The 51,662-nt window shown below is 70.5% G+C and carries 50 protein-coding genes and 1 pseudogene; 14 read left to right on the forward strand and 37 right to left on the reverse strand.

Features of this window, described 5'->3' with window-relative positions; all coding sequences use genetic code 11:
- Nucleotides 1–154: pseudogene (locus tag A5713_RS27830) on the reverse strand (guanylate kinase); the annotation flags it as partial.
- Nucleotides 155–203: 49 nt separating this feature from the next.
- Nucleotides 204–518, reverse strand: coding sequence for an integration host factor, actinobacterial type (mihF, locus tag A5713_RS21050; protein WP_007171927.1), 315 nt, complete (start codon nucleotides 516–518; stop codon nucleotides 204–206).
- Nucleotides 519–983: 465 nt separating this feature from the next.
- Here mihF and A5713_RS21055 point away from each other — a divergent pair, with 465 nt between their 5' ends.
- On the forward strand, nucleotides 984–1,406 hold the full coding sequence (locus A5713_RS21055; protein WP_067923628.1) for a molybdopterin-binding protein: 423 nt from the start codon (nucleotides 984–986) through the stop codon (nucleotides 1,404–1,406).
- 7 nt (nucleotides 1,407–1,413) lie between these two features.
- On the opposite strand, the gene pyrF is transcribed toward A5713_RS21055, so the two are convergent.
- The 7 genes from pyrF to pyrR all read right to left on the reverse strand — a co-directional run bounded on the left by pyrF (nucleotide 1,414) and on the right by pyrR (nucleotide 10,130).
- Complete coding sequence (gene pyrF, locus A5713_RS21060; RefSeq protein ID WP_067923631.1) at nucleotides 1,414–2,241, reverse strand: orotidine-5'-phosphate decarboxylase; 828 nt, start codon at nucleotides 2,239–2,241, stop codon at nucleotides 1,414–1,416.
- Nucleotides 2,238–5,606, reverse strand: a complete 3,369-nt coding sequence (carB, locus tag A5713_RS21065; RefSeq protein ID WP_068098257.1) for a carbamoyl-phosphate synthase large subunit — start codon at nucleotides 5,604–5,606, stop codon at nucleotides 2,238–2,240. The genes pyrF and carB overlap by 4 nt, the downstream gene beginning before the upstream one ends.
- A gap of 85 nt (nucleotides 5,607–5,691) precedes the next feature.
- The gene (gene carA, locus A5713_RS21070) at nucleotides 5,692–6,822 is read right to left on the reverse strand and encodes a glutamine-hydrolyzing carbamoyl-phosphate synthase small subunit (protein ID WP_067923637.1); all 1,131 of its coding nucleotides are present in this window, start codon (nucleotides 6,820–6,822) and stop codon (nucleotides 5,692–5,694) included.
- Nucleotides 6,819–7,319 (reverse strand): transporter, encoded by a 501-nt coding sequence (locus A5713_RS21075; protein ID WP_067923722.1) that lies wholly within the window; start codon nucleotides 7,317–7,319, stop codon nucleotides 6,819–6,821. Before A5713_RS21075 ends, carA begins: the two co-directional genes overlap by 4 nt.
- Complete coding sequence (locus A5713_RS21080) at nucleotides 7,316–8,608, reverse strand: dihydroorotase (RefSeq protein WP_068098258.1); 1,293 nt, start codon at nucleotides 8,606–8,608, stop codon at nucleotides 7,316–7,318. The genes A5713_RS21075 and A5713_RS21080 overlap by 4 nt, the downstream gene beginning before the upstream one ends.
- The gene (locus A5713_RS21085; protein WP_068098259.1) at nucleotides 8,605–9,564 is read right to left on the reverse strand and encodes an aspartate carbamoyltransferase catalytic subunit; all 960 of its coding nucleotides are present in this window, start codon (nucleotides 9,562–9,564) and stop codon (nucleotides 8,605–8,607) included. The genes A5713_RS21080 and A5713_RS21085 overlap by 4 nt, the downstream gene beginning before the upstream one ends.
- Nucleotides 9,561–10,130 carry a bifunctional pyr operon transcriptional regulator/uracil phosphoribosyltransferase PyrR gene (gene pyrR / locus A5713_RS21090; RefSeq protein ID WP_067923647.1) on the reverse strand — a complete coding sequence of 190 codons (570 nt, stop codon included), beginning with the start codon at nucleotides 10,128–10,130 and terminating at the stop codon, nucleotides 9,561–9,563. Before pyrR ends, A5713_RS21085 begins: the two co-directional genes overlap by 4 nt.
- 214 nt (nucleotides 10,131–10,344) lie before the next feature.
- On the opposite strand from pyrR, the gene A5713_RS21095 reads away from it, so the two are divergent.
- Complete coding sequence (locus A5713_RS21095) at nucleotides 10,345–10,977, forward strand: class I SAM-dependent methyltransferase (protein WP_156751970.1); 633 nt, start codon at nucleotides 10,345–10,347, stop codon at nucleotides 10,975–10,977.
- Here the strand turns inward: A5713_RS21095 and A5713_RS21100 are convergent.
- Entirely contained in the window at nucleotides 10,974–11,399 is a 426-nt protein-coding gene (locus A5713_RS21100) for a cellulose-binding domain-containing protein (protein WP_068098261.1), read from the reverse strand. The two genes, A5713_RS21095 and A5713_RS21100, sit on opposite strands and share 4 nt — an antisense overlap.
- Before the next feature lie 173 nt (nucleotides 11,400–11,572).
- On the opposite strand from A5713_RS21100, the gene A5713_RS21105 reads away from it, so the two are divergent.
- The 3 genes from A5713_RS21105 to A5713_RS21115 are packed head-to-tail and all read left to right on the forward strand — an operon-like array spanning nucleotide 11,573 to nucleotide 13,716.
- Nucleotides 11,573–11,923, forward strand: a complete 351-nt coding sequence (locus A5713_RS21105; RefSeq protein WP_067923654.1) for an STAS domain-containing protein — start codon at nucleotides 11,573–11,575, stop codon at nucleotides 11,921–11,923.
- 43 nt (nucleotides 11,924–11,966) lie between these two features.
- Complete coding sequence (locus tag A5713_RS21110; RefSeq protein ID WP_068098278.1) at nucleotides 11,967–13,172, forward strand: serine hydrolase; 1,206 nt, start codon at nucleotides 11,967–11,969, stop codon at nucleotides 13,170–13,172.
- A gap of 4 nt (nucleotides 13,173–13,176) precedes the next feature.
- Nucleotides 13,177–13,716, forward strand: coding sequence for a GNAT family N-acetyltransferase (locus A5713_RS21115; RefSeq protein WP_067923656.1), 540 nt, complete (start codon nucleotides 13,177–13,179; stop codon nucleotides 13,714–13,716).
- Between the two features lie 90 nt (nucleotides 13,717–13,806).
- Here the strand turns inward: A5713_RS21115 and A5713_RS21120 are convergent, their stop codons facing one another.
- The 7 genes from A5713_RS21120 to A5713_RS21150 form a co-directional block, all read right to left on the reverse strand.
- A complete protein-coding gene (locus tag A5713_RS21120; RefSeq protein WP_068098262.1) occupies nucleotides 13,807–16,494 on the reverse strand; it encodes a fumarate reductase/succinate dehydrogenase flavoprotein subunit in 2,688 nt (895 codons plus the stop codon).
- Nucleotides 16,491–17,243, reverse strand: a complete 753-nt coding sequence (locus A5713_RS21125; protein ID WP_068098263.1) for an ABC transporter ATP-binding protein — start codon at nucleotides 17,241–17,243, stop codon at nucleotides 16,491–16,493. The genes A5713_RS21120 and A5713_RS21125 overlap by 4 nt, the downstream gene beginning before the upstream one ends.
- Nucleotides 17,240–18,097 carry an ABC transporter permease gene (locus tag A5713_RS21130; RefSeq protein WP_068098264.1) on the reverse strand — a complete coding sequence of 286 codons (858 nt, stop codon included), beginning with the start codon at nucleotides 18,095–18,097 and terminating at the stop codon, nucleotides 17,240–17,242. The genes A5713_RS21125 and A5713_RS21130 overlap by 4 nt, the downstream gene beginning before the upstream one ends.
- On the reverse strand, nucleotides 18,094–19,482 hold the full coding sequence (locus tag A5713_RS21135; RefSeq protein ID WP_067923668.1) for an ABC transporter substrate-binding protein: 1,389 nt from the start codon (nucleotides 19,480–19,482) through the stop codon (nucleotides 18,094–18,096). The genes A5713_RS21130 and A5713_RS21135 overlap by 4 nt, the downstream gene beginning before the upstream one ends.
- Before the next feature lie 11 nt (nucleotides 19,483–19,493).
- Nucleotides 19,494–19,724, reverse strand: a complete 231-nt coding sequence (locus A5713_RS21140; protein ID WP_068098265.1) for a ferredoxin family protein — start codon at nucleotides 19,722–19,724, stop codon at nucleotides 19,494–19,496.
- The gene (locus A5713_RS21145; protein ID WP_068098266.1) at nucleotides 19,721–20,455 is read right to left on the reverse strand and encodes a GntR family transcriptional regulator; all 735 of its coding nucleotides are present in this window, start codon (nucleotides 20,453–20,455) and stop codon (nucleotides 19,721–19,723) included. The genes A5713_RS21140 and A5713_RS21145 overlap by 4 nt, the downstream gene beginning before the upstream one ends.
- Nucleotides 20,456–20,577: 122 nt before the next feature.
- Nucleotides 20,578–21,840, reverse strand: coding sequence for an MFS transporter (locus A5713_RS21150; RefSeq protein WP_082973079.1), 1,263 nt, complete (start codon nucleotides 21,838–21,840; stop codon nucleotides 20,578–20,580).
- A gap of 7 nt (nucleotides 21,841–21,847) precedes the next feature.
- On the opposite strand from A5713_RS21150, the gene A5713_RS28455 reads away from it, so the two are divergent.
- The 3 genes from A5713_RS28455 to A5713_RS21160 are packed head-to-tail and all read left to right on the forward strand — an operon-like array spanning nucleotide 21,848 to nucleotide 23,577.
- The gene (locus A5713_RS28455) at nucleotides 21,848–22,135 is read left to right on the forward strand and encodes a hypothetical protein (RefSeq protein ID WP_142393442.1); all 288 of its coding nucleotides are present in this window, start codon (nucleotides 21,848–21,850) and stop codon (nucleotides 22,133–22,135) included.
- Nucleotides 22,128–22,904 carry a hypothetical protein gene (locus tag A5713_RS21155; protein ID WP_067923675.1) on the forward strand — a complete coding sequence of 259 codons (777 nt, stop codon included), beginning with the start codon at nucleotides 22,128–22,130 and terminating at the stop codon, nucleotides 22,902–22,904. The genes A5713_RS28455 and A5713_RS21155 overlap by 8 nt, the downstream gene beginning before the upstream one ends.
- A 4-nt stretch (nucleotides 22,905–22,908) precedes the next feature.
- Nucleotides 22,909–23,577, forward strand: coding sequence for a response regulator transcription factor (locus A5713_RS21160; RefSeq protein ID WP_068098279.1), 669 nt, complete (start codon nucleotides 22,909–22,911; stop codon nucleotides 23,575–23,577).
- Here the strand turns inward: A5713_RS21160 and A5713_RS21165 are convergent.
- Nucleotides 23,559–24,941 carry a HAMP domain-containing sensor histidine kinase gene (locus A5713_RS21165; RefSeq protein WP_156751969.1) on the reverse strand — a complete coding sequence of 461 codons (1,383 nt, stop codon included), beginning with the start codon at nucleotides 24,939–24,941 and terminating at the stop codon, nucleotides 23,559–23,561. The genes A5713_RS21160 and A5713_RS21165 overlap by 19 nt on opposite strands.
- A gap of 131 nt (nucleotides 24,942–25,072) precedes the next feature.
- On the opposite strand from A5713_RS21165, the gene A5713_RS21170 reads away from it, so the two are divergent.
- Entirely contained in the window at nucleotides 25,073–25,336 is a 264-nt protein-coding gene (locus A5713_RS21170; protein WP_067923682.1) for a hypothetical protein, read from the forward strand.
- Nucleotides 25,337–25,338: 2 nt separating this feature from the next.
- Here the strand turns inward: A5713_RS21170 and A5713_RS21175 are convergent, their stop codons facing one another.
- The 6 genes from A5713_RS21175 to A5713_RS21200 all read right to left on the reverse strand — a co-directional run bounded on the left by A5713_RS21175 (nucleotide 25,339) and on the right by A5713_RS21200 (nucleotide 31,245).
- Nucleotides 25,339–28,203: an aminotransferase class I/II-fold pyridoxal phosphate-dependent enzyme gene (locus tag A5713_RS21175; protein WP_067923684.1), complete on the reverse strand. Its 2,865-nt coding sequence runs from the start codon at nucleotides 28,201–28,203 to the stop codon at nucleotides 25,339–25,341.
- Between the two features lie 77 nt (nucleotides 28,204–28,280).
- Nucleotides 28,281–28,670 carry an antitermination protein NusB gene (locus tag A5713_RS21180; protein WP_067923687.1) on the reverse strand — a complete coding sequence of 130 codons (390 nt, stop codon included), beginning with the start codon at nucleotides 28,668–28,670 and terminating at the stop codon, nucleotides 28,281–28,283.
- A complete protein-coding gene (nusB, locus tag A5713_RS21185) occupies nucleotides 28,667–29,161 on the reverse strand; it encodes a transcription antitermination factor NusB (protein WP_067923689.1) in 495 nt (164 codons plus the stop codon). Before nusB ends, A5713_RS21180 begins: the two co-directional genes overlap by 4 nt.
- A complete protein-coding gene (gene efp, locus A5713_RS21190) occupies nucleotides 29,158–29,721 on the reverse strand; it encodes an elongation factor P (RefSeq protein WP_007171952.1) in 564 nt (187 codons plus the stop codon). Before efp ends, nusB begins: the two co-directional genes overlap by 4 nt.
- 134 nt (nucleotides 29,722–29,855) lie before the next feature.
- A complete protein-coding gene (locus tag A5713_RS21195) occupies nucleotides 29,856–30,077 on the reverse strand; it encodes a hypothetical protein (protein ID WP_231980576.1) in 222 nt (73 codons plus the stop codon).
- Between the two features lie 49 nt (nucleotides 30,078–30,126).
- Nucleotides 30,127–31,245: a Xaa-Pro peptidase family protein gene (locus tag A5713_RS21200; RefSeq protein ID WP_067923692.1), complete on the reverse strand. Its 1,119-nt coding sequence runs from the start codon at nucleotides 31,243–31,245 to the stop codon at nucleotides 30,127–30,129.
- Nucleotides 31,246–31,278: 33 nt separating this feature from the next.
- Here A5713_RS21200 and A5713_RS21205 point away from each other — a divergent pair, with 33 nt between their 5' ends.
- A complete protein-coding gene (locus A5713_RS21205) occupies nucleotides 31,279–31,995 on the forward strand; it encodes a B-4DMT family transporter (RefSeq protein WP_068098268.1) in 717 nt (238 codons plus the stop codon).
- A gap of 9 nt (nucleotides 31,996–32,004) precedes the next feature.
- Here the strand turns inward: A5713_RS21205 and aroQ are convergent, their stop codons facing one another.
- The 10 genes from aroQ to A5713_RS21255 form a co-directional block, all read right to left on the reverse strand.
- On the reverse strand, nucleotides 32,005–32,433 hold the full coding sequence (gene aroQ, locus A5713_RS21210) for a type II 3-dehydroquinate dehydratase (RefSeq protein ID WP_102419861.1): 429 nt from the start codon (nucleotides 32,431–32,433) through the stop codon (nucleotides 32,005–32,007).
- A gap of 14 nt (nucleotides 32,434–32,447) precedes the next feature.
- Nucleotides 32,448–33,524, reverse strand: a complete 1,077-nt coding sequence (aroB, locus tag A5713_RS21215) for a 3-dehydroquinate synthase (RefSeq protein WP_068098269.1) — start codon at nucleotides 33,522–33,524, stop codon at nucleotides 32,448–32,450.
- The gene (locus A5713_RS21220; RefSeq protein ID WP_068098270.1) at nucleotides 33,521–34,057 is read right to left on the reverse strand and encodes a shikimate kinase; all 537 of its coding nucleotides are present in this window, start codon (nucleotides 34,055–34,057) and stop codon (nucleotides 33,521–33,523) included. Before A5713_RS21220 ends, aroB begins: the two co-directional genes overlap by 4 nt.
- On the reverse strand, nucleotides 34,057–35,271 hold the full coding sequence (gene aroC / locus A5713_RS21225) for a chorismate synthase (protein ID WP_067923707.1): 1,215 nt from the start codon (nucleotides 35,269–35,271) through the stop codon (nucleotides 34,057–34,059). Before aroC ends, A5713_RS21220 begins: the two co-directional genes overlap by 1 nt.
- Nucleotides 35,272–35,326: 55 nt before the next feature.
- Nucleotides 35,327–35,761 carry an A24 family peptidase gene (locus A5713_RS21230; RefSeq protein ID WP_068098271.1) on the reverse strand — a complete coding sequence of 145 codons (435 nt, stop codon included), beginning with the start codon at nucleotides 35,759–35,761 and terminating at the stop codon, nucleotides 35,327–35,329.
- A gap of 11 nt (nucleotides 35,762–35,772) precedes the next feature.
- A complete protein-coding gene (locus A5713_RS21235; protein ID WP_068098272.1) occupies nucleotides 35,773–36,630 on the reverse strand; it encodes a shikimate dehydrogenase in 858 nt (285 codons plus the stop codon).
- The gene (gene mltG / locus A5713_RS21240) at nucleotides 36,608–37,849 is read right to left on the reverse strand and encodes an endolytic transglycosylase MltG (RefSeq protein ID WP_067923716.1); all 1,242 of its coding nucleotides are present in this window, start codon (nucleotides 37,847–37,849) and stop codon (nucleotides 36,608–36,610) included. Before mltG ends, A5713_RS21235 begins: the two co-directional genes overlap by 23 nt.
- Entirely contained in the window at nucleotides 37,842–38,351 is a 510-nt protein-coding gene (ruvX, locus tag A5713_RS21245) for a Holliday junction resolvase RuvX (protein WP_067923719.1), read from the reverse strand. The genes mltG and ruvX overlap by 8 nt, the downstream gene beginning before the upstream one ends.
- The gene (gene alaS / locus A5713_RS21250; RefSeq protein ID WP_068098273.1) at nucleotides 38,352–41,057 is read right to left on the reverse strand and encodes an alanine--tRNA ligase; all 2,706 of its coding nucleotides are present in this window, start codon (nucleotides 41,055–41,057) and stop codon (nucleotides 38,352–38,354) included.
- Between the two features lie 84 nt (nucleotides 41,058–41,141).
- Entirely contained in the window at nucleotides 41,142–41,531 is a 390-nt protein-coding gene (locus A5713_RS21255) for a secondary thiamine-phosphate synthase enzyme YjbQ (protein WP_197509136.1), read from the reverse strand.
- A gap of 193 nt (nucleotides 41,532–41,724) precedes the next feature.
- Between A5713_RS21255 and A5713_RS21260 the strand changes: the two genes are divergently transcribed.
- Nucleotides 41,725–42,348: a hypothetical protein gene (locus tag A5713_RS21260; protein ID WP_067920403.1), complete on the forward strand. Its 624-nt coding sequence runs from the start codon at nucleotides 41,725–41,727 to the stop codon at nucleotides 42,346–42,348.
- Here the strand turns inward: A5713_RS21260 and A5713_RS21265 are convergent, their stop codons facing one another.
- Nucleotides 42,349–42,684: a hypothetical protein gene (locus A5713_RS21265; protein ID WP_068098274.1), complete on the reverse strand. Its 336-nt coding sequence runs from the start codon at nucleotides 42,682–42,684 to the stop codon at nucleotides 42,349–42,351.
- Nucleotides 42,681–44,045, reverse strand: coding sequence for a replication-associated recombination protein A (locus A5713_RS21270; RefSeq protein ID WP_068098275.1), 1,365 nt, complete (start codon nucleotides 44,043–44,045; stop codon nucleotides 42,681–42,683). The genes A5713_RS21265 and A5713_RS21270 overlap by 4 nt, the downstream gene beginning before the upstream one ends.
- A 91-nt stretch (nucleotides 44,046–44,136) precedes the next feature.
- Here A5713_RS21270 and A5713_RS21275 point away from each other — a divergent pair, with 91 nt between their 5' ends.
- From A5713_RS21275 to A5713_RS21285, 3 genes are all read left to right on the forward strand, one after another.
- On the forward strand, nucleotides 44,137–45,108 hold the full coding sequence (locus tag A5713_RS21275) for a hypothetical protein (RefSeq protein ID WP_068098276.1): 972 nt from the start codon (nucleotides 44,137–44,139) through the stop codon (nucleotides 45,106–45,108).
- A gap of 131 nt (nucleotides 45,109–45,239) precedes the next feature.
- Complete coding sequence (locus A5713_RS21280) at nucleotides 45,240–48,575, forward strand: DUF2126 domain-containing protein (RefSeq protein ID WP_068098277.1); 3,336 nt, start codon at nucleotides 45,240–45,242, stop codon at nucleotides 48,573–48,575.
- Nucleotides 48,575–51,286 (forward strand): circularly permuted type 2 ATP-grasp protein, encoded by a 2,712-nt coding sequence (locus A5713_RS21285; protein WP_067927627.1) that lies wholly within the window; start codon nucleotides 48,575–48,577, stop codon nucleotides 51,284–51,286. Before A5713_RS21280 ends, A5713_RS21285 begins: the two co-directional genes overlap by 1 nt.
- A gap of 121 nt (nucleotides 51,287–51,407) precedes the next feature.
- On the opposite strand, the gene A5713_RS21290 is transcribed toward A5713_RS21285, so the two are convergent.
- Nucleotides 51,408–51,662, reverse strand: a 255-nt coding sequence (locus A5713_RS21290) for an HNH endonuclease signature motif containing protein (RefSeq protein WP_197516431.1), incomplete at its 5' end; no start/stop codon positions are given.

Consider the following 51,662-nt stretch of genomic DNA (forward strand, 5'->3'; position numbering starts at 1 on the left):
CGGAGAAATGCAGGTCCGGAATCCGCTTGCGCAGGCACCGGACCACCGTCGACTTGCCGACCGCGGAGGGACCGGACAGCACGACCACGCGTCCCTTACCCGGTGGTGTGGGACGCGTCCCGTGCTCGACGTCCGGTCCCCCGCCGGCGCTCACTGGCCCTCCTGGGCCGGCGCGCCCACAGGGCGGGTTGGCCGAGGCCGGGTTAGGAGCCGAACTTTTCCAGCAGGGCCTTGCGCTGCCGATCGCCGAGGCCGCGCAGGCGGCGGGTAGGGGCGATCTCCAGCTCGGTCATGATTTCCTGCGCTTTGACCTTGCCCACCTTGGGCAACGCCTCAAGCAGCGCGGAAACCTTCATCTTGCCCAGGACTTCGTCGGTCTCGGCGTCCTTGAGCACCTGGGTGAGGTTGGTGCCGCCGCGCTTCAGCCGGTCCTTGAGCTCTGCTCGCGCTCGACGTGCGGCAGCCGCCTTCTCCAACGCGGCCGCGCGCTGCTCGTCGGTCAACTGGGGAAGGGCCACGATTCCTCCGTATCTGATCAATCACTGTCAATCGATCTCTTTTTGTCTCTGCCGGGTACTTCAGCCAGCGGAGACGACCGTACTCAGGCCTCCTGACGAAATCTAACCCGACCCCCTGGTTAAGGGGACAAAGTCCCAGCATGAGCCCGGCGTGTGGCCCGAAAAAGCAGGCCGTCGGGCATCGTGGGCGCCGGGCGCGCCCCGCGGTGCGGGGGCGGCGGTGTGGCCACCTCGAACCCCCACGCCACCGCTCTGACCTGGGATTTTAGCGCGACGGACCGCCGCGGGGCCGCTGCGGGGGCGGCGGGAAACGACGCCGGAGGCGCGCCGAAACGCCTCGTGCGGGGGGTCACGCATTTTTCGTCGCGTGTCGCGCGTGTCGCGCCGCGCCGACCGGCCGGGCGCGATCACGCGTGGATTGCTGGTACGACAGCCAGCTAACACTCGCGGAGTTAGGATCTAGCGGTGTCGAACCTGCGGATCCGTCAGGCCGCTGAGCTGCTCGGGGTCAGCGACGACACTGTCCGGCGATGGATCAACCAGGGATCGTTGACGGTCGGGCAGGACGCGGCCGGCCGCAAGGTCATCGCCAGCGAGGACCTGGCCCGGTTCTCCCGGACCAACGCCCCCACCCCGCCGCCCGACCCGCTGAGCATCGGCAGCTCGGCCCGCAACCGCTTCGTCGGGCTGGTCACAAAGGTCACCAGCGACAAGGTGATGACCCAGGTGGAGATGCAGTGCGGCCCGTTCACCGTCGTGTCGCTGATGAGCACCGAGGCGGCCGAGGAGCTGCAGCTGCGGCCCGGCAGTGTGGCGGTCGCGGTCGTCAAGGCCACCACGGTGATCGTGGAGACCGCCCGGCCCAGCTCGGCGGCCGCATCGGACTGACCCGCCTCTACGGCGCTCCCAGATAGGCGACGGCGTCCAGCATCCGCTCGCCGGCCGCCCGCAGTTCGGCCACCCCCGGCCCGGCACGCAGCACCTCGCGGGCCACCGCGGGCAGCAGCTGGCCGGGATCCGCCCCGCCCAGCCCGGCGAGCGCCTCGGGCCGTCCGCCCTGCACACCCAGGCCCGGCACCAGCACCGGCCCGCCCAGCGCGCTCAGATCGGGGGCCTGCAGGACGGTCGCGCCCACCACCACGCCGACATATCCGGGACCGGACGGCGTGGCGGACTTGTTCACCACCGCCGCCTGGTCGACGACCAGCTGGGCCACCGTGCGGCCGTCGAACGCGGCGCGCTGCACGGTCGCGCCCTCGGGGTTGGAAGTGGCGGCCAGCACGAACACGCCCCGATCGTGCGCGGCGGCGGCCTCGAGCAGCGGCCGCAGCGAGCCGAACCCGAGGTATGGCGAGGCGGTCACGGCGTCGGCGGCCAGCGGCGAGTCACCCGCCCAGGCGGCGGCGTACGCCGCCATCGTCGTGCCGATGTCGCCGCGCTTGGCGTCGGCCAGCACCAGCACCCCGACCGAACGCAGCGCCGCGATCGTGCGTTCCAGCACCGCGAACCCGGCGGCGCCGTAGGACTCGAAGAACGCCACCTGCGGCTTGACGACGGCGAAACCGGAGAACGCCTCGACACAGATGTCGCAGAACTTGGCCAGCCCGTCGGCGGCCGCCGGCAAATCCCAGGCGCGTAGCAGCTCGGGGTGCGGGTCGATCCCCACACACAGCGGGCCGCGCTGCGCTTTGGCCTCGGCCAGCCGCCGGCCGAAGCCCGTCACCGGGCGCCTTCGCCGGGCGCGGCGCCCTGCCCCATCAGGCTGTGCAGCTCCTGCAGGGACCGGACGCCGATGTCGCCGCGGATACCGGCCTCGATGCCCTGGATGGCGGCGGACGCGCCCTGCACGGTGGTGACGCAGGGGATGTTGACCGACACCGCGGCCGAACGGATCTCGTAGCCGTCGATACGCGGGCCGGAATTGCCGTACGGCGTGTTGATCACCATGTCGACTTCGCCGGCCTTGATCGCGTCGACGGCGGACACGGCCGGGCGGCCCGGCTGCGGCGGCTCGAAGTGCTTGCGGACCTCGTCGCAGGGAATCCCGTTGCGGCGCAACATCTCCGCGGTGCCCTCGGTGGCCAGCACACGGAAGCCCAGATCGGCCAGGCGCTTGACGGGGAACACCAGCGACCGCTTGTCCCGGTTGGCGACGGAGACGAACACGGTGCCCTCGGCCGGCAGCGAACCGTAGGCGGCGGTCTGGCTCTTGGCGAAGGCGGTGCCGAAGTCGCGGTCGATGCCCATCACCTCACCGGTCGATTTCATCTCCGGGCCGAGCAGGGAATCGATGGCGGCGCCGTCGGCCCGCCGGAAGCGGTGGAACGGCAGCACCGCCTCCTTGACCGCGATCGGGGCGTTCTGGGCCGCGTGGGCGCCGTCCCCGGACGCCGCCAGCATGCCCTCGGCGCGGAGCTGGGGAATGGTGGCGCCCAACATGATCCGGGCGCACGCCTTGGCGAGCGGGATCGCGGTGGCCTTGGAGACGAAGGGAACGGTGCGGCTGGCCCTCGGGTTGGCCTCCAGGACGTAGAGCACGTCGTCCTTCAGCGCGTACTGCACGTTGAGCAGGCCGATCACCCCGATGCCGTGCGCGATGGCCTCGGTCGCGCGGCGCACCTTCTCGATGTCGCTGCGGCCCAGCGTGACGGGCGGTAGCGCGCACGCCGAGTCGCCGGAGTGGATGCCGGCCTCCTCGATGTGCTCCATGATGCCGCCGATGTAGACCTCGGTGCCGTCGCACAGGGCGTCGACGTCGATCTCCACCGCGTCCTCGAGGAAGCGGTCCACGAGCACCGGGTGTTCGGGCGAGAGCTCGGTGGCGCGGGTGATGTAGCCCTCCAGTGTCTCCTCGTCGTAGACGATCTCCATCCCTCGGCCGCCCAGGACGTACGACGGCCGCACCAGCACCGGGTAGCCGATGTCCTCGGCGATCCGGCGGGCCTGCGCGAAAGTGGTTGCCATGCCGTATTTCGGCGCCGGCAATCCGGCGCCGGTCAGCACGTCACCGAAGGCGCCGCGGTCCTCGGCCAGGTCGATCGCCTCCGGCGGCGTGCCCACGATCGGGACTCCGGCGTCGGCCAGGCGCTGCGCCAGCCCGAGCGGGGTCTGGCCGCCCAGCTGCACGATGACGCCGACCACCCCGGGCCCGTCACCCCCCGACTGCTGTTCGGCGTGGAACACCTCCAGGACGTCCTCGAAGGTCAGCGGCTCGAAGTACAGCCGGTCAGCGGTGTCGTAGTCGGTGGACACCGTCTCCGGGTTGCAGTTGACCATGACGGTCTCGAAACCGGCCTGGCTCAACGTGGTTGCCGCGTGCACGCAGCTGTAGTCGAATTCGATGCCCTGGCCGATGCGGTTGGGCCCGGATCCCAGGATCAGCACCTTGGGCCGCTCGGCCTGCGGGGCCACCTCCGTCTCGGCCGCCGGGTCGAGCTCGTAGCTGCTGTAGTGATAGGGCGTCTTGGCATCGAACTCCGCTGCGCAGGTGTCCACCGTCTTGTACACCGGGTGGATGCCCAGCCGCTCGCGCAGCGAGCGCACCCCGTTCTCCCCCGCCAATTCGGGCCGCAGGGCGGCGATCTGGCGGTCCGACAGCCCGCTGTGCTTGGCCCGCCGCAGCAGGTCGGTGTCCAGCACCGGGGCGTCGACCAGCTCCGCGCGCAGCGTGCCCAGCTCGCCGATCTGGGCGACGAACCACGGGTCGACGCCGCTGGCCTCGGCGACCTGCTCGATCGAGGCGCCCAGCCGCAGCGCCAGCTCGATGTCGTAGAGCCGGCCCTCGGTCGGGGTCCGTAGCCGGTCGAGCACCTCGCCGACGTTGCGGTCCGGGCCGTCCGGCTTGGTCCAGAACCCGGCGCGGGTGGTCTCCAGAGACCGCATCACCTTGCCGAGCGCCTCGATGAAGTTGCGGCCCAACGACATCGCCTCGCCGACGGACTTCATCGTGGTGGTCAGGGTGGGGTCGGCCCCGGGGAACTTCTCGAACGCGAACCGCGGCGCCTTGACGACGACGTAGTCGAGGGTGGGTTCGAAGCAGGCCGGCGTTTCCTTGGTGATGTCGTTGACGATCTCGTCGAGGGTGTACCCGATGGCCAGCTTGGCGGCGATCTTGGCGATCGGGAAGCCGGTGGCCTTGGAGGCCAGCGCGCTGGACCGCGACACCCGCGGGTTCATCTCGATGACGATCAGCCGGCCGTCGCTCGGGTTGACGGCGAACTGGATGTTGCAGCCGCCGGTGTCGACCCCGACCTCGCGCAGGATCGCGATGCCCAGGTCCCGCATCCGCTGGTATTCCCGGTCGGTCAGCGTCATGGCCGGCGCGACGGTGACCGAGTCGCCGGTGTGCACGCCCATCGGGTCGAAGTTCTCGATCGAGCAGACCACGACGACGTTGTCGTTGCCGTCGCGCATCAGCTCGAGCTCGAATTCCTTCCAGCCGTAGATGGATTCCTCGATCAGCACGTTGGCGCTGGGGCTTTCGGCCAGGCCGGCGCCGGCCATCCGGTCGACCTCCTCGACGGATCGCGCCATGCCCGAGCCCAGCCCGCCCATGGTGAAGCTGGGCCGCACCACCACCGGAAGACCGAGTTCCTCGACCGTCTCGCGGACCTCTTCCATGGTGAAACACACTCGGCTGCGGGCGGATTCACCGCCGACCTTGGCGACGATGTCCTTGAACATCTGCCGGTCCTCGCCGCGCTGGATGGCGTCGATGTCGGCCCCTATGAGCTCGACCCCGTGGCGCTCGAGCGCGCCGTTCTGGTACAGCGCGACCGCGGTGTTGAGCGCGGTCTGCCCGCCCAGCGTGGCCAGCAGCGCGTCAATCTTGTTGCCGCGCTCGGCCTGTTGCGCGATCACCCGCTCCACGAAGGCCGGGGTGATGGGCTCGACGTAGGTGTGGTCGGCGTACTCGGGGTCGGTCATGATGGTCGCCGGGTTGGAGTTGATCAGGCTGACCTGCAGCCCCTCCGCTCGCAGCACCCGGCAGGCCTGGGTGCCCGAGTAGTCGAATTCGGCCGCCTGGCCGATGACGATCGGCCCCGAGCCGATCACCAGCACGTGGTTGAGATCGCTGCGCCGCGGCACTAGCGCCCTCCTTCTTTCTTGGCGCGAGCGACCGCGTTTGTACACCGTTTACGGCGTGTCGCCGTACAAACACGGTCGCTCGCGGTCATCTCTCACCGGCCATCAGCTCGATGAATTGATCGAACAGGTATTCCGCGTCGTGTGGGCCGGCGGCGGCCTCCGGGTGGTACTGCACCGAGAACGCCCGCCCGTCGGCGAGTTTGACGCCCTCGACCACCCCGTCGTTGGCGCATGTGTGGCTGACGACGGCGGGCCCGAACGGCGTGTCGAAGGATTGACCCGCCTCGCCTTCCAGCGCGAAGCCGTGGTTCTGCGCGGTCACCGCCACCCGACCGGTGGCGTGGTCCATGACGGGGATATTGATCCCGCGGTGGCCGAAGACCATCTTGTAGGTGGACAGGCCCAGTGCCCGGCCCAGGATCTGGTTGCCGAAGCAGATGCCGAACAACGGGATTCCGGCGCCCAGCACCTCGCGGGTGAGCGCGACGACGTGGTCGGCGGTGGCGGGGTCACCGGGGCCGTTGGACAAGAACACGCCGTCGGGTGCGATGTCGGCGATCTGTTCGAAGCTCGTCGACGACGGCAGCACGTGGCTGCGGACTCCCCGGCGGGCGAAGTTGCGCGGGGTGTTGGTCTTGATGCCCAGGTCCAGCGCCACCACCGTAAACCGTTGCGCCCCGTCGGGTTCCACGATGTAGGGCTCCGCGGTGCTGACCTCGCCGGCGAGGTCGGCACCCAGCATCGACTGCTGCCCCCGCACCCGCTCCACCAACTCGTCGATGTTCAAAGGGTCGGCCAGCGCCTCGCCGGAGAACACCCCCGCCTTCATGGAGCCGCGGGTGCGCAGGTGGCGCACCACCGCCCGGGTGTCGATGCCGGCGATCCCGACGATGTGCTGGCGCACCAGCTCGTCCTCCAGGGTTCCCGTGGCGCGCCAGTTCGACGCCCGCGGGGACGGGTCGCGCACCGCGTAGCCGGCGACCCAGATCTTGTCGCCGCGACTTTCGGCGTCCTCGGTGTTCCAGCCGGTGTTGCCGATCTGTGGCGCGGTGGCCACCACGATCTGCCGGTGATAACTGGGATCGGTCAGCGTCTCCTGGTAGCCGGACATGCCGGTGGAAAACACGGCCTCGCCGAGGGTTTGGCCGACCTGGCCGAACGGCGTGCCGGTGAAGACGCGCCCGTCCTCGAGTACCAGAACTGCTTTTGTCGTCACGCTACTTCCTCTTTGAGCCAGTCGGTGTATTCGTCGCGGTGGTTGGCCCGAAAGCCGGTGTCGATCTCGACTCCCGACGGCAGCCGCCACCGAATCGCCAGAATCCCGATCCGGGCTACGGCCCGGCCGCCCATCCCGCGCTCCATGCGGATATGGGTGATCGAGTCGCGTGGAATCCAAAGCGGTTGGGCGCGTAGGCGTTCCACCATGATACCGCTCGAATAGCGGGTCAGCACCGCCTTGCTCCGGTACCCCAGATCGCCGACGGCGATCCGCTCGTTCCAGCCCGGGGCCATCATCGACCCGCAATAGTGGCCTTGGGTGGTGATCGTCGCCGCACCCACCTGGTCGGGCACGTCGGGCAGCCGGCCGATCAGTTCGGCCTGCCGCTGCGAGCGGCGCCGCCAGCTGCGCATCATCAGCTGGATCACCACCGCGATCACCACCACCAGCACGGCCGCGAAGATCAGCGACCCCACCAGCGTGCCCGAATTCATGCCGGGCACTTCCCGTCTCGAGCCGTGACCTTCCCGCGCAGCAAGGTCGCCGTGACGGTGGCGGGCAGGGCCATCGACTCGAAGGGCGTGTTGGCCGACCGGCTGGCCAGGTCGGACCCGGCGACGGTCCAGGTGGCGTCGGGGTCCACCACCGTCAGGTTGGCCGGCTCCCCCACCTCCAGCGGGCGGCCGTGATCGGGCAGTCCGACGATGCGCGCCGGGTTCTCGCTCATCACCCGGGCGACGTCCCGCCACGTCAACAGCCCGGGCGCCACCATGGTGTGCACCACGACCGACAGCGCGGTCTGCAGGCCCAGCATGCCGGGACGCGCCGCCGCGAACTCCACGCACTTCTCGTGCTCGGCGTGCGGCGCATGGTCGGTGGCCACACAGTCGATGACGCCGTCGGCCAGGGCCTGACGCAACGCCACAGCGTCGGAGGCCTCGCGCAGCGGCGGGTTGACGCGATTGCGCCCGTCGTAGCTGGCCAGCCTGCTGTCGTCGAGCAGCAGGTGGTGCGGGGTGACCTCGGCGGTGATCGAGATGCCTTGCCCCTTGGCCCATTTCAGCAGCTCGACGGTACCGGCGGTGGAGGCGTGGCAGATGTGGACGCGGGCACCGGCGTCGCGCGCCAGCAACGCGTCCCGGGCGACGATGGACTCCTCGGCGGCCCGGGGCCAGCCCGAGAGGCCCAGCCGGGCGGCGGTGGGTCCCTCGTGGGCGACGGCGCCGACGGTCAGCCGGGGCTCCTCGGCGTGCTGGGCGATCAGCACGCCCAGGCCCGTGGCGTATTCGAGCGCGCGGCGCATCACCAGCGGGTCGTGTACGCAGACACCGTCGTCGGAGAACATCCGGACCTGCGCGGCCCCGGCCGCCATCATGCCCATCTCGGTCAGCTCGGTGCCGGCCAATCCGACGGTGACGGCGCCGACGGGGTGCACGTCGACCAGGCCGACCTGCTGGCCGCGGTGCCAGACGTGGTCGGTGACCACCGGGCTGTCGGCGACGGGATTGGTGTTGGCCATCGCGAACACGGCGGTATATCCGCCGAGAGCCGCTGCGGCCGAGCCCGTTTCGATGTCCTCGGCGTATTCTCGGCCCGGCTCGCGCAGGTGGGTGTGCAGGTCGACGAAGCCGGGCAGCAGCACCTGGCCCGTCGCATCGATGACGTCGGCCGTATCCGGGATGGCAAGGCCCGGGCCGATGTCGGCGATCTGGCCGTCATCGACCAGCACGTCGACCCGGTCACCCTCGCCGTACAACCGGACCCCGCGGATCAGCACGCTCACGCCGCCCCCTCTTTTCCGGCGGATTCCGCACCCACCAGCACGTGGAACAGCACGGCCATCCGCACGTGCACGCCGTTGGAAACCTGTTGCAGCACGGCCGATTGCGACGAATCCGCCACCGACGACGCGATCTCCATGCCGCGCAGCATCGGACCCGGGTGCAGCACCACGGCGTGGCCGGGCAGCATGGCCTGGCGGCGATCGGAAAGCCCGTAGCGGGAGGAGTATTCGCGCACCGACGGGAAGAAGCCGCCGTTCATCCGTTCGGCCTGCACCCGCAGCATCAGCACCGCGTCGGCGGCGGGTAGCTCGGCGTCGAAGTCGCCCGAGACGGTGACCGGCCAGGAGTCGACCCCGGCCGGCAGCAGCGTCGGCGGCGCGACCAGCACCACCTCCGCGCCCAGGGTGTTCAGCAGCATGACGTTGGAGCGGGCGACCCGGCTGTGCAGGATGTCGCCGACGATCACGACGCGCCGGCCCTCGATGCCGCCGAGGCGCTGGCGGATGGTGAGCGCGTCCAGCAGCGCCTGCGTCGGGTGTTCGTGCGTGCCGTCGCCGGCGTTGATCACCGAGGGGCCGGAGTCGTTGCCGGCGCTCGTCCAGTCGGCCAGCAGGTGGGCGGCACCCGAGGCCGGATGGCGGATGATCAGCGCGTCGGCGCCGGCCGCCCGCAGCGTCAGCGCGGTGTCGCGCAGCGACTCGCCCTTGCCCACCGACGACCCGGCGGCGCTGACGTTGATGACGTCGGCGCTCATCCACTTGCCGGCCACCTCGAACGACACCCGGGTGCGGGTGGAGTTCTCGTAGAACATCGTGATCACGGTGCGGCCGCGCAGGGTCGGCAGCTTCTTCACCTCGCGGCCCACCAGCGCCTCGGCGAACCGGTCCGCGTCGTCGAGGATGGCGATGGCCTCGTCGCGGGTCAGGTCGCCGGCGGCCAGCATGTGGCGCGTCATCGCGAGATCACCACCCCGTCGCGCCCGTCCTGCTCGCTGAGCAGCACGTGCACGCTCTCGCTGCGGGAGGTGGGGACGTTCTTGCCGACGTAGTCGGCGCGCAGCGGCAGCTCGCGGTGGCCGCGGTCGACCAGCACCGCCAGCTGCACCACCCTCGGGCGGCCGACGTCGCGCAGGGCGTCCAGCGCCGAGCGGACCGAGCGACCGGAGTAGAGCACGTCGTCGATGAGGATGACCAGCGCGTCGTCGATGCCGCCCGCCGGGATCGAGGTGACCTCAAGCGGTCGCGGCGGTTTCTGCATCAGGTCGTCGCGATACAGGGTGATGTCGAGGGCGCCGCAACCGACGTCGACCCCGCTGTATTCGGCGATGTTGGTGGCCAGCCGCCTGGCGAGGATCACGCCGCGGGTCGGGATTCCCAGCAGCACCACCCTGGGCGCGGACCGGCTCGCGTCATCTAACGCGGTCTTCTCGATGATCTGATGCGCGATACGGGAAATGGTGCGACTCACGTCGGCCGCCGACATCAACTCGCGGCCGGTGCCGGTGTCACCCGCTGCACCCATGCGAAACCCTGACCTCCTTCTCCGCCTCGCCGGACGGATCGTTAAAGGATGTCGACTGCCCGGCAGCGTAGCACTTCTTCGAAAGGACGCGGCGCGCGGCACGGGCCGTGACGTGCTCGATCACCCGCTGCGCCACTTGCGCCCCACGTGTCCCGGCTTGAGCGGACGCGGCCGCGCTACCCTGGCGAAAGTGACCGGCTCAGGCTTCTCCAGACTGCAGCAAATGGACTTCGACGCGCTCTATCGCGGCGAGAGCCCCGGCGAGGGCATCCCGCCGATGACGACACCGCCGTGGGACACCAAGGCGCCCAAGGACAACGTCATCGCCTGGCTTGGCGGGGGCTGGGTCCACGGTGACGTCCTGGACATCGGCTGCGGGCTCGGTGACAACGCCATCTACCTGGCGCTGAACGGGTTCCGGGTGACCGGGCTGGACATCTCGCCCACCGCCCTGGTCACCGCCGAGCGCCGGGCCGCCGATGCCGGCGTCGACATCACGTTCGCGGTGGCCGACTCCACCCAGCTGGCGGGCTACACCGACGCGTTCGACACCGTCATCGACAGCGGCATGTTCCACTGCCTCGACGACGACGGCAAGCGCAGCTACGCCGCCGCGGCGCACCGCGCCACCAGGCCGGGCGCCACGCTGTTGATCAGCTGCTTCTCCGACGCGAACGCCCCCGACGAACGGTGGCCCCGGCCGGCGGTGTCCGAGCAGACGCTGCGCGACGTCCTCGGCGGCGCGGGGTGGGACATCGAGTCGCTGGAGCCCGCCACGATGCGCCGCGAGGTGGACGGCGCACAGGTCGAGATGGCGTTCTGGTACGTCCGCTCCCAGCGCCGCTAGGTGCAGCGATATTGCCCGTTGAGCACGCAATTCGACGGCGGCGTGAAGGAACCGGTCACCACGCCTCTCATGCCACCCGTGGCCGAACCACCGGGCGCAATGCTGCGATTCCAATTCGCGGGGGTGAGCACGTAGTGGGTGCCCGATTGGGTGACGGTGCTGTTCCACGTGTGCAGGACGGATTGTCCGGCCGGCATGTCAAAGTCAATCCGCCAATCGGTTAGCGGCACCGTGCTCAGATTGGTGACGGTGAAGTTGGCGATGAAACCGGTCTGCCACGCATGTTCCACCGACAACGTCGCCGCGGCCGCGGCCGCGTGAGCCACGGGCGCGACGGCGAGCCCCAGGGCAACGACGGATGCCGACACCATGATGTGAAGCGCTGTGCGCCAGCGCTTCACGCAATTGCTCAGTGCGGCCATAGCAACCAACACTAAAGCCGGACACGCGACGTCGGTCCTGGCATCGCGGGTAGCTGCCGTACCTTTGCTCAACCGAAACCGTCATGAAATTTTGGCCTTTGTCGCCGACGGAACGAGCGGGTAACGGCCCGGTTAACCGGCCGTGGTGAGAAGGCGATACGGTTCGGATCGTCATGAGCGAGGAGTTTTGGGTCAACCGCCGCGATGCCGGTGAGGCGGTGATCCTGGAGGTCAGCGGCGTCGTCGACATCATCACCGCGCCCTCGCTCGCCACGCATATCGACATCGCCCTGTCCGGCACGCCTGCGGTGCTCGTCATCGACCTCACCGAGGTCGATTTCCTGTCCTCGGCCGGCATCACCGTGCTGGTCGAGGTGCAGCGCCTGACCCAGGACAGCCCGACCTCGCTGCGGGTGGCGGCCGACGGCTCGGCCACCAGCCGGCCGCTGCGCATCGTGGGCCTCGACGAGTTCATCGAGCTGTATCCCACGGTGGACGAGGCGCTGGAGGGGCGCGAGTCCTAGTGTGACGTTCGCGCTCCCCGGGCACGCCGCTAACGTGATTCGGGTGAATCTCGACGTCAACGCGGGCTCCATCCGCGAAGTGTGCGATGCCGGCATGCTTGCCGGCGCGGTGACGATGGTCTGGCGGCGCGGAGAAGTGCTGCAGGTCAACGAAATCGGTTATCGGGACGTGGACGCGGGCCTGCCGATGCAGCGGGACACGCTGTTCCGGATCGCGTCGATGACCAAGCCGGTGACCGTCGCCGCGGTGATGAGCCTGGTCGACGAGGGCAAGCTGACGCTGAAAGACCCCGTCGTGCGCTGGGCCCCGGAGCTGGCCGACGTGCGGGTGCTCGACGAGCCGCACGGCCCGCTGGACCGGACGCATCCGGTGCAGCGCGCCATCCTGATCGAGGACCTGCTCACCCACACCAGCGGCCTGGCCTACAGCTTCTCGGTGTCCGGGCCGATCGCCAAGGCCTACATGCGGCTGCCGTTCAGTCAGGGTCCCGACACCTGGCTGGCCGAACTGGCCAAGCTGCCGCTGGTGCATCAGCCCGGTGAGCGGCTCACCTACAGCCATTCCATCGACCTGCTGGGCGTCATCGCGGCGCGCATCGAGGGCAAGCCGTTCCACCAGGTTCTCGACGAGCGGGTGCTGGGCCCGGTGGGCATGCCGGACACCGGGTTCTTCGTCTCCCCCGAGGCGCGCCGCCGCGCCGCGACCATGTACCGGCTCGACGAGCAGGGCCGACTGCACCACGACGTGATGGGGCCGCCGCACATCAAGCCGCCCTCCTTCGCCAACGCGGGCGGGGGCCTGTGGTCCACCGCCGACGACTACCTGCGGTTCGTGCGGATGCTGCTCGGCGAGGGAACGATCGACGGTGTGCGGGTGCTGTCGGCCGAGTCGGCCCGCCTGATGCGGACCGACCGGCTGACCGACGAGCAGAAGCGCCACAACTTCCTGGGGGCGCCGTACTGGGTGGGCCGCGGCTTCGGGCTGAACCTGTCGGTGGTGACCGACCCGGCAAGGAGCGCGCCGCTGTTCGGTCCGGGCGGGCTCGGAACCTTCAGCTGGCCGGGCGCCTACGGGACCTGGTGGCAGGCCGACCCGACCGCCGACCTGGTTCTGCTGTATCTGGTGCAGAACCTGCCCGACATGTCCGCCGACGTGGCCGCGGCCGTCGCCGGAAACACCTCGCTGGCGAAACTCCAATCGGTGCAACCGAAATTCGTTCGGCGCACTTATCAGGCGCTCGGCCTCTAGCACCGTGGCCGATTACCCACCCGACCGCATCACCGGTCCCCGGCTGGTGCTGCGCCGGCCCGTGCTCGACGACGCCGGCGCACTGTTTCAGCGCGTGGCCCGCGACCCCGAGGTGACCAAGTATCTGATGTGGGCGCCGCATCCCGACGTGGCGGCGACGCGGCGGGTGATCACCGAGAAACTCAACGCCACCCCCGACGACCGGACCTGGGTGATCGAGTTGCGGCACAGCGGCGAGATCGTCGGGTTGACCAGCTGCCGGCGTCCGGTGCCGCACTCGGTCGAGATCGGTTACTGCCTGGGCCGGCGGTGGTGGGGCAAGGGTTTGATGGCCGAGGTGCTCGACATGCTGCTGACCGCACTCGACAGCGACCGGGCGGTGTATCGGGTGTGGGCCACGTGCAACGTCGACAACGAACGGTCGGCCCGGCTGCTGGAGCGCGCCGGTTTCGTCCTGGAAGGACGACTCGCCCGCCACGCCGTCTACCCCAACCTGGGCCCCGAGCCGCAGGACAGCCTGCTCTACGCCAGGATCCTGCGCTGAGCTTTTGAGTGTGCGGCCAGGGCGGTCATCGTCGGCGTGTCGCCGCCGTGCACGCACACCGGACGCCGTAAGCGCACACCCGATCGCCGGCTACCCGGCTTGATCCAGCGCGCGGCGCGCGTAGGCCCGCACGTCGGCGTCGCCGTCCTTGAGCGCGATGCCGAGCGCGTCGCGGGCGGCGGGTTGAGCGGACCAGCGGATCAGGCTGAGCACGGCGGCCTTGCGCACGTCGAGGTGCGCGTCGTTCAACGCCTCGGCCAGCGCCGGCACCGCGACGTCGGCCGGCGCGCCCGACAGCGCCCGCGCCGCGCCCTCCCGCACCTGCCACGCCGGCGCCCGCAACGCCGCTGCGACGGCGGCGATATCGCCCGCGCTGCAGCCTATTTCGCCCAGCGCGGCCAGCGCGGCCGCGCGCACCAGCGGGTCGGGGTCGCCGAGCAGCGCGCTGACGGCCTCGCCGCCGCCGCGCAGCGTGCCCAGGCCGGCGGCCGCGGCGATCCGGACCTCCCGGTTGTCGTCACCCGTCGCGGTGACCACACCGGCCACGTCGTCGACCGACACCAGCGCCCGCACGGCCTCGATGCGCACCCGGTGGTCGGGATCTTCCAGCGCGCGGCGGTAGTCCCCGGCGTCGCCGACGCGCCGCGCGGCCAGCACGTAGAGGGCGGCGGCACGCACCGCCCTGTCGCCGGAGTCCAGGCGTGACCCGACCTCGGCCGGGGCCGGCAACACCTCGACCAGCTCGCGGATCCCGTCGGCGGCGGTGCGGCGCACCGTGGCGTCGGCGTCATCCAGCGCGGCGACCAGGGCGGTCGCGTAGCCATCGGGAATGTGCTCGGTGAGCGTGGCCACCGCGGTGCGGCGGACCCCGGGGTCGGGGTCGGCCAGGTACGGTCGCAGCCCGGCGATCGTCGGCTCCTCGAGGGCAAGCACCTCGGCGATGCGCGGCGACGGCGGCTCGACTGTGGTTACGGGCGCGCCGATTCGGGACCGTGTGGTGGCGGGGGCCTGACCGCCGACCAGTGGCGGCTGCTCCACCGCCTGCACGGTCTGGTCCACGGGCGGCAGGCCGTCCAGCTCCGGCACCGGCACGAAGTAGGGGGCGACCGGACGCTTGAGGAACACCATCGCGCCGTCGGCGTTCTTGCGCAGGTTGAGGTGATAGCCCCATGCGCTGTCGTCGCGGCCGGGCAGGTCGGCGCGGTCGTGGTAGAGGCCCCACCGCGATTCGGTGCGGGTGAGCGAGGATCGGGCGGCCATCTCGGCGCAGTCCCGGATGAAGGACACCTCGACGGCGCGCATCAGCTCGTGCGGGTTCCGCGCGCCCATCTCGGCGATCTCGCCTTGCATGCGGTCGAAGGTGCGCACGGCGATGGACAGCTTGGCCGCCGTCTTGGGCGGCGCCACATAGTCGTTGACGAACCGGCGCAGCTTGTATTCGACCTGCGGCTGGGGTGGCCCGTCCGGATGCCGCAGTGGGCGGTAGATCAGCTCGTGCGCGGCGTGCAGCTGGTCCTCCGGGAGTCGTTGCGGCGCAGCGGTATCCGCGCAGGAAGCGGCCGCGTCCGTGCCGGCGAGGTCGCCGAAGACGAACGCCCCGATCATGTAGTTGTGCGGGACGCAGGCCATGTCCCCGGCGGCGTACAGCCCGGGCACCGTGGTGCGGGCGTGCTCGTCGACCCACACGCCGGACGCGGAATGCCCGCTGCACAAACCGATTTCGGAGATGTGCATCTCGATGTCGTGGGTGCGATAGTCGTGGCCGCGGTTGGCGTGGAACGTGCCGCGGGTCGGCCGTTCGGTGGTGTGCAGGATGTTCTCCAGCGCGGACAGGGTCTCGTCGGGCAGGTGGGACACCTTGAGGTAGATCGGTCCGCGGGCGGAGTCGATCTCGCTCTTCACCTCGGACATCATCTGACCCGACCAGTAGTCGGAGTCCACGAACCGCTCCCCGTGCGCGTTGACCTGGTAGCCGCCGAACGGGTTGGCGACATAGGCACACGCGGGTCCGTTGTAGTCCTTGATCAACGGATTGACCTGGAAACACTCGATTCCCGACAGTTCCGCGCCGGCGTGATAGGCCATCGCGTACCCGTCACCGGCGTTCGTCGGGTTCTCGTAGGTGCCGTAGAGGTAACCGGACGCGGGCAGGCCAAGCCGCCCACAGGCGCCGGTGGCCAGGATCACCGCCTTGGCGCCGACGGCCACGAATTCGCCGGTGCGGGTGTGCAACGCGGCGGCCCCCACCGCGCGGCCGTCCTGCACCAGCACCCGCACCGGCATCAGCCGGTTCTCGATGCGGATCTTCTCCCGCATGGACCGCTGCCGCAGCACCCGGTACAGCGCCTTCTTGACGTCCTTGCCTTCCGGCATGGGCAGCACATAGGAGCCCGAGCGGTGCACCCGGCGCACCGCGTACTCGCCGTGTTCGTCCTTCTCGAACTTCACCCCATAGCGCTCCAGCCGCTGCACCATCGCGAATCCGCGGCTGGCGGTCTGATAGATGGTGCGCTGGTTGACGATTCCGTCGTTGGCGCGGGTGATCTCGGCGACGTAGTCCTCGGGTTCGGCCTTGCCCGGGATGACGGCGTTGTTCACGCCGTCCATGCCCATCGCCAGCGCGCCGGAGTGGCGCACGTGGGCCTTCTCCAGCAGCAGCACCTGGGCGCCGTGCTCGGCGGCCGACAGCGCCGCCATGGTGCCGGCGGTGCCGCCGCCGATGACCAGCACGTCGCAGTCGAGGCGAACGGGGGCGTTGGCGTCGGGGATCTCCATCATGCCGCCACCAAATGGCCAAGGGCGGCAATGATTTCAGCGCGCAACCCGTCCCGGGGCAATTCGGCGCGCGGATCGGGCACGTCGACCGACGCGCGGACAGGCTCGCCGGCACGGCCCAGCACGACGATCCGGTCGCCCAGCGCCAGCGCCTCGTCGACGTCGTGGGTGACGAAGACGATGGTCGTCGGATGGGTGCGCCAGGTGTCGATCAGCAGCCGCTGCATGGCGGCCCGGGTCTGGGTGTCCAGCGCGCCGAACGGCTCGTCCATCATCACCGCGCGGGGCGCCCCCGCCAGGCCGCGGGCCAGCTGGACGCGCTGGCGCATCCCGCCGGACAGGCTCTTCGGCAGGTAGTGGCCGAAACCTGAGAGCCCGAGCTCGTCGATCCAGCGCTCGGCCTGGGCGCGGCGGGTGGCGCGGGGTTCCCCGCGCAGCCGCAGCGCCAGCTCGATGTTGGACCGCACCGTGCGCCACGGCAGCAGCGCGTTGTCCTGGAACACCATGCCGCGATCACCCGAGGTGGTGGTGACCTCCGCGCCGTCGGCCAGCACGCGGCCCTCATCGGGCCGCAGCAGCCCGGCCAGGGCGCGCAGCAGCGTCGACTTGCCGCAGCCCGAGGGCCCGGTCAGCACCAGGATCTCGCCCGGGCGCACCGTGAGGCTCAGCCCGTCGATCACCGGTGTTCCGGTGTAGGACAAGCGGACTGCGTCCAGCTCGAGGCTCATCCCGATTTTCGTCGCGGTGGTCATCGCAAACCTTCCTGTGCGCGGGGCAGCCAGCGAGTCACCCGCCGGCCCACCAGTTCGACGGCCGCCGAGGTGGCGAACCCGAGGACACCGATGGTGATGATGCCGACGAACACCTGGGGGTAGGCCAGCACGGTGTAGTCCTGCCAGGTGCGGTAGCCGACGCCGAGCCGGCCCGAGATCATCTCAGCGGAGATGACACAGATCCAGGCCACGCCCATGCCGACCGACAGCCCCCCGAACACGCCGGGCAGGATGCCCGGCAGCACCACCTGGGTCAGCACCTCCCGCCGGCCGCCGCCCAGCGTGCGCACCGAGTCCTCCCACAAAGTGGGCAGCGCCCGCACCGCGTGCCGGGTGCTCACCATGATCGGGAAGTAGGCCGCGAGGAAGGTGATGAACACGATGCCGGCCTCGTCGGTCGGGAACAGCAGGATCGCCACCGGCACCATCGCGATCGCCGGGATGGGCCGGGCCAGCTCGGCCAGCGGGCCGAACAGGTCGGCGAACAGTCGCGAGCGGCCCAGCAGCACACCGGTCGCGACACCGATGACGGCGGCCAGGCCGAAGCCGGTGAGGATGCGGATCAGCGACTGCGCGAGGTCGAGCCAGTACTCGCCGGCCGCGAGGCGGCGCTGCAGCGCGTGCACGATCTGCGTGACGGTGGGCAGCGTGTCGAATCGCAGCAACAGCCGCACCTTGCCGGCGGTGAGCAACTGCCACAACCCGATTGCGGCCGCGACCGACGCCAACCGCAGCAGCCGCGACAGCCACGGCGCAGTCACCCGCCGCGGCCGGGTGAGCGTGGGCCTCGAGACCACGCCAAGAACCTGGTCTGCCACCACATCGGCGGTCATACCGAACCTCCCAGTGCCTGTTGGTAATTCATCGCGACCCCGCCCGGGTGTGCCGCCAGATAGCGCTGCGCCCCGGCCCGGGTGCCGAACGGCAGATACTTCGGGCCGTCCTTGACCCAGACCGCCTTGTCGGCGAACCACCTGGTGCCCAGTTCGGCGTCGGGAACGTAGGCCGCGCGAACCCTGCCCCCGCGGGCGGTCGCGTCGGCGACGGTGCGCAGCAGGCTGGTGGGGTCGGCGACGGTCTGCGTCACATCCGCCCCGTCCAACCACACCTCGCCGGCCAGCGCCGGGTCGCCCGCCAGGACCGACGGATTCGCGGCTCGCGACCGGGCCGCCGGGTAGTCCAGCCCGCGGGCGGCGAACACCGCACGCAACGGCTCGTCCACGGCGAACTTCCCGACGTCGAGGTCGGCGAAGTCACCGATCGACTTCAGGTACGGCACATCGCTTTTCAGGGCGTCGATCAGCGACGGCTTGAGAGTGGGGTCGAACGACGTCCCGCCGGGGCCGTTGTAGAGATACACCACCTCCTGCGGCAACCCGCTGGCCTGCGCGACGATCCGCGCCGCTTCCAGCGGCTTGCCGTTGAGGAAATCGGTGGCATCCAGTTGCGCCTGCAGAAACGCCGCCAGCACCTCGGGGTGCGCCGACGCGTACGAGCGCCGCACGACCACACCGTGCAGGGTGGGCAGGTTCAGCTCGGCCCCGTCGTAGAGCAGCCGCGCCTTGCCCTGGTAGACCAGCAGCCCGGGCCACGCTACGAACTGCGAAAGCCCGTTCACCTGACCGGATTCCAGCGCGGAGGCACCGACCTGCGGCTGCTGGTTGAGCACCTCCACGCCGGTGACGCCCGCCTTGCCCAGCGCGCGCACCAAGGTGCCGTGCCCCGCGGACCCCACGCTGGCCGAGACCTTGCCGCCGGCCAGGTCGGCCAGCCCGCTCGCCGGCGAATCCGGCGCCACCACAACCATGTTCAGCGCGCCCTTGGGGTTGTAGCCGGTGACCGAGACCATCTCGGTGCGCGCCAGCGGGTTGGCCTGCGTCTTGGAGCCGTTGATCAGCATCGGGTAATCGCCCATCGAGCCGATGTCGATCTTCTCGGCCAGCATCTGGGCGGTGATCGGGGCGCCGGTGTCGTAATCCTGCCAGCGCACCGCGTATTTGGTGCCGGTGCGGGCGGTGATGTCGGCCAGCCGGTGTTCGAGGTAGCCCTGCGCGCGCAGCAGTGTGCCGGCGGTGACGGTGTTGATGGTCTTCGACTGGTATCCCACCACCACGTTGACCACACCGGAGGACTGCGAGAACGATTCCAGCGAGCACCCGGAGGCGAACGCGGCGACCGCGACCGCCACCGACAGCAGCCGGAGGGCGTGCATTTTCATGGGACGTCTCTTCAGCGCAGGAGATAGGGCATGTTGACGGTGACGGCGCCGGTCGGACAGCGCGCCGCACACGGGCCGCAATACCAGCACTCGTCGACGTGCATGTACGCCTTGCCGGTCTGGGGGTCGATGGCCAGCGCGTCGAGCGGGCACACCTCCACGCACAAGGTGCAGCCCTCGATGCACAACGACTCGTCGATCGTCACCGGCACGTCGGCCCGGGTGTTGTTGACCAGCGTCATGTATCGCTCCTCATCATGCTGCCGCGCATGGTGATTCGGTCACCACGCATCCGGATGTACTCCAAATCCACGGGTGTCCCGTCGGCCAGGCTGGTGAGCCGCTCCAGCATGAGCAGCGCCGCGCCGTCGGGCACCTGCAGGGTGGCCGCCGAATGGGCGTCGGCGGGAATGGCCTCGAGCGCCAGCGACGCCGAGCCCAGGCGCTGACCGCTGACCTCTTCGATGAGCGCGAAAACATCGTTGGTCTCGAGCGGATGGCGCAGCACCTGTTCTCCGATGTCCGGGGCCAGGTAGGTCAGGTCGAGGCTGAGCGGTAGGTCGCCGAGGTACCGCAGTCGCTCGACGAACACGGCGTGCTCGCCGGTTTGCAGCCGCAGCCGGCGGGCCACCGACGGTGGCGCGGTGACGGGCATCGCCGCGCGTACCTCGTTGCGCACCTCGCCGAGGTGTTTGAACGTCTCCTTCAGCCCCAGCAGGGTGTCGAGCCCGTGTGAGTACTTGCGCTGGGCGACGTGCGTGCCAACCTTGGGTCCGCGGTCGATCAACCCCTCGTGCTTGAGCACGGCAAGCGCCCCGCGGATGGTGTTGCGCGACACCAGGAATTCGGCGGCCAGCTGCTGCTCGGGCGGCAACCCGTCCGGGTAGGCGTCGGCGTGGATCTGCTGGCGCAACACGTCGGCCACCCGGCGGGCGCGGTCGGCCCGGGGTTCGCTACTGATCGGTTGCGCCACGCGGCCACGCTAACCAGGTCACGCCCATTTTTTGGGGCGGCGACGCGGGCCTGCTCCGGCGGCTCAGCGCATTGCGCCGGGTCCCTTTCGACGGCGACCAGCCCAAACAACGGCCGGTGCGGCTATTGCGCCACCCCGGCGGCGACGTCTTCTTTCCGATCCCCGTGAGCCGAACCGCCCCCGGGGGCAGGCTCGCTCTCCCGGGCGGTGGGCACCAGCGGGACCGCCGCCAGCGGGAACAACGCGCACAGCGCCCACGCCGGCGGGTATTCGGCGGCGACGATCAGCGCACCGAAGAGCGGCGGCCCGGCCGCGGCCATCAGCCGTTGCGCGGTGTTCTGCAGGCCCAGCGCGCGGCCGCTCCAGAACGGCCCGGCGATCTCGGTGATCGCGGTGGCCTCGAGCCCGTTGTCGAGCACCGCGAGCACCGAGATGGCGACCATCAGCACCACGTCGTAGCTCGAACCGCTGCCGTCGGTGAAAGCCAGCAGCAACAGGGCCAACGCGGCGGCGATGGCGACGACGCGGACCGGCCGCATCCGCGAACCGACCCGGTCCGACCAGCGCCCGACCGCGATCCGGCCCACCGCCCCCAGCAGCTGACAGACGGTGACCAGGCCGCCGGCGGCCGCCACCGACCAGCCATGCCGATTCGTCAGCCACACGAACATGAACGTCACGGTCACCGTCTGCGGCATCATCAGCAGCGCACTCACGGCGTGAATTCGCCACAGTACGAACGACCCTCGATACGGGCTGGCCAGTTCCGCGCCGGTGGCCGCCTGGCGTGATTTCCGGGGCGGATCGACGATCCCCAGCGCGCTGGCCACCGCCGCCACCGTGCACATGAGCGCCAGGAACATCAGCCCCGAACGAGGCCCGCGCTCGGCCAGCTCCGGTATCACCAAGGCGCCCAGGGCGATACCCAACGGCTGCGCGGTCTGACGAATGCCCATCGCCAGGCCCCGCTGGTGCGTCGGGAACCATGCCGACACCAGCCGCCCGCCGGCGGTGTTGCAGCTGGCCGCCGCCATCCCACCGAGAAACAAGAAGACGCCGACGGCCGGCATCGAATGGGCCGACGCCGCGGCACAGGCCGCCGCCGCGGTGAGCGCCGAACCGGCCGTCAGCACCACCCGCTCACCGACCCGGTCCAGCACCCAGCCCCACAGCACCAGCGTCACCACCATGCCCCAGCTGGGCATGGACGACACCAGGGCGGCTTCGGCCAACGGGATGCCACGGCGCGCCTGCAGCGAGGGAATCAGGAACGCCACGCCGTTGATGAAGAGGAACGACGTCGCCGTCACCCCCAGGGAGACGACCATGACCGACCAGCGCGCACCCGCGCCGAGGCGACCGATGCTGCCGGCTTCCGCAAACATGGAATCCATGGTGGCACGCCCCGTCACCGGCGCCCGGCGCGGCGAGCAGCGTAACTCATTGAATACTAAGGTGATTGATAACAAGTCCTCAGAATCCGCGCGCCGGGCTGCGGTGGTCAATCTGCGTAAAGCGTTCTGCGCCTTGGATTTTGCGACACCGCCGAAATACCACGGCGAGACCGCGATTCACAGCGCGGACACAGCGTTCTCTTATGCGTGTACTCAGCGTTTTCTCAGCGCGGCTACCCTAGAAATGCATCAACAACGACACCGGAAGTTGACTGGGCATGAGTGACGTTTCGCGGCAGGCGTTGACCAAGGTGCCGGCGGTCACCCTGGGGTTCTGGATCATCAAGATCTTCGCCACCACGCTGGGCGAGACGGGCGGCGACACCGTCACGATGACCCTGAACTGGGGCTACGCGGCCGGCGTCGCACTGTTCGGCGTCGCGCTGGTGGTGCTGGTCGCCGCGCAGATCTTCGCCAAGCGCTTTCATGCGGCGCTGTACTGGGCGACGATCGTGGCCTCGACGACGTTCGGCACGACGTTGGCCGACTTCGCCGACCGTTCGCTCGGCATCGGCTACACCGGCGGTTCGCTGCTGCTGTTGGCTTGCCTGCTGGCCACACTGGGCCTGTGGCGCTGGTCGCAGGGCACGGTGTCGGTCACCACCGTCTCGACGCCGAAAGTGGAGGCGTTCTACTGGGCGACAATCACTTTCTCGCAGACCCTGGGCACCGCGCTCGGCGACTGGCTCGCCGACACTCGCGACTTCGGTTACGAGCGCGGTGCGCTGGTGTTCGCGGCCGGCCTCGCCGCGGTCGTGGCGCTCTACTACTGGACGTCCGTCTCGCGCGTCGTGTTGTTCTGGGTCGCCTTCATCTTGACCCGCCCGTTGGGCGCGACGGTGGGCGACTTCATTGACAAACCGGTCGCCGACGGCGGCCTGGCCCTGAGCCGCCCGCTGGCCTCGGCGGTGATCGCGGCGATCATCGTGGCGTTGCTTGTCGTCCTGCCCCAGCGTCCGGGACGCCACCCCGGTGCGGGCCACCAAGAAGCGTGACGACGTGAGGGTCCTTCTCGTCGAGGACGAAGCGCGGCTGTCGGCGACCCTGGCCCGGGGCCTGGAGGCCGAGGGGTTCGTCGTCGTGAACGTCGGCACGGGTGTCGACGGCCTGCGGGAGGCCGTCGAGAACAGCTTCGACGTGGTGGTCCTCGACATCATGCTCCCCGGCCAGAGCGGATACGAGGTGCTGCGCCGGATGCGGGCGCGAAACGTGTGGACACCGGTCCTCATGCTGACCGCCAAGGACGGGGAGTACGACGAGACCGACGCGTTCGACCTGGGCGCCGACGACTATCTGACCAAACCGTTCTCGTTCCGGGTGCTCGTGGCGCGGCTGCGCGCTCTGGTGCGGCGCGGCGTGCCGGAGCGGCCGGCGGCGCTGACCGCCGGATCGCTGGTGCTGGACCCCGCGCGGCATACCGTCCACCGCGACTCCACCCCGATCGCGTTGACGCCCAGGGAATTCGGAGTGCTCGAATTCCTCATGCACAACAAGGACATGGTGGTGACCAAGGCCGAGATCCTGCGCAACGTGTGGGACGCCCACTACCACGGCCCGGACAACGTGGTCGAGGTGTACGTGGGATATCTGCGTCGCAAGATCGACATTCCCTTCGGCACCAACACCATCGAGACGGTCCGCGGCGTCGGTTACCGGCTGTTGTGCTGAGGCTCGCGCCGCGGCAGGGACACGATCATTCGGGTTCCGCCGCCCGGCCGGTCGTCGATGGTGACCGTGCCGCCGTGAGCGGCGGCGATCTCGGCGACGATCGCGAGGCCCAGCCCGGCTCCCCCGCCGCTGCGGGCCCGATCCGAATCCAGGCGCACGAAGCGTTCGAACACCCGGGCCCGGTCGCCCGGAGGGATTCCGGGGCCGTCGTCGCTGACGGTGAGGATCGCCGTCCCCCCGTTGCCGCCGACCGTCAGGACGACGCGCGAATCCGCATGGCGGACGGCGTTTTCCACCAGGTTGCGGATCATCCGCGAGATGGCCATCGGGTCACCGGTGCACCGCACCGCGCAAAGGTCGGTGTCGATCGCGCAGTTCGCCCCGCGTCGCGCGCGGGCCGCCTCGACGGCGGCGACGTCATCGAGGGCCAGCTCTTCGATGCGGCGCAGCAGGCTTTGCTCGTCGGCCCGGGCCAGCAGCAGCAGGTCTTCGATCAGCGTGTGCATGCGTTGCGCCTCGGGCAAAAGCGTGTTGACCGCCAACTCGGCGTCGAGCAGATCGGGGTGCGCCTCGGCGACCTCCAGCCCGGAGATGATGGTGGCCAGCGGGCTGCGCAGTTCATGCGACGCGTCACCGACGAAACGTTGCTGCGCGCGATGGCCCGCTTCGATGCGGGAGAGCATCTGGTTCATGGTGACCGCCAGCGCGGCGATCTCGTCGCGGCCCTCCGGCACCGGAACCCGTTCGGCCAGATCCGATGTCGAGATCTCGGCCACGCGCGCGCGGATCGCGTCCACGGATCGCAGGGACCGGCGAACGAGCCAGAACGTCGCGGCCGCCGCGCCCGCAATGACGATCGGCGCGCCGCAGGCCAGCAGCAAGGCCACGGTCCGCGCGGTGGCCTCGACCGCCTGGCTGCCGCCGCCCACGATCACCGTGTAGTCGCCGGATGCGGTGGCGACGCGTTGACCGCTGACGCGCATGTCGTCACCGGCCACCGCGTCGTCGGACAAGCCGCGACGCAGATCGAGGCCGAACTCGCCGATCGGAACGAGCGGCGTGGCGGGTGCCGAGCGCGACCGCCGCACCACCTGACCGTCCGGGGCGATCACTTGAATGGCGACCACCCGTTGATCGGTGGTCAACAGGGAGTTGTCGAGGCCGGCCGGCGGATCGGACTGCAGCGCGTTCCGCAGGTCGCGCACCCGTTCCGCTGAGGCGTAATCGACGCCCGTCAACAGCGACCGATACAGGAACGCGTCCAATCCCGCGCCCGCGAGGGCCAGCGCGCACAGCACGACGGCCGCCGACACCGCGGCCGAGCGGGCGGGAATGCCCCAGTGCGGGAGGCGAGGCAACTGCACACCTCCGATTCTGCAGGGCCGCTGATTCTGCAGGGCCGCTGATCCTGCAGGGCCGCCGAGCCCCGGAGAACACCCAGCTCAACGGGTTTCTCAGCGGCCTCTCAGCGGCCCCCTCCTAGGCTGACGTCGTCATGTCAGGTACTGCACGCCGTGCGCGCCGCAACAACCGCGCGACCACACGAATGCTGGCCTACCTCGCCATCGTCCTGGGCTCCGGGCTGGTGGGGGCGGCACCGGCCGGCGCCGACTCGAGCCCGTTCAACACCCTCAGCTGCAGCTGCCCCGAGACCGCTCCAGCCGGCAGCACCGCCCGCAGCGACGAGATCACGCGCGGGATCCGGCGGGGCGAACTGGGCCGGCCGCAGCCACAAGCGTCGGCCCAACCGGGTCGCTAGGCTCAAGCGTCTTCGCTGACGGCTTGCGCGGCACCGTTGCCGTGGAGCGCGCCGTTGAGTCCCGAGGCGTCCGAGGGCAATTCGAAGGCCGGAAACGCCGAGCCGACCGCGGCGGTCGCCGCGCTGCGCTGCGCCTCCATCCGCGCCAGGGCCGACTCGGTGAACACCGAGAGCCCCAGGTCGGGGTTGTAACCGTGGATCTCTTTGACGTCCAGCTGGGCCAGGAAGTAGATGATCTCCTTGGAGACCACCTGGCCGGGGACCAGCACCGGGAAGCCCGGCGGGTAGGGCACCACGAACGTGGTGGACACCAGCGTCTTGCCCTCGGCCAACCGCCGCCCCGCCATGCCGATCAGGACATGCTCGCGGTCGGACTCCTCGTACCCGGCGTAGAAGGCCGACCGCATGTCGCCGAAGATGCACGCGTCGACGGGCCGGAAGGCGACGTCGAACTCGCTGAAGTCGGGCAGGTGCGGCAGGTCCTGCGTGATCTCCTCCACGTGCCGCTGGTGCAACGCCCGGTCGGCGACGCTGGCCGCGTTCTCGGTGCGGTCGAAATCGGTTGCCACCCTGCGCAACACGTCGAGCAGATAATGCACGCTCGACCACGTCACACCGATGGTGAAGATCAGCAGCACGCTGTTGATCGACGTCTTGTTGATCTGGATGCCGAATCGCTCCATCAGGATCTTCTCGCGGAAGTCGTAGCCGTTCATCCCCGTCTTGCCGACGAACAGGGTCACCCGCGTCGCGTCCAGCACGAACTGGTCGGAGCGCCACGCCTCGTTCCACTCGGCCAGCGCGCCCTGGCGGACCTCGCGGTAGGAACTCACCGACGACGCCCGGAACTCCTCGGGCACCAGGTCGGACTCGTCGAGGATGCGAAACCACTTGCTGATCAACCGGTCTCTCCGCACCCGATGGCGGAACACCAGCGCCATGTCGTAGGTCTGCCGGACCAGCTGAAAACCCTCGATGTCGACCTGCCGACGGGCCAAGTCCAGGGACGCCAGCAGTTGCTGGTTCGGTGAGGTCGAGGTGTGGGTCAAGAACGCCTCACCGAACGCGTCGCGCGCCAGGGCGTTGAAGTCCTGGTCGCGGACGTGGATCATCGACGCCTGGCGAAGCGCCGACAGCGACTTGTGCGTCGAGTGCGTCGCGTAGACCCGGACCCGCGCGCGGGTCGGGTCGGGCAACAGCGGGCGGTCAACCCACTCCGACCGGTCCCCCCCTTGTTGCAGGCCGTCCATGCCGGCCGCCCAATCCCGGTACTGGGCAGCGTAATCCGGCGAGGCCAGCATCTGCTCGAGGCGCTCGGCCGCCACCATCGCGGTGCGCTGCCGGGCCCACGGCACGGCCGTGGCGAACGCGTACCACGCCTCGTCCCACAGGAAGCAGATGTCCGGCTTGATCGCCAGCACCTCCTGCATGACCTGCAACGGGTGGTAGACCACGCCGTCGAAGGTGCAGTTGGTCAGCAGCAGCATGCGCACCCGGTCCAGCTGGCCGGCCGCTTCCAGGTCCAGCAGCGTCTGCTTGATCGTGCGCAGCGACACCGCCCCGTAGATCGCGAACTGCGGCAACGGATACGCGTCCAGGTAAAGCGGGTAGGCGCCGGCGAGCACCAGCCCGTAGTGGTGCGACTTGTGGCAGTTGCGGTCGATCAGCACGATGTCGCCCGGGCGGGTGAGGGACTGCACCACGATCTTGTTGGCGGTGGAGGTCCCGTTGGTGACGAAATACGTGTGGTCGGAGTTCCAGGTGTGCGCGGCCTTGTCCATCGCCTTCTTGATGTTGCCGTGCGGGTCGAGCAGCGAATCCAGGCCGCCGGACGTGGTCGACGTCTCGGCCATGAAGATGTTGCGGCCGTAGAACTCCCCCATGTCCTGCAACGACTTCGAGTTGAAGATGCTGGCACCGCGCGCGACGGGCAGCGCGTGGAACTGGCCGACCGGCGCGGCCGCGTAGGCGCGCAGCGCATCGAAAAACGGTGTGCCGTACCGGTTCCGCAGCCCGGCGAGCACCGTGCTGTGCAGGTCGGTGACGTCGTTGAGCCGGTAGAACGTCCGGTCGTAGACGTCGGGCTCGGTGTCGTCGCCCGCCGCGATCGACTCGTCGGTCAGCAGATACAGGTCGATGTGGGGCCGCAGCTCGCGGATCCACTCGCCGCACTCCACCCAGTCGTTGGCGTGGTCGGGGATGAGGTCGCCCGCGTCCTCGTTCGGCCCCAGCAGCGTGTTCATCAGCGGCAGCCGGTCGCGGGACCGCAGCGGCAGGTCGTCGCGGATGATGGCGGCCTGGATCTCGCCGTTCAGCGCGACCGCGGCGATGGCGTCTTCGACGCTGGGCACCACCAGGATCTCGAACTGCACGTCGTCGGAGGGGTTGCGCAGGGCCCGCAGGCATTCGGCCAGGCAGTCGGGGGCCGTGTCGGGCGCGTCGTCGGCGAGCAACACGGTGTAGAACTGCTGTTGTTTGGCCTGGGCCACCAGCTCCTGGTCGGCCAGCGGCGCCGAGGTGTCGAAAAGGCCTGCGCGGTCGCCGTATTCGCCCAGCAGCCGCACGGCCATGGACACCTCTTCGGTCAGCCGCACCGTGGACAGGCTCTCCAGGTGCGCGCGGAAGACCGCGAGGTTCTGCGCCCCGGGATACAGCCAGTACCGCTCGTAGGCGGCGATGCGGTCCATCAGGCGCTTCACCCGGGCCACGTCGTGGGTCTTGTCGAGCCCGGCCAGGTCGACCTCGGCGAGGTGGCGGCACGCGTCGTCGAGCAGGTTCCAGGTGTCGACGCGGGCGTAGGACGGGTTGGCCACCGCCGCCAACGCGGAAACGCGGAGTCGTCGCGGCTGGGTGGTGTATCGAGTCATGACCTCACCTGTTCTTCTGAGCGACTTGTATTCTCACCCCGCCGCGCCGCCCACGTGATCGTTTCGCGTGAGCCCGGTCAGCCCTCCAGCTCGTCGTCGGCGTCCACGACGCGCCGATTCGCCCGGGTGCCGTCGACCCAGCGCAGGACCGGAAGGTCCCAGCGCCGGGCCGGCAACTCGGTGACGTCGGTCAGGGACCTGACCACCGACTGCGTCAGGCCCATGATCGCGGCCATCACCGGCAACAGCGGCTGCAGCGGCCTGGCGGCCGAGCGGACGGTGCTGATGCGGCGCGCCACGATCAGGCGTTCGACGCAGTGATACAGCCAGGCGCCCACGCCGAGCGCGTAGATGGACAGCGCCGACGCCACGATGGTCCACCCGAAGGCGGCGCAGACGACGGCGCCCAGCACGACCGTCGCGGCCAACAACCCCGCGACGACGACGCGCAGCTCCAGCCGGGTCACCCGTCGGGGCCCTCGTCCTCCGGCCCGGCGGCGGCGGACCGGACCGCCGCGGCGGCGGCCCGGATCTGCGGCGTCACCAGCATGACCTGGCCCAGCACGCCGTTGACGAAGCCCGGCGAGTCGTCGGTGGACAGCTCCTTGGCCAGCTGCACGGCCTCGTCGACGGCGACCGGCTCCGGGACGTCGTCGGCGTAGAGCAGCTCCCACACGGCGACCCGCAGGATCGCGCGGTCGACGGCGGGCAGCCGGTCCAGCGTCCAGCCCTGCAGGTGCGAGCTGATCAGATCGTCGATGTGGGCGGCGTGCTCGCCGACCCCGCGGGCGGCCGCGACCGTGTAGGGCTGCAGCGGCGCCACGTCGGGGTTGGCGTCGGCCAGCGCGGCCCGCATGTCGACCACCTCGGCCGCACCCAGCCCGCGGGCCTCGGCCTCGAACAGCAGGTCGACGGCGCGCTTGCGGGCGTGGTGGCGTCCCCTGACGGGCCTGCTCACGCGTTGACGCGCCCCAGGTAGCTGCCGTCGCGCGTGTCCACCTTCAGCTTGTCGCCGGTGTTGATGAACAGCGGCACCTGGATCTCGGCCCCGGTCTCCACGGTGGCGGGTTTGGTGCCAGCGCTGGACCGGTCACCCTGCAGGCCCGGCTCGGTGTGGGTGACCTCCATCTCGACCGACACCGGCAGCTCGATGTAGAGCGGCGCCCCGTTGTGGAACGCCACCTGCACCGGCAGGCCCTCCAGCAGGAACCGGGCGGCGTCGCCGACCAGCGACTCCGGCAGCGGGTGCTGCTCGTAGTCCTGGCTGTCCATGAACACGAAGTCCGAGCCGTCGCGGTAGAGGTAGGTGGTGTCGCGCCGGTCGACGGTGGCGGTCTCCACCTTCACGCCGGCGTTGTAGGTCTTGTCGACGACCTTGCCCGACAGCACGTTTTTCAGCTTGGTGCGCACGAAGGCCGGGCCCTTGCCGGGTTTGACGTGCTGGAACTCGACGATCTGCCACAGCTGGCCGTCGATCACCAGCACCAGTCCGTTCTTGAAATCGGCGGTGCTTGCCACGGTTCGGTGTCTCTCCTAGGGAATGGACAGTCGTTCTCCGACTGTCTGCAATGTGTCCGTCAGTCTAAATCGCGTCGCGGCAACGACCCGCGCGTCGGGTGGCCCGGGGGCCGGCGGGAAGCCCGCCGCACGCGCTAGGGGCCGGCCTCTTCCGGCTTGGTGGCCGACGGGGGCATCCGCTTGATCATCGTCAAGAAGGGAACGCTCAGGCCTCTACCGCCGGTGAACGGCACGGGGACGGTGAAATACACGATGTCGATCTCGAGCCGCATCTCCCGCAAGGGCTGCGCGTGGATGTCCCACCGGAAGTCCCGCAGGCGCGCCAAACCACGTTCGATTGGCTCCACCCCACTCACGCCCCCCGACTCTACCCCGGGGCGCCGATCCGCCAAATGCCCCGGTTGGCTAGCCGAGAACGGCCAGCTCCTTGGGAAACCTGGTCAGCAGTTCCGGTGCGCGATCGCCGGTCGCCGCCGCCTCGTCGGGCACGACCAGGGTGTCCTCGATGCGCACGCCGCCGCGGCCGGGGAGGTAGACGCCCGGCTCGACGGTGACCACCGAACCCGCCAGCAGTGTGCCGGTGGAGGTGGCCCCGATCCCCGGCGCCTCGTGGATCTGCAACCCCACCCCGTGCCCCAGCCCGTGACCGAACTGCTCGCCGTACCCCGCGTCGACGATCATCCGCCGCGCCGCGCCGTCGACGTCGCGCAGGCTCGCGCCCGGCCGCAGCGCCTCCCGGCCGGCCCGCTGTGCGTCGGCGACCAGCTGGTAGATCTCCAGTTGCCAATCGGCGGCCTTGCCGAGTACGAACGTGCGCGTCATGTCGGAGTGATAGCCGGCCACCAGCGCGCCGAAGTCGATCTTGACGAAGTCGCCCGCCGCCAGCGGCGCGTCGGTGGGGCGATGGTGCGGGATCGCCGAGTTCGCGCCGGCCGCCACGATGGTCTCGAACGAGATCGCATCGGCGCCGTGGTCGAGCATCAGGGACTCCAGCTCCCGGCTCACCTCGCGCTCGGTCCGCCCGGGCCGCAGGCCGCCGCGCTGCACCAACTCCGCGAGCGCGGCATCGGCCGCCTCGCAGGCCAGCCGCAGCAGCGCCACCTCACCGTCGTCCTTGACCTCACGCAGCGCCTCGACGGTTCCCGCGGCCCGCACCAGCTCGGTGTCCGCCTTGCGCTCGCCGAGCTCGCCGGTCAGGGCGTCGAACGCGTCGACGGTGACCACATTGCTCTCGAACCCCAGCCTCCCCACGCCGCCCTCGGCGGCCCGGCCGACCAGATGCCGCCCGAGGGCCCGCTCGATGGCGATCTCGAGCCCCGGCGCCTGTTCGGCGGCCTGGGTGCGATACCGGCCGTCGGTGGCCAGCACCGGGTCGCGATCGTCGGCGAACACCAGCAACGCGCCGTTGGATCCGGTGAAACCGGACAGGTAGCGCACGTTGTGCAGGTCGCTGACCAGCATGGCGTCCAGTCCGACGGCCACGATTTGCGCTTTCAGGTTGTCCCGACGCTGAGAATGTGTCACGACCCTTGACGGTACTCGCTACGCTGATTGCCCATGACTAACTGGATGCTGCGCGGATTGGTGTACGCCGCGGCGATGGTCGTCGTTCGCTTGTTCCAGGGGGCGTTGATCAACGCGTGGCAGACGCAGGCCGGGCTCTTTAGCGTGGTGCTGCTGCTTCTGTTCATAATCGGCGTGGCCGTGTGGGGGGTTTTCGACGGCCGGGCCGACGCCGTCGCCACCCCGGACCCGGACCGGCGCCGCGATCTGGCGATGACCTGGCTGCTGGCCGGCCTGGTGGCCGGCGTGCTGTCCGGCGCCGTCTCTTGGCTCATCGCGCTCGTGTACAAGGGTCTCTACACCGGCGGCCTGATCAACGAGGTGACCACGTTCGCGGCGTTCACCGCGCTGTGCGTGTTCCTGCCCGGGATCATCGGCGTCACCGTCGGCCGCTGGCGGGTGGACCGGCAGTACGAGAAGGAGCCGGAGAAGCGCCACGGCCTCGGCGTCAAGCAGGGGCGAGACGGCGACACCGACGTGTTCTCGGCGGTCCGCGGCGATGACGCGCCGACCGGGGAGATCCCGGCGGCCGCAGCGCAGCACGAGGAGCGGACCGCGGCGGTCGCGACGGCCGAGCGGGATGCCCCCACGGAAGCTGTCGAGCGTGACGCCCCCACCGAGACGATCGCCAAGACCGAGGACGATCCCAAGACCGAGGTGATCCGCAAGGTCGGCGACGAGCCCGCCAAGCCGGACCCGGACAAGGGTTAGGGCACGGCTTTAGCGCTTGGCGGTGTCCGCCAGGTAGCGCAGGGCGAGCAGGTAGCCCTGGATTCCCAGCCCGACGATGACCCCGGTCGCAACCGGGCTGAGGTACGAGTGGCGCCGAAACTCCTCGCGGGCATGCACATTGGAGATATGCACCTCGATCAGCGGCGCGCGCAGCTCGGCGCAGGCGTCGCGCAGCGCGACGGAGGTGTGGGTGAGGCCACCGGCGTTGAGGATCACGGGTTCGCCCGCGTCGGCCGCGGCATGAATCCAGTCCAGCAGCTGGGCTTCGCTGTCGCTTTGCCGCACAACGGCTTCCAGGCCGAGCGCGGCGGCCTCCCGCTCGATCAGCGCGGCCAGTTCCTCGTGCGTGGTGTCCCCGTACACGTCGGGCTCGCGGCGACCCAGCCGGCCCAGGTTCGGGCCATTGATGACTTGCACGCCGACGTTGGCCCTCACAAAGCTATCCCGTCGTACGCCGCCGCCAGCAGCGCCGGGTCCGGCCCGGCCAGCCGCCCCGGCTTGGCCAGGCCGTCGAGGACCACGAACCTCAGCACACCGGCGCGGGACTTCTTGTCCTGAGCCATGTATTCCAGCAGCTGCGGCAGCGCGTCGGCGTCGTAACCGACCGGCAGCCCGAGCGCCGACAGGACCGTGCGGTGGCGCTGCGCGGTCGCGTCGTCGAGCCGGCCGGCGAGCCGCGCCAGCTCCGCGGCGAACACCAGGCCCACCGACACCGCGGCGCCGTGGCGCCACTCGTAGCGCTCCCTGCGCTCGATCGCGTGCGCCAACGTGTGGCCGTAGTTCAGGATTTCGCGCAGTTCCGACTCCTTCTCGTCGGCGGCGACGACCCGCGCCTTGACGGCGATCGAGCGCCGGATCAGCTCCGGCAGCACGTCGCCCGCGGGGTCCACGGCGGCCCGCGGGTCGGCCTCGATGAGATCGAGGATCACCGGGTCGGCGATGAAACCCGCCTTGACCACCTCGGCCATCCCGGCGACGAGTTCGTTGTGCGGCAACGTTTCCAGGGTCGCCAAGTCGACGAACACCGCGAGCGGCTGGTGGAACGCGCCCACCAGGTTCTTGCCCGCGTCGGTGTTGATGCCCGTCTTGCCGCCGACGGCCGCGTCGACCATGCCGAGCAACGTGGTGGGGACGTGGACGATGTCGACGCCGCGCAGCCAGGTGGCCGCCGCGAAGCCGGCGACGTCGGTGGCGGCGCCGCCGCCGAGGCTGACCACGGCGTCTTTGCGGTCGATCCCGATGCGGCCCAACACCTCCCAGAGGAAGCCGACCACCGGCAGGTCCTTGCCGGACTCGGCGTCGGGGATCTCGATGCGGTGCGCGTCGACGCCCTTGTCGGCCAGGCGGCTTCGGATCGCTTCGGCGGTGTGTGCCAGCACCGGCTGGTGCACGACGGCCACCCGGTGCCGGTCACAGAGGAGTTCGACCAGCTGGTCGCCCAAGTCGGTGCCGATGACCACCGAGTAGGGCGGGTCGACGGCCACCTGCACTGTGACCGGCGCGGTCACGGTGCGGCCTCCGCGTGGGCGTTCTCCGGTGTCTGCAGCCTGGACACGATGTAGCGCACCACCGCCCCCGGGTTGCGGCGGTTGGTGTCGACGCGGATGGTCGAGACTCGCCGGTACAGCGGGACGCGTTGCGCCATCAGGGTTTTGAACTTCTCGGCGCGGTCGGGCCCGGCCAGCAGCGGGCGCACGGCGCCGCCGCCGGTGCGCCGCACGCCCTCGTTGGCGCTGATCTCCAGGTAGATCACGGTGTGGCCGGCGAGCGCGTCGCAGACCCCGGGGCTGGTGACGGCCCCGCCGCCGAGCGACACCACGCCGTCGTGGTCGGCCAGCGCGGCACGCACCGCGTCCTCCTCGATGCGGCGGAACTCCCGCTCGCCGTCGGTGGCGAAGATGTCGGCGATGCTGCGGCCGGCCCGCTGCTCGATCGCGGCGTCGGTGTCGAGGAACTCGACGCCGAGCGCCTTTGCCAGCCGCCGGCCGATGGTGGACTTGCCCGAGCCCGGCAGCCCGACGAGTACGGCCCTGGGGGCCATCACGCGGTACCCCGCGCGGCCGGCGACTCCCGGTCGGCCACCGCGCGCTGATACGCCTCGATGTTGCGTCGGGTCTCGGTGAGCGAGTCGCCGCCGAACTTCTCCAGCGCCGCCCGGGCCAGCACCAACGCGACCATGGCCTCGACCACGACGCCGGCCGCCGGCACCGCGCAGACGTCGGACCGCTGGTGGATGGCGACGGCCTCGCCGCCGGTCGCCATGTCGACGGTGGCCAGCGCCCGCGGCACGGTGGAGATGGGTTTCATCGCGGCGCGCACCCGCAGCGGCTGGCCGTTGGTCATGCCGCCCTCGAGGCCGCCGGCGCGGTTGGTCGAGCGGACGACACCGTCGGGCCCGGGATACATCTCGTCGTGGGCCCGGCTGCCGCGGCGGCGCGCCGTCTCGAAGCCGTCGCCGATCTCCACGCCCTTGATGGCCTGGATGCCCATGACCGCGGCGGCGAGCTGGCTGTCCAGCCGGTTGTCGCCGCTGGTGAACGAGCCCAGCCCGACCGGTAGGCCGACGGCCACCACCTCGACCACGCCGCCGAGGGTGTCGCCGTCCTTCTTGGCCGCCTCGATCTCGGCGATCATCGCCTCCTCGGCGGTCTTGTCGAAGGCGCGCACCGGGCTGTCGTCGATCGCGGGCAGGTCTTCCGGGCGCGGGGGCGGGCCGTCGTAGGGCGCCGAGGGGCCGATCGCGATGACGTGGGAAAGCACGTCGACGCCGAGCGCCTGGCGCAGGAACGAGCGGGCGACCGTGCCGGCCGCGACGCGGGCGGCGGTCTCGCGGGCGCTGGCCCGCTCCAGCACCGGCCGGGCGTCGTCGAAGCCGAACTTGAGCATGCCCGCGTAATCGGCGTGGCCGGGCCGCGGCCGGGTGAGCGGTTCGTTGCGGGCCGAGTTCTGCAGGTCGGCGGCTCGCTCCGGGCCGACCGGGTCGGGCGCCATCACGGTCTCCCACTTGGGCCACTCGGTGTTGCCGATCTCGATGGCGATGGGGCCGCCCAGCGTGATGCCGTGGCGCACCCCGGACAGCACGGTGACCGCGTCGCGTTCGAACTTCATCCGCGCGCCGCGGCCGTAACCGAGCCGGCGGCGGGCCAGTTGGTCGGCGATCTCGGTCGAGTTGACCTGCACGCCGGCGACCATGCCTTCCAGCAATGCCACCAATGCACGGCCATGTGACTCCCCGGCGGTGATCCAGCGCAACACCCGACCATCTTCCCATGTGCGCCCGGGCGGGCTTAAATCCGCGCGTCGCCGGGGCTCAGACGAGGATCAGCCCGATCGCGACGGCGGTGGCCACGCACATCGACGGGCCGTGCGGCACCGCCGCGGCGCCCGCCCGGCCGGCGAGCCGGCCCGCCACGGCCCACGCCACGGTCAGCAGCGGCGCGGCCAGCGCCGCCAGGAACCACACCGCGGCGCCGAAGCAGCCGGCCAGCGCGCCCAGGCCGATCGCCAGCTTGACGTCCCCGGCCCCCAGTCCCGCCGGCGCCACCAGGTGCACCGGCAGATAGACCGCGGTCAGCGCGGCCGCCCCGGCCAGCGCCGGCCAGCCGTGCCCGGCGAGGGCGGCCACCAGCAGGATCGCCCCGGCCCCGGGCAGCGTCAGCAGATTCGGTAACCGGCGCTCGCGGACGTCGTAACCGCTCAACACCGCAAGCCAGGCCAGAACCGCGAGCGCCGCCGTCATCCGCATGTCGCGGGACGCTAGCCGAGGGACGCGGCCATGGCCTCGCGCGGCGCCGGGAGCCCTGTGAACAACTCGACCTGGGTGAACGCCTGGTGCAGCAGCATCTGCAGCCCGCTGATGACGCGGCCGCCGGCGGCGGCCACCGCGGCGGCCAGCGGCGTCGGCCACGGGTCGTAGACGGCGTCGAGCAGCACCGGGATCGGCGCGAAGGTGTCCGCGTACCGCGCCGCGACGTCCGCGGGGATGGTGCTGACCAGCACCTCCGCGCCGGCCACGGCCGCGGATAGGCCGGCGTCGTCGATGTTCACGAACCGCGTCGCGACCCCGGAGTCGGTGCCGAGGTCCACCAGCCGGGCCGCCTTGTCGGGGTTGCGCGCGACGACGGTGATGGCGGCGACGCCCAGCTGGGCCAGCCCCAGGACGGCCGCGGGCGCGGTGCCGCCCGATCCGCACACCAGCGCAGGGCCGGCCACCTCCCCTTGTGAGGCCAGCCCTTGTGACCCGAGCGCCCCGCTCACGCCGTCGATGTCGGTGTTGTCGGCCAGCCAGCCCGCCGGCGTGCGGACCAGGGTGTTGGCCGAACCCACCCGCTCGGCCCGTTCGGTGCGCTCGTCGGCGAACCGCAGCGCGGCGAACTTGCCCGGCATGGTCACCGACACCCCGACCCACTCGGGGCCGAACCCGCCGACCACCGCGGGCAGCTGCTCGGCGTCGCACTCGATGCGCTCGTAGGTCCAGTCGTGCAGGCCCAGCGCCCGGTAGGCGGCCAGGTGCAATTGCGGGGACTTCGAGTGGGCGATCGGCTTGCCGAGCACCGCCGCCTTGCGGGGTCCAGCGCCCGGACCGGGCGCGCTAACGGGCCGAGTCGAGGACACCGTTGCGCTTAGCCAGCTCGATATTGGCCAGGTGCTGCTGATAATCCTTGGTGAACAGCGTCGTCCCCTGGGCGTCGATGGTGACGAAGTACAACCAGTCACCGGGCTCGGGGTGCTCGGCGGCGTGCAGGGCGTCGACACCGGGCGAACAGATCGCCGTCGCGGGCAGCCCCTGCGACACGTAGGTGTTCCACGGTGTCTTCTGGGCGCGGTCGGCGTCGGTGGTGGCCACCTCGCGGCGGTCCAGCGGGTAGTTGACCGTCGAGTCGAATTCCAGCGTGTGGTGGGCGTGCAGCCGGTTGTAGATGACCTGGGCGACCTTCGCGAAGTCCTGGGATTTGGATTCCTGCTCAACCAGCGAGGCCACCACCAGGATGTCGTAGGGCGACAGGCCCATGGTCTGCGCGGTGTCCACCAGCCCGGACTTCATGTACTCGACCGCGCCGGCGCTGATCAGGCCGGACAGGATGGTCTCGGCCGACGCGGAGGGGTCGACGTTGAAGGTTCCCGGTGCGATCAGCCCCTCGATCCGGCGATGGTCCTTGCCGAGCTCGGTGAACGGCTCGACGGCCCACGGCGGCACCGCCAGCGCCGCGGGGGTGCTGTTGGTCGCCGCCGCCCGCAGCTCCTCGACCGCTACGCAGTGCTGGTCGCCGTCCAGGGTCACGCACGTGGCGCGGGAGATCAGTGTCAGGATGCCCGGGGTCACCTTGTTGGTCTTCATGTCGGTGGTGTCGTCGAGCTGGCGGCCCTCGGGGATCACCAGCCGGCCCACCCTGTTGTTCGGGTCGGCCAGCCGCGCGACCGCGTTGGCCGCCGGGATTTCGGTCCGCATCCGGTAATAGCCGGGCTGGATCGAGGAGATCTTGCTGTTGCCGTGCGCGGCGTTGACGAAGGCCCGGACGGTCTTGATCACCTGCTCGTGCTGCAGCGTCTCCCCGACCATCGTGGTCGAGTCACCGTCCTTGATCTGAATCACGATGTCGCGCTTGCCGTCTCCGGTGTAGTCGTCGCCGGCCCCGAACACCGTGTGCCAGAGCTTGGCGCCGACGAAGACTCCCACCAGGACGACGACGGCCACGACCGCGAGCACGATCTTGCCGGCGAACCGCCGGCGGCGGCGTCCCCGTTCGGCCTGGTTCCGGGCGACGCGACTCTTTTTCCGGGACGGACCGACCGCTTCGGGCTCGGCCCGTTGGCGCCGTGCGCTGTCAACCATCGGCGGGCTCCCCCGCGGCCAGGGTGGCGCGGCGCTGGTCGAGCCAGCTCTGCAGGATGGCCACCGCGGCCGCCTGGTCGATCACCGCGCGCTGCTCTCTGGCCCGGACGCCGGCCGCGCGCAGCGAACGCTGCGCGCTCACCGTGGTCAGCCGCTCGTCGGCCAGTCGGACGGGCGTGGGGGCGATCCGCTGGCCCAGGGTGTCGGCCAGCTCCATGGCGTCGAGCGCCGAGGGCCCCGTGCGGTCGGCCAGCGTCCGCGGCAACCCGACGACCACCTCGACCGCCCCGAGCTCGGCGGCCAGCTCGGCCAGTCGCCGCACGTGCTTGCCGGACCGGTCGCGCCGCACGGTTTCCACCGGGGTGGCCAGGATGCCGTCGGGGTCGCTGCAGGCGACACCGATGCGCACGCTGCCGACGTCGACGCCCATCCGTCGGCCGCGTCCGGGATCCTGGTCGGGGTCGCCGGGCCGGTCGGGCAAGCGATGCTGTGCGGGGACCACTCAGCCGACCCGCGCTATCTCGGAGCGGAGCGCGTCGAGCGCCGCGTCGATGCGGGTCGGATCCTTCCCGGCGCCCTGCGCCAGGTCCGGCTTGCCGCCACCGCGGCCGTCGACGGTCGCAGCCAGCTGCTTGATCAGGTCGTTGGCGCGGATTCCGAGGTCCTGGGCGGCGGGGTTCGCGGCGACCGCGTACGGCACGCTGCCGCCCTCGCCCTCCGCGATCAGCGCCACCACCGCGGGCTCGCTGCCCAGCTTGCCGCGGATGTCGCCCACCAGGGAACGCAGGTCGCCCGCCGTCATCCCCGCGGACATCCGTTGCGCCACCACACGGACGTTACCGATACGCTCCGCACCGGCCGCGGCGTTGGTCGCGGCGGCACGCGCGCCGGCCAGCCGCGCGCGTTCGAGCTCCTTCTCGGCGGCCTTGAGCCGCTCCACCAGGCCGGCCACCCGGGCGGGCACCTCGTCGGACGGCACCTTCAGCGACGACGCCAGCCCGGCCATCAGGGCGCGTTCTTTCGCCAGGTGGCGGAACGAGTCCAGCCCCACGTAAGCCTCCACCCGGCGCACCCCCGAGCCGACCGACGATTCGCCAAGGATGGTGACCGGCCCGATCTGGGCCGAGTTGTGCACGTGGGTCCCACCGCAGAGCTCCAGCGAGAACGGCCCGCCGATCTCCACCACGCGGACCTCGTCCGGGTAGGCCTCGCCGAACATCGCCATCGCGCCCATGGCCTTGGCCTTGTCCAGCCGCTCGATGAACGTGTGCACCTCGAAGTCGGCCTGCACGGCCTCGTTGGTGACCTCCTCGACCTGGGTGCGCTGATCGTCGGACAGCGGGCCCTGCCAGTTGAAGTCGAATCGGAGGTAGCCGGGGCGGTTCAGCGACCCGGCCTGGACGGCGTTGGGGCCCAGCACTTGTCGCAGCGCGGCGTGCACCATGTGGGTGCCCGAATGCCCCTGCGTGGCCCCGCGGCGCCATTCCGGGTCGACCGCCGCGACGACGGTGTCGCCCTCGACGAATTCGCCGGATTCGACGTTGACCCGGTGCACCCACAGGGTTTTGGCGATCTTCTGCACGTCGGTGACCGCCGCGCGGGCGCTCTCGCCGGCCCCCGTCCCGCTGATGGTGCCCTCGTCGGCGATCTGCCCGCCGGACTCGGCGTAGAGCGGGGTGCGGTCGAGCACGAGCTCGACCTGCCGCGCGCCCGCCCCTTCCGTTTGCGCGCCGTGGGTGACGACCGGCACCCGCTTACCGTCGACGAAGATTCCGAGAATCTTTGCCTCCGAAGACAATTCGTCGAAGCCGGTGAATTCGGTGGGCCCGGCGTCGACCAGCTCCCGGTAGGCGCTCAGGTCGGCGTGCGCGTGCTTGCGGGCGGCGGCGTCCGCCTTCGCCCGGCGCCGCTGCTCGGCCATCAGTTCCCGGAAGCCGATCTCGTCGACCTGCAGGCCGCCCTCGGCGGCCATCTCCAGGGTCAACTCGATGGGGAAGCCGTAGGTGTCGTGCAGCGTGAAGGCGTCCGAGCCGGAGATCGCCTTGGTCCCGGCGGCCTTGGTGGCGCCGGCCACCTCGTCGAACAGCTTGGAGCCCGCCGCCAGCGTGCGGTTGAAGGCGGTCTCCTCGGCGACGGCGATGCGCCTGATCCGGCTGAAGTCGGCGACCAGTTCGGGGTACGACGGGCCCATCGCGTCGCGCACGGTGGTCATCAGCTCGCCGACGATGGGTCCCTCGATGTCGAGGAGCTTGGCCGACCGGATCACCCGGCGCAGCAGCCGGCGCAGCACGTAGCCGCGCCCGTCGTTGCCCGGGGTGACGCCGTCGCCGATCAGGATCGCCGCGGTGCGGCTGTGGTCGGCGATCACCCGGTAGCGCACGTCGTCGGAGTGATTGCCCACGTCGTAGGGACGGGCGGCCACCGCGGCCACAGTTTCTATGACCGGCCGCAGCAGGTCGGTCTCGTAGACGTTGTGCACGCCCTGCAGGATGAACGCCACCCGCTCGACGCCCATGCCGGTGTCAATGTTCTTGCGGGGCAACGGCCCCAGGATCTCGAAGTCGGTCTTGCCGGTGCCCTCGCCGCGTTCGTTCTGCATGAACACGAGGTTCCAGATCTCGATATAGCGGTCTTCGTTGGCCACCGGGCCGCCGCCGACCCCGAACTCTTCCCCGCGGTCGTAGTAGATCTCCGAGGACGGGCCGCACGGCCCGGGGATCCCCATGGACCAGTAGTTGTCCTCCATGCCGCGGCGCTGGATCCGCTCGGCCGGCAGGCCGGCGATCTCCTGCCACAGCCGGACGGCCTCGTCGTCGTCGAAATAGACCGTCGTCCAGATTCTTTCGGGGTCCAGCCCGTAGCCGCCCTCGGACACGCCGTTGGTCAGCAGGGTCCACGCCAGCTCGATGGCGCCGCGCTTGAAGTAGTCGCCGAACGAGAAGTTGCCCGCCATCTGGAAGAAGGTGTTGTGCCGGGTGGTGATGCCGACCTCGTCGATGTCGGGCGTGCGGATGCACTTCTGGATGCTGGTGGCCGTCGAGTACGGCGGGGTGCGGGCGCCCAGGAAGTACGGCACGAACTGGACCATGCCGGCGTTGACGAACAGCAGGTTGGGGTCGTCGAGGATCACCGATGCGCTCGGCACCTCGGTGTGGCCCGCCTTCACGAAATGATCAAGAAACCGTTTCCTGATCTCGTGTGTCTGCACTGTTGAGTCCGCTTCTTTCCTGTTTGCTCGCTGCGTGGACGTCTGTTCCAGCCTATTCGCTGGAGTGGAGGGTGTACCGGGCCGCTAACCCTCCAGAAAGCTCAGCCGTACCGACCGCTGCGGGTTGTCGCGGTTCAGGTCGACCAGCACGATGCTTTGCCAGGTGCCCAGCATCGGCTCCCCGCCGGAGACCGGCACCGTCACCGAGGGCGCGACGAGCGCCGGCAGCACATGGTCGGCACCGTGGCCCGGGGAGCCGTGCGAGTGCCGGTAGCGGTCGTCACGCGGCAGCAGCCGTTCCAGTGCGTCGAGCAGGTCGTCGTCGGAGCCGGCCCCGGTCTCGATGATGGCGACGCCGGCCGTCGCGTGCGGGACGAACACGTTGCACAGGCCGTCGCCCCGCGACCAGCAGAAGCCACGCACCGCCTCGGTCAGATCGACGATGCGGCGCCGTGCGGTGTCCACGTCCAGCACATCGGTATGCATTCCGACCAGCCTACGGCCCGCCCGCAGGGCCTGCTCAAGGCCAGCCGATCGTTTGTGAGCGCGGCCACATCAGGGTATTGAGGGGCATTGCGGCGCACCAAGGGCAGGAGGAAGGTAACTGGTAGGGCCCGGTGGTGACACCGGGGCCCACTCGACACAAGTCCTACAGAGGAGGTCGGCCGTGTACGCACGCTCCACCACCATCCAGGCACAACCCTTGTCCGTCGATATCGGGATCGCGCACGTCCGCGATGTCGTCATGCCGGCCCTCATGGAGATCGACGGGTGCGTCGGACTGTCACTGTTGGTCGACCGGCAGTCCGGAACCTGCATCGCCACCAGCTCGTGGGACAGCATCGACGCGATGCGCGCCGGCGCCGAGCGGGTAGCCCCGATCCGCGATCGGGCCGCGCTGATGTTCGACGGCAGCGCGCGGGTCGAGGAGTGGGACATCGCTTTGCTGCACCGCGACCATCGCTCCCGACAGGGGGCCTGCGTGCGGGCCACCTGGCTCAAGGTGGTGCCCGATCAGCTCAGCCGATCGCTGGACTTCTACCGGTCCTCGGTGCTGCCGGAGATGCAGGAGCTCGACGGGTTCTGCAGCGCCAGTCTGCTGGTCGACCATCCGGCGTGCCGGCGGGCGGTGTCCTGCTCGACGTTCGACTCGATGGACGCGATGGCGCGCAACCGCGACCGGGCGACCGAGTTGCGCAGCAGGCGCGTCCGCGAGCTGGGCGCCGAGGTGATCGACGTCGCCGAGTTCGAGCTGGCGATCGCTCACCTGCGGGTGCCCGAGTTGGTGTAGCTAGGGCAGCGCGTCGCCGGGAAAGCCCCGGCAGGGGTGCACCTGGTAGGTGAACACATTCGCCGCCACGCCCGGGTCGTCCTGCATGATCGCGGTGGTCTCGTCGACCGTGGCCGCGAACACCCCGATGCCGCAGACGTCGGACTCGTCGGCGACGGGCAGCACCACCGCCAGCACGCCGTCGTCGCGCAGCCCGAAGTTGCGCCGCCCGTGCTCCCAGATGATCGCGGGCGACGACTCGTCCCCGAACCGCGGCCCGCGCTTGAGGATGACGACGCTGTATTCCCTGGCGGTGGGCAGCAGCTCGCCCATCTCCCGGTCGGTGAAGTGCTTCACGCCCGCCCCCGCTTCCTGCGGATGATCGCCCGCAACCGTTCCAACCGCCCGGCCATCTCCCGCTCACCGCCGCGGCCGGTCGGGCGGTAGTAGTCGACGCCCACCAGCTCGTCCGGTGGATATTGCTGGGCGACGACGCCGTCGGGATCGTTGTGCGAGTACTGGTAGCCCTGTGCGTGTCCCAGCGCCGCCGCGCCGGAATAGTGCCCGTCGCGCAGATGCGGCGGCACCAGTCCGGCCTTGCCCGCCTTGATGTCGTCCATCGCCGCCGCCAGCGCGGTGGTGACGGAGTTCGACTTGGGCGCGGTCGCCAGGTGGATGGTGGCGTGCGCCAGCGTCAGCTGCGCCTCGGGCATGCCGATCAGCTGCACGGTCTGGGCGGCGGCCACCGCGATCTGCAGGGCGCTCGGATCGGCCATGCCGATGTCCTCGCTGGCGAGGATCATCAGCCGGCGCGCGAGGAACCGCGGGTCCTCCCCCGCGACCAGCATGCGGGCCAGGTAGTGCAGCGCCGCGTCGACGTCCGAGCCGCGCACCGACTTGATGAAGGCGCTGATGACGTCGTAGTGCTGGTCGCCGTCGCGGTCGTAGCGCACCGCGGCCTTGTCCAGCGACTGCTCGATGGTCTCGACGGTCACCGACTCGGCGGCTTCGGCCGCCACCTCCAGCGCCGTCAGCGCCCGCCGGGCATCCCCGGCGGCCAATCGGACCAGCAGGTCGACGGCGTCGGGTGTCACCGCGACGCGACCGCCGAGCCCGCGGGGGTCGTCGATCGCCCGCTGCACGACGGTGCAGATGTCGTCGGCGCTCAGCGGGCGCAACTGCAGGATCAGCGACCGGGACAGCAGGGGCGCCACCACTGAGAACGACGGGTTCTCGGTGGTCGCGGCCACCAGCAGCACCACCCGGTTCTCCACGGCGGACAGCAGAGCGTCCTGCTGGGTCTTGGAGAACCGGTGCACCTCGTCGATGAACAGCACCGTCTGCTCGCCGCGCAGCAGCGCCTTCCGTGCGTTCTCTATGACCGCGCGGACGTCCTTGACGCCGGCCGACAGCGCCGACAGCGCCTCGAACCGGCGGCCGGTCGCCTGGGAGACCAGCGCGGCCAGTGTGGTCTTGCCGCTGCCCGGCGGGCCGTAGAGGATGGCCGACGCCACGCCGGATCCCTCGACGAGGCGGCGCAGCGGCGATCCGGGCGCCAGCAGGTGCTCCTGCCCGACCACTTCGTCCAGCGAGGCCGGACGCATGCGCACCGCCAGGGGCGCTCCGGCCGACACGCCCATGCCGTGGTCGCCCGCCGGCGGCGCACCGGGCAGGTCACTGGGCATGTCAAACAGACCGTCGGACACGGCTTCAGGCATACCACGGAATCTAATCCGGGCGGCCAGCGCACATCTTTGCTAAGTTCCCGAGTGCGCGTGCCCACAGGTTGAGTCAACAGCTAGGACGGACATGAGCCAGCCTCCCGAGTATCCAGGCACCCCGGCCGACCCGCACGGCAGCGACCAGAACCCTCCGGGTTATCCCCCGCCCCCCAATCCCGGTGCCACACCGCCCGGCTACGGTCCGCCGCCCGGCTACGGCCCACCACCCGGCTACGGCGCACCGCCCCCCGGCTACGGCCCACCACCCGGCTACGGCGCACCGCCGCCCGGGTACGGCCCACCACCCGGCTACGGGGCGCCCCAAAAGCCCGCGTTCAGCGTGGGCGAGGCGTTCAACTGGGCGTGGAACACCTTCACCAAGAACGCCGTGGCGTTGATCGTTCCCGCGCTGGTCTACGGGCTGCTGATCGGGGTGGCCGTCGCGGTGCTCACGCTGAGCCAGAACATGACCACGGCCACCAGCTCCGACGACTACGACTTCACCTTCACGACCAGCCTGACCGGCCCCGGGTATGGGCTGATGATCCTCGGCTACCTGGTCGCCTACGCGGTGAGCGCATTCGCGCAGTCGGCGTTCCTGTCCGGCTGCCTCGACCTCGCCGACGGGCGCGCGGTGACCATCGGCTCGTTCTTCAAGCCACGCAACCTCGGCATGGTGTTTCTGGCCGTGCTGATCGTCGAGGTCCTCACCTCGATCGCGTCGGCGTTGTGCTTCGTCCCGGGCCTGGTGTTGGGCATCTTCACCCAGTTCACCGTGCCGTTCGTGATCGACCGCTCGGAGTCGGCCATCAAGGGCTTCACGTCCAGCTTCTCGCTTGCCGGGTCGAATTTCGTCAACGCGCTGCTGGTGTGGCTGGTCGCATTCGCGTCTTTCCTCGTCGGTGCGCTGTTGTTCGGCATCGGCCTCTTGGTGGCGGCCCCAGTCGCGTCCCTGGTGATCATCTACGCCTACCGCAAGCTGTCCGGCGGCCAGGTCGTCCCCGTGCCGCAGCCGGGTTACCAGCCGGGCCCGCCGCCGCCGGGGCCGCAGCCGGCCTAACCGCCGGCTCCGCGGCCGCAGCCGGCGTAACCGCCGGCATCTGCGCTGGCCCGCCGTCCAAGTTACGGCGCTGTTAGCCACGGCTGCGGTGCGCTGCGGCCGTGTGCCGCCTGTGATGAGATCACCTTGATATGAGCATCAAAGTCGCGCTGGAACACCGCACCAGCTACACCTTTGACCGTCCGGTGCGGGTGTATCCGCACGTCGTGCGGCTGCGCCCGGCGCCCCATTGCCGCACGCCGCTGGACGCCTACTCGCTGCGCGTCGAGCCCGAAGAGCACTTCATCAACTGGCAGCAGGACGCGGTGGGCAATTTCCTTGCGCGCCTGGTGTTCCCGAACCCCATGCGGCGACTGACCATCACGGTCGGACTGATCGCCGACCTCAAGGTGATCAACCCGTTCGACTTCTTCATCGAGGACTGGGCCGAGACTTGGCCGGCAGACGGGTTGACCTATCCCAAGGAGCTGGCCGCCGACCTGGAGCCATACCTGCGGCCCGTCGACGAAGACGGTGAGGGATCGGGTCCCGGCGAGCTCTGCCGGGCCTGGGTGCGCCGGTTCTCGGTGCCCGACGGCACCCGCACCATCGACCTGCTGGTCGCCCTCAACCGCGCTGTCAACGCCGACGTGGCCTACAGCGTGCGGATGGAACCCGGCGTGCAGACACCGGATCACACGCTGCGAACCGGGGTCGGCTCGTGCCGCGATTCGGCGTGGCTGCTGGTGTCGATCCTGCGCCAGCTGGGCCTGGCCGCCCGCTTCGTGTCCGGCTATCTGGTGCAGCTGGCTTCCGACGTGCAGGCGCTCGACGGGCCCTCCGGCCCGGCCGCCGACTTCACCGACCTGCACGCCTGGGCCGAGGTCTACATTCCCGGCGCGGGCTGGATCGGGCTGGACCCGACGTCGGGGTTGTTCGCCGGCGAGGGCCACATCCCGTTGGCGGCCACCCCCCAGCCGGCGTCCGCGGCGCCCATCAGCGGCGGCACCGAACCGTGCGAATCGGTGCTGGAGTTCTCCAACACCGTCACCCGCGTCCACGAGGACCCCCGCGTCACCCTGCCCTACACCGACACCGCGTGGCAGACGATCCGCGAGGTCGGCGCGCGGGTCGACGAGCGCCTGGCGGCCGCCGACGTCCGGCTGACCATCGGCGGCGAGCCGACATTCGTGTCGGTGGACAACCAGGTCAGCCAGGAGTGGACCACGGCCGCCGACGGCCCGCACAAGCGCCAACGCGCCTCCGACCTGGCCGCCCGCCTGAAGGCGGCGTGGGCGCCGAACGGGCTGGTGCAGCGCGGGCAGGGCCGCTGGTATCCGGGAGAACCGTTGCCGCGCTGGCAGATCGCGTTGTACTGGCGCACCGACGGGCGTCCGCTGTGGAGCGACGACGCGCTGCTGGCCGACCCGTGGGGGGACCGCTCGGAGCCCGTCGACGACGACGCGGGCCAGCGGCTGCTCGCCGCGATCGCCGACGGCCTCGGGCTGCCGCCGTCGCAAGTGCGGGCCGCCTACGAGGACCCACTGCACCGGCTGGCGACCAAGGTGCGACATCCCGAGGGCGACCCGGTGGACGCGGCCGATGATCTCGACCCCCAAGACGGCGCAGACTCCCCCGCCGCTCGCGCCGCCCTGCTGGCCCGCCTCGACGAGTCCGTCACCACCCCAGCGGCTTTCGTGCTGCCGCTGCACCGCCGCGACGACGGCCTGGGCTGGGCCAGCGCCGACTGGCGCCTGCGCCGCGGCCGAATCGTGTTGCTGCCCGGCGATTCTCCGGCGGGCCTGCGCCTGCCGCTGGATTCCATCAGCTGGCGGCCCCCGCGCCCGTCGTTCGACACCGACCCCCAGACCGTCGGGGACGCCCTGTCGCCGGAACCGGGCACCGCGGTCGTGGAAGACCCCGAGACCGCGCCGCCCACCGCGATGGTCGCCGAGGTCCGCCATTCAAGTCACGGGGACCTGCTCTACCTGTTCATGCCGCCGACCGAGGCGCTGGAACACTTCGTCGACCTCATCGCCCGCGTCGAGGCCGCGGCCGCCAAGATCGACTGCCCGGTGGTGATCGAAGGTTACGACCCGCCGCCGGACCCCCGACTCCGCTCGACGACGATCACCCCGGATCCCGGCGTCATCGAGGTCAACGTCGCGCCCACCGCCAGCTTCGCCGAGCAGAGTCAGCAGCTCGAAACGCTGTATGAGCAAGCCCGGCTTGCCCGGTTGTCCACCGAATCCTTCGACGTCGACGGCACCCACGGCGGCACCGGCGGGGGCAACCACATCACGCTGGGCGGCGTCACCCCCGCGGATTCACCGCTGCTGCGGCGGCCGGACCTGCTGGTCTCGCTGCTGACCTATTGGCAGCGGCACCCGTCGCTGTCGTATCTGTTCGCCGGCCGGTTCGTGGGCACCACCTCGCAGGCGCCGCGCGTCGACGAGGGCCGCGCCGAGGCGCTGTACGAACTCGAGATCGCGTTCGCCGAGATCGCGCGGCTGTGCGCGGGCGGCGCCCCCAAACCCTGGGTGATCGACCGCGCGCTCCGCCACCTGCTGACCGACATCACCGGCAACACCCATCGCGCCGAGTTCTGCATCGACAAGCTCTACAGCCCCGACAGCGCCCGCGGCCGCCTCGGCCTGCTGGAGCTGCGCGGCTTCGAGATGCCCCCGCACCTGCGCATGGCGATGGTGCAGTCGCTGCTGGTGCGCTCGCTGGTGGCGTGGTTCTGGGACGAGCCGCTGCGTGCCCCGCTGATCCGGCACGGCGCCAACCTGCACGGTCGATACCTGTTGCCGCACTTTCTGATTCACGACATCGCCGACGTGGCGGCCGACCTGCGTGCACACGGCATCGCGTTCGAGACCAGCTGGCTGGACCCGTTCACGGAGTTCCGCTTTCCGCGCATAGGCACCGCGGTGTTCGACGGCGTGGAGATCGAGCTGCGCGGGGCGATCGAGCCGTGGAACACCTTGGGCGAGGAGGCCACCGCCACCGGCACCGCCCGCTACGTCGACTCGTCGGTCGAGCGTATCCAGGTCCGCATCATCGGCGCCGACCGCCACCGCTACGTGGTCACCGTCAACGGCTACCCGGTGCCGCTGCTGGCCACCGACAACCCCGACATCCACGTGGGCGGGGTGCGATTCAAGGCCTGGCAGCCGCCGAGCGCGCTGCACCCCACCATCAGCACCGACGTGCCGCTGCAGTTCGAGCTGGTCGACCTGACCACGGGCACGTCGCGCGGCGGCTGCACCTATCACGTCGCGCATCCCGGCGGGCGGGCCTACGACGAGCCGCCCGTCAACGCCGTCGAGGCCGAGGCGCGCCGCGCCCGCCGCTTCGAGGCGACCGGCTTCACCGCCGGCAAGCTCGAGCTGTCGGACATCCGGGAGAAGCAGGCCCGCATCTTCACCGACGTCGGCGCGCCGGGCATCCTCGACCTGCGCCGCGTGCGTACCGTGCAGCGGTAATGGTGTTTGCCGACAGGACATTCGGCGCCGGCGCAGCCCCGGCGGCCGCTGGTGGCCGCCACGAAGACGGCTACAACGACCGCTACGACGCGGACCGCCTGCTGGCCGGATACCGGGCCGCGCGCGCCCAGGAGGCGCTGTTCGACCTCCGGCACGGCCCGGCCGCCGGCTACGACGAGTTCGTGGACCGGGACGGGAACGTGCGGCCGGCCTGGGCGGAACTGGCCGACACCATCGCCGAACGCGGCCGGTCTGGGCTCGACCGGCTGCGCTCGGTGGTGCGCGGCCTGATCGACAGCGACGGCATCACCTACACCGACGTCGATCCCGGCGTGCACGGGCTGGAACCGCGGCCGTGGATCCTGGACACGCTCCCGCTGGTGTTGTCGGCCGCGGAGTGGGAGGTGCTCGAGGCCGGGCTGACGCAGCGGTCCCGGCTGCTCGACGCGGTGCTCGCCGACCTGTACGGGTCGCGCAGCCTGCTCACCGACGGCATCCTGCCGCCGGAGTTACTGTTCGCCCATCCCGGTTACGTGCGCGCCGCCAACGGCATCGAGGTGCCCGGGCATCACCAACTCTTCCTGCACGCCTGTGACGTAAGCCGGCTACCAGACGGCAGCTTCCGGGTCAACGCCGACTGGACGCAGGCGCCGTCGGGCGCCGGCTACGCGCTGGCCGACCGGCGCGTCGTCGCGCACTCGATCCCCGATCTCTACGAACGGATCGTGCCGCGGCCGACGACGCCGTTCGCCCAGGCGCTGCGGCTGGCGCTGATCGACGCAGCTCCCGACGACGCGCAGGATCCGGTGGTGGTGGTTCTCAGCCCGGGCATCTTCTCCGAAACCGCGTTCGACCAGGCGTATCTGGCCACGCTGCTGGGTTTCCCGTTGGTGGAGAGCGCCGACCTGGTGGTGCGCGACGGCAAGCTGTGGATGCGCTCGCTCGGCACCTTGAAACGGGTCGACGTCGTTCTGCGCCGCGTCGACGCGGACTACGCCGATCCCCTGGACCTGCGGGCCGATTCCCGGCTCGGCGTCGCCGGCCTGGTGGAAGCGTGCCACCGCGGGACGGTGACCGTGGTCAACACGCTGGGCAGTGGCATCCTGGAAAACCCTGGGCTACTTCGGTTTTTGCCGCAGCTGTCCGAGCGCCTGCTGTCCGAGGCCCCGCTGCTGCCGACCGCGCCGGTCTACTGGGGCGGCATATCCGGCGAGCGGTCACACCTGCTGGCCAATCTGTCGTCGCTGCTGATCAAGTCCACGGTCGGCGGCGAAACCCTTGTCGGTCCGACCCTTTCGTCTTATCAGCTGACGCAGTTGGCCGCCCGCATCGAGAAGATGCCCTGGCAGTGGATCGGCCAGGAGCTACCCCAGTTCTCGTCGGCGCCCACCGACCACGCCGGGGTGTTGTCGTCGGCCGGCGTCGGCATCCGGTTGTTCAACGTCGCCCAGCGCGGCGGGTACGCCCCGATGATCGGTGGCGTCGGCTACGTGCTGGCGCCCGGTCCGGCCGCGTACACGCTGCAAACCGTTGCGGCAAAGGATGTTTGGGTACGCCCCACCGAGCGCGCACGGGCCGAGGCGGTGAGCCTGCCGTCGCCCGCACCGCCGGCGAAGACGGCCGCAGGCACTTGGGGCGTCAGCTCGCCCCGTGTGCTGTCCGACCTCTTCTGGATCGGTCGTTACGGCGAGCGCGCGGAGAACATGGCGCGGCTGCTGCTGGTCGCCCGGGACAGGTTCCACGTCTACCGGCATCAGCAGCACACCGAGGAAAGCGAATGCGTGCCGGTCCTGATGGCCGCCCTGGGCCGGATCACCGGAACGGGCACGGGGGCGGACGACAGGCCCGACGATGTTGGCGCCAGTGACGGAGCCAGCGACGGCGCCGAGATGATCGCCGTCGCGCCCTCCACGCTGTGGTCGCTGACCGTGGACCCGGACCGGCCCGGATCGCTGGTGCAGTCGGTGGAAGGTCTGGCGCTGGCCGCCCGCGCCGTGCGCGACCAGATGTCCAACGACACCTGGATGGTGCTGGCCGGGGTGGAGCGCGCGCTGGCCCAGCGGCGGGAGCCGCCGGATTCGCTCGCCGAGGCGGATGCGCTGCTCGCATCGGCTCAGACACAGACGCTGTCCGGGATGCTGACCCTGGCCGGGGTGGCCGGCGAGTCGATGGTGCGCGACGTGGGCTGGACGATGATGGACATCGGCAAGCGCATCGAACGCGGCCTCTGGCTGACCGCGCTGCTGCGGTCCACACTGACCGCGGTGCGTGGCACCGCCGCCGAACAGACGATCATCGAGGCGACGCTGGTGGCGTGCGAGTCCTCGGTCATCTACCGGCGCCGCACGGTGGGCAAGGTCAGCGTCGCCGCCGTGGCCGAGCTGATGCTGTTCGACGCGCAGAACCCGCGGTCATTGCTCTATCAAGTGGAGCGGCTGCGGGCCAACCTCAAGGACCTGCCAGGAGCGTCGGGGTCGTCGCGCCCGGAGCGGCTGGTGGACGAGATCGGCACCCTGCTGCGTCGCTCGCATCCCGCCGAGCTGGAAGCCGTCAGCGCCGAGGGGCTGCGCGCGGAGCTGGCCGGCCTGCTCGGTTCGGTGCACACGGGGCTGCGCGAGCTCGCCGAGGTGATCACGACGACGCAGCTGGCGCTGCCCGGTGGCATGCAACCGCTGTGGGGCCCCGACGTCCGCCGGGTGATGCCGGCCTAGCGGCGATCGCGGGCGCGGCGAAGCGGGTCGCCGCCATCCGGCCCAGCGGCGATCGCGGGCGCGGCGAAGCCGGGCGAAGCGGGTCGCCGATATCCGGCCTCGCGGCGAGTTGCATGTTGTGTCAATGGGGTTCGTCGTCGTCGCCGTCTTCGAGGAGTCGTTCGGGGTGGTGGTAGCTGTTGGTGCGGGGTTGTCCGCGGTCGAGGTGGGGTGGGGGGAGCCATTCGGTTTGGCCGCGGGCGTTGGTGCGGGTGGTCCAGCCTTGTTCGGCGAGTCGGTTGTCGGGGCCGCAGGCCAGGGTGAGGTCGTCGATGTCGGTGCGGCGGGTGGCTTGCCATCCGCGGACGTGGTGGACCTGGCTGTGGTAGGCCGGCGC

It is taken from the genome of Mycobacterium sp. E2497 (assembly GCF_001668695.1).
GTDB lineage: Bacteria > Actinomycetota > Actinomycetes > Mycobacteriales > Mycobacteriaceae > Mycobacterium.

Bases quoted from the DNA above. Each gene is read 5' to 3' on its own strand.
- A5713_RS21075 (WP_067923722.1), bottom strand. From the start codon at position 7,319: ATGAATTCGGGCACGCTGGTGGGGTCGCTGATCTTCGCGGCCGTGCTG.
- A5713_RS21085 (WP_068098259.1), bottom strand. From the start codon at position 9,564: ATGACGCGCCACATGCTGGCCGCCGGCGACCTGACCCGCGACGAGGCC.
- pyrR (WP_067923647.1), bottom strand. From the start codon at position 10,130: ATGGGTGCAGCGGGTGACACCGGCACCGGCCGCGAGTTGATGTCGGCG.
- A5713_RS21100 (WP_068098261.1), bottom strand. From the start codon at position 11,399: ATGGCCGCACTGAGCAATTGCGTGAAGCGCTGGCGCACAGCGCTTCAC.
- A5713_RS21105 (WP_067923654.1), top strand. From the start codon at position 11,573: ATGAGCGAGGAGTTTTGGGTCAACCGCCGCGATGCCGGTGAGGCGGTG.
- A5713_RS21120 (WP_068098262.1), bottom strand. From the start codon at position 16,494: ATGATGGAGATCCCCGACGCCAACGCCCCCGTTCGCCTCGACTGCGAC.
- A5713_RS21125 (WP_068098263.1), bottom strand. From the start codon at position 17,243: ATGACCACCGCGACGAAAATCGGGATGAGCCTCGAGCTGGACGCAGTC.
- A5713_RS21130 (WP_068098264.1), bottom strand. From the start codon at position 18,097: ATGACCGCCGATGTGGTGGCAGACCAGGTTCTTGGCGTGGTCTCGAGG.
- A5713_RS21135 (WP_067923668.1), bottom strand. From the start codon at position 19,482: ATGAAAATGCACGCCCTCCGGCTGCTGTCGGTGGCGGTCGCGGTCGCC.
- A5713_RS21140 (WP_068098265.1), bottom strand. From the start codon at position 19,724: ATGACGCTGGTCAACAACACCCGGGCCGACGTGCCGGTGACGATCGAC.
- A5713_RS21150 (WP_082973079.1), bottom strand. From the start codon at position 21,840: ATGTTTGCGGAAGCCGGCAGCATCGGTCGCCTCGGCGCGGGTGCGCGC.
- A5713_RS28455 (WP_142393442.1), top strand. From the start codon at position 21,848: ATGGTGGCACGCCCCGTCACCGGCGCCCGGCGCGGCGAGCAGCGTAAC.
- A5713_RS21155 (WP_067923675.1), top strand. From the start codon at position 22,128: ATGAGTGACGTTTCGCGGCAGGCGTTGACCAAGGTGCCGGCGGTCACC.
- A5713_RS21170 (WP_067923682.1), top strand. From the start codon at position 25,073: ATGTCAGGTACTGCACGCCGTGCGCGCCGCAACAACCGCGCGACCACA.
- A5713_RS21175 (WP_067923684.1), bottom strand. From the start codon at position 28,203: ATGACTCGATACACCACCCAGCCGCGACGACTCCGCGTTTCCGCGTTG.
- A5713_RS21205 (WP_068098268.1), top strand. From the start codon at position 31,279: ATGACTAACTGGATGCTGCGCGGATTGGTGTACGCCGCGGCGATGGTC.
- A5713_RS21220 (WP_068098270.1), bottom strand. From the start codon at position 34,057: ATGGCCCCCAGGGCCGTACTCGTCGGGCTGCCGGGCTCGGGCAAGTCC.
- A5713_RS21230 (WP_068098271.1), bottom strand. From the start codon at position 35,761: ATGCGGATGACGGCGGCGCTCGCGGTTCTGGCCTGGCTTGCGGTGTTG.
- mltG (WP_067923716.1), bottom strand. From the start codon at position 37,849: ATGGTTGACAGCGCACGGCGCCAACGGGCCGAGCCCGAAGCGGTCGGT.
- A5713_RS21270 (WP_068098275.1), bottom strand. From the start codon at position 44,045: ATGCCTGAAGCCGTGTCCGACGGTCTGTTTGACATGCCCAGTGACCTG.
- A5713_RS21275 (WP_068098276.1), top strand. From the start codon at position 44,137: ATGAGCCAGCCTCCCGAGTATCCAGGCACCCCGGCCGACCCGCACGGC.
- A5713_RS21280 (WP_068098277.1), top strand. From the start codon at position 45,240: ATGAGCATCAAAGTCGCGCTGGAACACCGCACCAGCTACACCTTTGAC.
- A5713_RS21285 (WP_067927627.1), top strand. From the start codon at position 48,575: ATGGTGTTTGCCGACAGGACATTCGGCGCCGGCGCAGCCCCGGCGGCC.